Source organism: Pectobacterium aroidearum, assembly GCF_041228105.1.
Lineage (GTDB): Bacteria > Pseudomonadota > Gammaproteobacteria > Enterobacterales > Enterobacteriaceae > Pectobacterium > Pectobacterium aroidearum.
In genome coordinates this window covers 5,129,920-5,187,590 of sequence record NZ_CP166097.1, presented here as the reverse complement: position 1 = coordinate 5,187,590, position 57,671 = coordinate 5,129,920, and the positions used below count along the sequence as shown (strand labels likewise).

Annotated in this window: 42 protein-coding genes and 1 tRNA gene; 17 read left to right on the top strand and 26 right to left on the bottom strand. The window is 52.9% G+C overall.

What is annotated here, in order from left to right; genetic code table 11:
* Window positions 1-364 precede the first annotated feature (364 nt).
* The 9 genes from sucD to glnA form a co-directional block, all read right to left on the bottom strand.
* Window positions 365-1,237: a succinate--CoA ligase subunit alpha gene (sucD, locus tag AB8809_RS23380; RefSeq protein ID WP_300996805.1), complete on the bottom strand. Its 873-nt coding sequence runs from the start codon at window positions 1,235-1,237 to the stop codon at window positions 365-367.
* Window positions 1,238-1,246: 9 nt separating this feature from the next.
* Window positions 1,247-2,419, bottom strand: coding sequence for an ADP-forming succinate--CoA ligase subunit beta (gene sucC, locus AB8809_RS23375; protein ID WP_349856920.1), 1,173 nt, complete (start codon window positions 2,417-2,419; stop codon window positions 1,247-1,249).
* Window positions 2,420-2,440: 21 nt separating this feature from the next.
* Entirely contained in the window at window positions 2,441-3,871 is a 1,431-nt protein-coding gene (gene lpdA, locus AB8809_RS23370) for a dihydrolipoyl dehydrogenase (protein ID WP_349856919.1), read from the bottom strand.
* A 12-nt stretch (window positions 3,872-3,883) separates the two neighbouring features.
* The gene (gene odhB / locus AB8809_RS23365) at window positions 3,884-5,092 is read right to left on the bottom strand and encodes a 2-oxoglutarate dehydrogenase complex dihydrolipoyllysine-residue succinyltransferase (protein ID WP_349856918.1); all 1,209 of its coding nucleotides are present in this window, start codon (window positions 5,090-5,092) and stop codon (window positions 3,884-3,886) included.
* A 39-nt stretch (window positions 5,093-5,131) separates the two neighbouring features.
* Window positions 5,132-7,879 (bottom strand): 2-oxoglutarate dehydrogenase E1 component, encoded by a 2,748-nt coding sequence (locus AB8809_RS23360; RefSeq protein WP_349856917.1) that lies wholly within the window; start codon window positions 7,877-7,879, stop codon window positions 5,132-5,134.
* A 279-nt stretch (window positions 7,880-8,158) separates the two neighbouring features.
* Window positions 8,159-8,281, bottom strand: coding sequence for a YshB family small membrane protein (locus AB8809_RS23355; protein WP_015842303.1), 123 nt, complete (start codon window positions 8,279-8,281; stop codon window positions 8,159-8,161).
* Between the two features lie 143 nt (window positions 8,282-8,424).
* Window positions 8,425-9,837 (bottom strand): nitrogen regulation protein NR(I), encoded by a 1,413-nt coding sequence (gene glnG, locus AB8809_RS23350; protein WP_010281648.1) that lies wholly within the window; start codon window positions 9,835-9,837, stop codon window positions 8,425-8,427.
* An 8-nt stretch (window positions 9,838-9,845) separates the two neighbouring features.
* Window positions 9,846-10,895 carry a nitrogen regulation protein NR(II) gene (gene glnL, locus AB8809_RS23345; protein WP_005968247.1) on the bottom strand — a complete coding sequence of 350 codons (1,050 nt, stop codon included), beginning with the start codon at window positions 10,893-10,895 and terminating at the stop codon, window positions 9,846-9,848.
* A 342-nt stretch (window positions 10,896-11,237) separates the two neighbouring features.
* On the bottom strand, window positions 11,238-12,647 hold the full coding sequence (gene glnA / locus AB8809_RS23340) for a glutamate--ammonia ligase (RefSeq protein ID WP_015842300.1): 1,410 nt from the start codon (window positions 12,645-12,647) through the stop codon (window positions 11,238-11,240).
* A gap of 369 nt (window positions 12,648-13,016) precedes the next feature.
* On the opposite strand from glnA, the gene typA reads away from it, so the two are divergent.
* The 4 genes from typA to fabY all read left to right on the top strand — a co-directional run bounded on the left by typA (window position 13,017) and on the right by fabY (window position 17,160).
* A complete protein-coding gene (gene typA, locus AB8809_RS23335) occupies window positions 13,017-14,840 on the top strand; it encodes a ribosome-dependent GTPase TypA (RefSeq protein WP_010281652.1) in 1,824 nt (607 codons plus the stop codon).
* Between the two features lie 161 nt (window positions 14,841-15,001).
* Window positions 15,002-15,613, top strand: coding sequence for a glucose-1-phosphatase (gene yihX, locus AB8809_RS23330; protein ID WP_180778761.1), 612 nt, complete (start codon window positions 15,002-15,004; stop codon window positions 15,611-15,613).
* Between the two features lie 64 nt (window positions 15,614-15,677).
* The gene (gene dtd, locus AB8809_RS23325) at window positions 15,678-16,115 is read left to right on the top strand and encodes a D-aminoacyl-tRNA deacylase (protein WP_015842298.1); all 438 of its coding nucleotides are present in this window, start codon (window positions 15,678-15,680) and stop codon (window positions 16,113-16,115) included.
* A gap of 103 nt (window positions 16,116-16,218) precedes the next feature.
* Window positions 16,219-17,160, top strand: coding sequence for a fatty acid biosynthesis protein FabY (fabY, locus tag AB8809_RS23320; protein ID WP_349856915.1), 942 nt, complete (start codon window positions 16,219-16,221; stop codon window positions 17,158-17,160).
* 362 nt (window positions 17,161-17,522) lie between these two features.
* Here fabY and AB8809_RS23315 read toward each other — a convergent pair whose 3' ends face one another.
* The 8 genes from AB8809_RS23315 to AB8809_RS23280 form a co-directional block, all read right to left on the bottom strand.
* Window positions 17,523-19,217, bottom strand: a complete 1,695-nt coding sequence (locus AB8809_RS23315) for an AsmA family protein (protein WP_349856914.1) — start codon at window positions 19,215-19,217, stop codon at window positions 17,523-17,525.
* A gap of 157 nt (window positions 19,218-19,374) precedes the next feature.
* Window positions 19,375-20,763: an NCS2 family protein gene (locus AB8809_RS23310; protein ID WP_015842295.1), complete on the bottom strand. Its 1,389-nt coding sequence runs from the start codon at window positions 20,761-20,763 to the stop codon at window positions 19,375-19,377.
* 166 nt (window positions 20,764-20,929) lie between these two features.
* Window positions 20,930-23,011: an ATP-dependent DNA helicase RecG gene (gene recG / locus AB8809_RS23305; RefSeq protein WP_349856941.1), complete on the bottom strand. Its 2,082-nt coding sequence runs from the start codon at window positions 23,009-23,011 to the stop codon at window positions 20,930-20,932.
* Window positions 23,011-23,703 carry a tRNA (guanosine(18)-2'-O)-methyltransferase TrmH gene (trmH, locus tag AB8809_RS23300; protein WP_014913643.1) on the bottom strand — a complete coding sequence of 231 codons (693 nt, stop codon included), beginning with the start codon at window positions 23,701-23,703 and terminating at the stop codon, window positions 23,011-23,013. Before trmH ends, recG begins: the two co-directional genes overlap by 1 nt.
* A 5-nt stretch (window positions 23,704-23,708) precedes the next feature.
* On the bottom strand, window positions 23,709-25,808 hold the full coding sequence (spoT, locus tag AB8809_RS23295) for a bifunctional GTP diphosphokinase/guanosine-3',5'-bis pyrophosphate 3'-pyrophosphohydrolase (RefSeq protein WP_015842293.1): 2,100 nt from the start codon (window positions 25,806-25,808) through the stop codon (window positions 23,709-23,711).
* A gap of 18 nt (window positions 25,809-25,826) precedes the next feature.
* Complete coding sequence (rpoZ, locus tag AB8809_RS23290) at window positions 25,827-26,102, bottom strand: DNA-directed RNA polymerase subunit omega (protein ID WP_005968230.1); 276 nt, start codon at window positions 26,100-26,102, stop codon at window positions 25,827-25,829.
* Between the two features lie 53 nt (window positions 26,103-26,155).
* Window positions 26,156-26,779, bottom strand: a complete 624-nt coding sequence (gene gmk, locus AB8809_RS23285) for a guanylate kinase (RefSeq protein WP_015842292.1) — start codon at window positions 26,777-26,779, stop codon at window positions 26,156-26,158.
* A gap of 135 nt (window positions 26,780-26,914) precedes the next feature.
* A complete protein-coding gene (locus AB8809_RS23280; protein ID WP_369986849.1) occupies window positions 26,915-27,037 on the bottom strand; it encodes a hypothetical protein in 123 nt (40 codons plus the stop codon).
* Window positions 27,038-27,100: 63 nt separating this feature from the next.
* Here AB8809_RS23280 and ligB point away from each other — a divergent pair, with 63 nt between their 5' ends.
* The 4 genes from ligB to AB8809_RS23260 all read left to right on the top strand — a co-directional run bounded on the left by ligB (window position 27,101) and on the right by AB8809_RS23260 (window position 31,889).
* Window positions 27,101-28,789 (top strand): NAD-dependent DNA ligase LigB, encoded by a 1,689-nt coding sequence (ligB, locus tag AB8809_RS23275; RefSeq protein WP_349856911.1) that lies wholly within the window; start codon window positions 27,101-27,103, stop codon window positions 28,787-28,789.
* Window positions 28,790-29,042: 253 nt separating this feature from the next.
* On the top strand, window positions 29,043-30,722 hold the full coding sequence (eptB, locus tag AB8809_RS23270) for a kdo(2)-lipid A phosphoethanolamine 7''-transferase (protein ID WP_349856910.1): 1,680 nt from the start codon (window positions 29,043-29,045) through the stop codon (window positions 30,720-30,722).
* A 131-nt stretch (window positions 30,723-30,853) separates the two neighbouring features.
* Window positions 30,854-30,930: transfer RNA gene (locus AB8809_RS23265), tRNA-Pro, on the top strand.
* 434 nt (window positions 30,931-31,364) lie between these two features.
* A complete protein-coding gene (locus AB8809_RS23260; RefSeq protein ID WP_256542619.1) occupies window positions 31,365-31,889 on the top strand; it encodes an Ail/Lom family outer membrane beta-barrel protein in 525 nt (174 codons plus the stop codon).
* Window positions 31,890-31,929: 40 nt separating this feature from the next.
* Here the strand turns inward: AB8809_RS23260 and AB8809_RS23255 are convergent, their stop codons facing one another.
* The gene (locus tag AB8809_RS23255) at window positions 31,930-33,537 is read right to left on the bottom strand and encodes an EAL domain-containing protein (protein WP_015842288.1); all 1,608 of its coding nucleotides are present in this window, start codon (window positions 33,535-33,537) and stop codon (window positions 31,930-31,932) included.
* A 95-nt stretch (window positions 33,538-33,632) separates the two neighbouring features.
* Window positions 33,633-34,832, bottom strand: a complete 1,200-nt coding sequence (locus AB8809_RS23250; RefSeq protein ID WP_349856909.1) for an NAD(P)/FAD-dependent oxidoreductase — start codon at window positions 34,830-34,832, stop codon at window positions 33,633-33,635.
* Window positions 34,833-35,108: 276 nt separating this feature from the next.
* On the opposite strand from AB8809_RS23250, the gene pitA reads away from it, so the two are divergent.
* Window positions 35,109-36,614 (top strand): inorganic phosphate transporter PitA, encoded by a 1,506-nt coding sequence (pitA, locus tag AB8809_RS23245; protein WP_181830091.1) that lies wholly within the window; start codon window positions 35,109-35,111, stop codon window positions 36,612-36,614.
* 199 nt (window positions 36,615-36,813) lie between these two features.
* Here pitA and uspB read toward each other — a convergent pair whose 3' ends face one another.
* Window positions 36,814-37,149, bottom strand: coding sequence for a universal stress protein UspB (gene uspB, locus AB8809_RS23240; protein WP_014913651.1), 336 nt, complete (start codon window positions 37,147-37,149; stop codon window positions 36,814-36,816).
* Between the two features lie 555 nt (window positions 37,150-37,704).
* On the opposite strand from uspB, the gene uspA reads away from it, so the two are divergent.
* The 3 genes from uspA (at window position 37,705) to AB8809_RS23225 (ending at window position 41,473) form a co-directional block, all read left to right on the top strand.
* Window positions 37,705-38,142, top strand: coding sequence for a universal stress protein UspA (gene uspA, locus AB8809_RS23235; protein ID WP_015842285.1), 438 nt, complete (start codon window positions 37,705-37,707; stop codon window positions 38,140-38,142).
* Between the two features lie 291 nt (window positions 38,143-38,433).
* Window positions 38,434-39,777: an NADP-specific glutamate dehydrogenase gene (gdhA, locus tag AB8809_RS23230; protein WP_015842284.1), complete on the top strand. Its 1,344-nt coding sequence runs from the start codon at window positions 38,434-38,436 to the stop codon at window positions 39,775-39,777.
* 382 nt (window positions 39,778-40,159) lie between these two features.
* Window positions 40,160-41,473 carry an FAD-binding oxidoreductase gene (locus AB8809_RS23225; RefSeq protein ID WP_015842283.1) on the top strand — a complete coding sequence of 438 codons (1,314 nt, stop codon included), beginning with the start codon at window positions 40,160-40,162 and terminating at the stop codon, window positions 41,471-41,473.
* A 96-nt stretch (window positions 41,474-41,569) separates the two neighbouring features.
* Here the strand turns inward: AB8809_RS23225 and AB8809_RS23220 are convergent, their stop codons facing one another.
* From AB8809_RS23220 to prlC, 3 genes are all read right to left on the bottom strand, one after another.
* Window positions 41,570-43,465, bottom strand: coding sequence for a bifunctional UDP-sugar hydrolase/5'-nucleotidase (locus AB8809_RS23220; RefSeq protein ID WP_181845550.1), 1,896 nt, complete (start codon window positions 43,463-43,465; stop codon window positions 41,570-41,572).
* A gap of 152 nt (window positions 43,466-43,617) precedes the next feature.
* A complete protein-coding gene (gene rsmJ / locus AB8809_RS23215; RefSeq protein WP_015842281.1) occupies window positions 43,618-44,364 on the bottom strand; it encodes a 16S rRNA (guanine(1516)-N(2))-methyltransferase RsmJ in 747 nt (248 codons plus the stop codon).
* Window positions 44,361-46,403, bottom strand: a complete 2,043-nt coding sequence (gene prlC / locus AB8809_RS23210; RefSeq protein ID WP_349856908.1) for an oligopeptidase A — start codon at window positions 46,401-46,403, stop codon at window positions 44,361-44,363. Before prlC ends, rsmJ begins: the two co-directional genes overlap by 4 nt.
* A 321-nt stretch (window positions 46,404-46,724) precedes the next feature.
* Between prlC and AB8809_RS23205 the strand changes: the two genes are divergently transcribed.
* The 4 genes from AB8809_RS23205 to AB8809_RS23190 all read left to right on the top strand — a co-directional run bounded on the left by AB8809_RS23205 (window position 46,725) and on the right by AB8809_RS23190 (window position 51,973).
* Entirely contained in the window at window positions 46,725-49,274 is a 2,550-nt protein-coding gene (locus tag AB8809_RS23205) for a TonB-dependent hemoglobin/transferrin/lactoferrin family receptor (protein WP_349856907.1), read from the top strand.
* Window positions 49,275-49,452: 178 nt separating this feature from the next.
* Window positions 49,453-49,965 carry a sigma-70 family RNA polymerase sigma factor gene (locus AB8809_RS23200; RefSeq protein WP_349856906.1) on the top strand — a complete coding sequence of 171 codons (513 nt, stop codon included), beginning with the start codon at window positions 49,453-49,455 and terminating at the stop codon, window positions 49,963-49,965.
* A complete protein-coding gene (locus tag AB8809_RS23195; RefSeq protein ID WP_015842277.1) occupies window positions 49,962-50,951 on the top strand; it encodes a FecR domain-containing protein in 990 nt (329 codons plus the stop codon). Before AB8809_RS23200 ends, AB8809_RS23195 begins: the two co-directional genes overlap by 4 nt.
* A gap of 194 nt (window positions 50,952-51,145) precedes the next feature.
* Window positions 51,146-51,973 (top strand): energy transducer TonB, encoded by an 828-nt coding sequence (locus AB8809_RS23190; RefSeq protein ID WP_228483960.1) that lies wholly within the window; start codon window positions 51,146-51,148, stop codon window positions 51,971-51,973.
* A 10-nt stretch (window positions 51,974-51,983) separates the two neighbouring features.
* Here AB8809_RS23190 and AB8809_RS23185 read toward each other — a convergent pair whose 3' ends face one another.
* Window positions 51,984-52,277 (bottom strand): DUF2623 family protein, encoded by a 294-nt coding sequence (locus AB8809_RS23185; RefSeq protein ID WP_015842275.1) that lies wholly within the window; start codon window positions 52,275-52,277, stop codon window positions 51,984-51,986.
* A 192-nt stretch (window positions 52,278-52,469) separates the two neighbouring features.
* On the opposite strand from AB8809_RS23185, the gene AB8809_RS23180 reads away from it, so the two are divergent.
* Window positions 52,470-54,161: a molecular chaperone HscC gene (locus tag AB8809_RS23180; protein WP_349856905.1), complete on the top strand. Its 1,692-nt coding sequence runs from the start codon at window positions 52,470-52,472 to the stop codon at window positions 54,159-54,161.
* Between the two features lie 44 nt (window positions 54,162-54,205).
* On the opposite strand, the gene AB8809_RS23175 is transcribed toward AB8809_RS23180, so the two are convergent.
* The gene (locus AB8809_RS23175; RefSeq protein WP_349856904.1) at window positions 54,206-56,935 is read right to left on the bottom strand and encodes a J domain-containing protein; all 2,730 of its coding nucleotides are present in this window, start codon (window positions 56,933-56,935) and stop codon (window positions 54,206-54,208) included.
* On the bottom strand, window positions 56,935-57,663 hold the full coding sequence (locus AB8809_RS23170) for a DUF1266 domain-containing protein (protein ID WP_043881851.1): 729 nt from the start codon (window positions 57,661-57,663) through the stop codon (window positions 56,935-56,937). The genes AB8809_RS23175 and AB8809_RS23170 overlap by 1 nt, the downstream gene beginning before the upstream one ends.
* Between the last annotated feature and the right edge of the window lie 8 nt (window positions 57,664-57,671).

Genomic DNA, 57,671 nt, shown 5'->3' with positions numbered 1-57,671 from the left:
GAGAAGTAATATTTCCTGACGGGGAATTGCAGGTCTTATGCCAGTTTGTTTTTGTTTTTAATTGATTGTTTTATATTTGTTTTTTTGTTTTTTGTGTTGTTTTTTAGGCGGGTATCCGCACAAGCCAGCCATAGGGTGTGGTAAAGCCACACAGCGTCAATTGGCGAGTCATGTCATCCGGCCGTCTGCGGTTAAAAAAGGTCAATCATGATGAAAAACTTATATTCCTGATAAAAACGTGTCTTCCTGATAAATAGAAAGGTGGGCAGAAGCGGGAAGGGTGTCGTTTTGAGCGGCGTCATTGCTGACGCCGCGAGGGGTTAACTGACAGTGAGCGCGCCGCTCACCGTCATCATGATAAGGGTCAGGCAATCGCCTCAAGTAATGTGGTGCCGATCTGGGCGGGGTTGCGCGTCCATGCCATCCCTGCGCGTTTAAACGCCTGAAATTTTTCCTCTGCCGTTCCTTTACCGCCAGCGATAATGGCGCCTGCGTGTCCCATACGTTTCCCTTTAGGCGCCGTCGCTCCGGCGATATAGCCCACGACGGGCTTACTCACGTTAGTTTGAATAAATTCCGCAGCCTCTTCTTCCGCTGTTCCACCAATTTCCCCAATCATGATGATGGCATCGGTGTCGGGATCGCTTTCAAATAAATTCAGCGCGTCAATAAAACTGGTGCCGGGAATAGGATCGCCACCAATACCAATACAAGTAGATTGACCCAGACCAAGTGCGGTGGTTTGGGCAACGGCTTCATAGGTTAGGGTGCCGGAGCGGGAGATGATTCCGATGCGTCCGGGTTGATGAATACTGCCCGGCATAATACCGATTTTGCATTCACCGGGGGTGATGATCCCTGGGCAGTTGGGACCAATCAGACGAACATCGGGATACGCTTTGAGTAAGCGTTTGGCTTTTAGCATATCTTGAGTCGGTACGCCTTCTGTGATGACCACAATCAACCCGATACCTGATTCCACTGCATCTACAATCGAATCTAGTACGGCGGGAGCAGGGACGTAGATCACACTGGCTTCCGCACCAGTGGCCGGAACGGCTTCTTTCATGCTGTTGAATACCGTTCGACCCAGATGCATTTGTCCACCTTTACCAGGCGTCACGCCGCCCACGATTTGGGTACCGTAGGCGATAGCGTGTTCAGAATGAAAGCTGCCGTTTTTTCCGGTAAAGCCTTGAACCAACACTTTGGTTTGTTTATTGATTAATACGCTCACGCTACCCTCCTAGTTATTGACAGTTGCAATGATGGTCTGCGCCGCTTCATCCAGTGTGTGGACGGGCGTAATCGGCAATCCGCTTTCTCGTAACAGCCTCATGCCTTCCGCCGCATGGTTGCCGGATAAGCGGGCGACAACAGGCAGGGTAATTTTTTCCTGTAGTAAGGCATTGATAATCGCTTTTGCGATCATGTCGCAGCGCACAATACCGCCAAAGATATTGACCAGAATTCCATTCACCTGAGTGTCGGAACTAATGAGTTTGAAGGCTTCCGTTACACGTTCTTGCGTGGCGCCGCCGCCCACATCAAGAAAATTGGCAGGTTCACCACCATAGAGTTTGATGATATCCATCGTGGCCATCGCTAGGCCTGCGCCGTTAACCATGCAGCCGATATTGCCGTCCAGCGCCACATAATTCAGATCCAGCGCGGCGGCGGCGCGTTCACGCGGATCTTCCTGTGTTTCATCTCGCAGGTCGGCTAATGCGGGGTGACGGTATAGCGCATTGTCGTCAATGGCGATCTTGGCATCGGCGCACATAAAACGGCCGTCCTGAAGGATGACCAATGGATTGATTTCCAGCAGCGAGAAATCCTGTGTGGTGAATGCTCGCCAGATGTTATCGATCAGCGTGCCAAACTCCACCAGTTGAGATTTTTCCAGTTTTAGCACGGACGCCAGTTGACGGATATGGCAAGGCTGTACGCCAACTAACGGCTCGATACTCACTTTGGAAATCTTTTCTGGCATTTCCTGCGCCACCTGTTCTATTTCCATACCGCCTTCTGCGCTGGCGATAAAGGTGACTAACTGACTGCCGCGATCCACCACGGCGCTGAGGTACAGTTCCTGACGTACTGGATAAATATTTTCACAAACCAGAACACCACTAACCGGTTGGCCTTCTGGTCCGGTCTGGTAGGTGGCCAGCCGAGAACCGAGCATATTTTGGGTGAATTCCTCCGCGCTCTGATAGTGGTTTACTACCTTGACTCCTCCCGCTTTACCGCGTCCTCCGGCATGGATTTGTGCTTTTAATACTGCCCCTTTTTCTCTATCCGCCAGTACATCCCATGCTTCTTGTAACTGAGGCAAGGCATCAATATAGATCTCGCGTGGCACTGGTAGCCCGAATGTCGCCAACAGTCGTTTTGCCTGATATTCATGTAGGTTCATATCGTTTTCCGTTTTGGATGGTCAGCCGTGCAGGGCTTGTTTATTGATGGCCAGTGCAGCTTCATGCAATACCTCGCTTAACGTCGGGTGTGCATGAACGGTACAGGCGAGATCTTCTCCGGATGCGCAAAATGCCATCGCCAACGCGATTTCATTGATGAGTTCAGAGGCTTGTGGACCGATGATGGTCGCGCCCAGAAGGCGATCGCTGGCGGCGTCAGCCAAAAGCGATACACGCCCTTCCGCTTGTCCTAACGCCATCGCTCGCCCATTTGCCGCAAATAACGCATTCCCTTTATTGAACGTGATACCACGTTGTTTAAGTTGTGCTTCAGATTGCCCTATCCAGGCGATTTCTGGATGGGTGTAAATCACCCAGGGGATCAGATTAAAATCTACTGGCTCCGCTGCTTGACCCGCGATGAGATCGGCAACCACGACACCTTCGGCCATCGCCTTGTGTGCCAGCATTGGCCCTCGAACCACATCGCCAATTGCCCAGAGTTGCGGGTGAGAGGTGCGACAACATTCATCGACTACCACCCCGCCCCGGATGTCTTTCTCCAGCCCTAACCTCTCGATCCCCAACCCTTCCAGCATCGGTTCTCGCCCAATGGCGACGATGAGTTTATCGACGACCAGCTCATGGGTTTGATCACCTTGTTCATAGGTCACCTGCACCTCATTTTTGCGTGTGACGATCTTGACGATACGGATACCGAACTGCATATGTAAGCCGTCAGCGGCCAGCTGTTTCTGAGCCTCTTTTGCCAGACGGGATTCCAGTGCAGGCAGAAAAGTCTCCGCCATTTCCAGTAATGTGACGTCTGAACCCAGCCGCTTCCAGACGGAACCCAGCTCCAGCCCGATGACGCCTGCTCCAATCACCGCCAGCCGTTTGGGGGGCTCTGTCATTGCCAGTGCCCCCTGATTATCCAGAACCAGCTCGTTGTCTACCGTGACATCGGGGAGTGCGCGTGGACGAGATCCCGTGGCGATAATGACGTGACGCGCGTGGATGATTTGTGATTCGCCTCCTTGTGTGACATCAAGGCACCAGATGCCGTCAGCGTAATGTTGCAGTGTGGCTCGACCGGCGAGCGTCGTTACGCCATTCTTCTGAAACAACAGACCAATCCCTTGAGTCAACCGTGCAACGATATCGTCTTTACGCTGAACCATTTGGGCGGCGTTTATCTGCACCGAGTGCGCGGTGATGCCGTGTTCCTGTGCTTGATGACTGATTTGGTTAAACAACTCAGAAGATTGCAATAGAGATTTGGATGGTATACAGCCCACATTCAGGCAGGTGCCGCCCAGAGAAGGATCGCCGTTGGCATTGGTGAACGCATCGATACATATCGTATCGAGTTTACGTTGTGCGGCTCTGATGGCGGCGATATAGCCGCCTGGGCCTGCGCCAATGACGGCGACGTCATACACTTTTGTCATGTTTTCCCCTTGTCAGATATCCAGCAAAAGCTGTGCAGGCGCTTCCAGCAGGCGTTTAATCGTCGCTAGTGTTTGTACGGCTTCCTGGCCGTCAATCAGGCGATGGTCGTAACTCAGCGCCAGGTACATCATCGGGCGAATAACGACACAATCGTTTTCTGCTACCGGGCGTGGCGTGATGGCGTGCATCCCTAAAATGGCAGACTGGGGCGGGTTGATGATTGGTGTTGACATCATGGAACCGAAAGTGCCGCCGTTAGTGATGGAAAATGTGCCGCCCTGTAAAGCTTCCAGCGGTAGTTTTCCTGCTCGTGCTAATTCGGCGTACTCATTGATCTGGCGCTCGATTTCTGCCAGAGACAGCAATTCAGCATTACGTAATATCGGAACCATCAATCCACGTGCGCTGCTAACCGCGATGCCTATGTCACAGTAGTCACGCCAGATGATGTTCTGCCCATCAATAGCGGCATTAACGATAGGGAATTGACGGAGTGCGTGACTGGTCGCTTTGACAAAAAACGACATAAAACCCAGTTTTACCCCGTGTTGCTTTTCAAAACGCGCTTTATAGGTATTACGCAGCGTGATGATCTCTTGCATATTGACTTCATTGAATGTCGTCAGAATGGCGTTTTCCCGCTGTGAAGCGAGTAAACGCTCGGCGATCCGTGTTCGTAGACGACTCATTGGTTCGCGGCGTTCTTGTCGGTTATCCGTCGGTTTTTTCTCCGGTATTGTGGTTGTTGCTACTGTATCTGTAGGGGGAGCGAGTATTGGCACGGCTGTGTCGGTGGGAAGCGTGTCCGTTGGTGCGCGGGTACGGCGAGCCTGCGTCAGAACATCCTCTTTTATTATTCTGTTATGGCGTCCGGTGCCCGTAACCTGCGCCAGATCGATATCCTGACGGATTGCCTCTTTGCGGGCAGCAGGCATGGCAATCGGCGTTTCGGTTGGAATTTCTGGTGTGGGGGAAGGGGCGGTGTTCTGGGGAATGATCCGCGCCAGTAGCTGGCCTGATGTAACGCTCTCGCCTTCGGCGATGAGCTGTTCGGATAACTGGCCGTCGGCTGGCGCGGGAATTTCCAGTATGACCTTGTCGGTTTCCAGTTCAGCAACAACATCATCGCGTTTGACGATATCACCAGCCTGTTTGCACCACGTTGCCAGAACACCTTCAGTGACGGATTCTGGTAGTTGTGGGACATTGATTTCTATCATTTTTTTCTCCGGTATTCGTGATTGTTTTTATGAAAATGATCAAACGTTAACGAAGTGAAATGCCTCAGCGAGAAAATCGGCTATTTGTTGTTGATGTACGGCTCTATATCCGGTGGCTGGAGCGGCGGCGGCGGGGCGTCCGGCATATTGAAAGCGCATGTTTTCGGGAAGGAGGTTATCCAGCTCATGACGGATTTGTCGCCATGCCCCTTGATTGGCAGGTTCTTCCTGAAGCCATAGCCAGTGTTTGACCTGTTGATAGGGAGAGATTGCCGCTTTGAGGGCCTGATGAGGAAATGGATAGAGCTGTTCAACGCGGATCAACACAACTTTATCAGTTAATCCCTGAGCTTCTCTTGCCTGCAAGACGTCATAGTAGACCTGTCCCGCACACAGGATGACTTGCGTGACATCTTTGGCGTCCGGGTTACGCACATCGGCGATCACTGGCCGGAACGCTCCCTCACTCAGTGCAATTAACGGACTCATAGCATCTTTGAAGCGCAGCAGGCGTTTGCTCATGAAGATAATGAGCGGCTTGCGCATATTGCTTAACATTTGTCCCCGCAGGAGATGGAACATTTGCGCGGATTCTGACGGCATCACCACCCGCATGTTGTTTTCTGCGCAGAGTTGCAACCAACGCTCTAGACGTCCTGAAGAGTGCTCGGGCCCCTGACCGTCATAACCATGCGGCAGAATGACGGTCAGCCCACAGTAGCGATCCCATTTAGTTTCGCTGGAGGAAATAAACTGATCGATGGCAATCTGAGCACCGTTGGCGAAATCACCGAATTGTGCTTCCCAGATAACCAGTTGGTCGGGGGCGGAACTGGCATAGCCATATTCATAAGCCAGAATGGATTCTTCATTCAGGACGGAGTCGATGATCTGAAAATCGGCCTGTGAGTCACTAATGTGCTGAAGTGGAATGTATTGGCGCTGATCGTCTTGTTGTGGTGTTTGGTTGTGTACTACCGCATGACGGTGACTGAAGGTACCGCGCCCAGAGTCCTCTCCTGAAATCCGTACACCAATACCGTCGTCCAGTAGAGAGGCATAAGCCAGCGTTTCCGCCATGCCCCAGTCCAACGGTGCCTCATTGCTGCCCATTTTCTGACGTAGTGCGAGCTGTTTTTGAATCGTCGGATGCGGCACGATCTCATCAGGAAGGGTAGTCACTTTGTCTGCATAAGACATCAGTGTTTTCAGGGGTAAGCTGGTGTTCGGCGCATCATGCCAGCAGCGGTTGTCAAAACGCTCCCAGAGATCATCCCTGAGAGGAGATGTCTCCACGGCGGTATTGGCATCGGTAATTGCACAGGAAGAAAGCCACTGGCGGTAGCGCTCGAGCATCCCGTTTTGCTGTTCGTTTGTTATCAGGCCGCGCTGTATCAGTTTTTCACCATAACGGGCGCGTACACCGGGGTGATTATCCACGGCCTGATACATTAACGGTTGAGTCAGGCGCGGTTCGTCACTTTCGTTGTGCCCTAATTTGCGAAAACAGACTAGATCGATAACGATGTCGCGGTTGAAAGCCATACGCCATTCACAGGCCAGTGCAATGACCTGACAAACCGCATCTACATCGTCGCTATTGACGTGGATAATGGGGGCGCCAATCATTTTAGCGATATCAGTACAGTAGTGAGAAGAACGCATGTCATGCGGATTGGAAGTGGTAAAACCGACCTGATTGTTGATAACCAGATGAAGTGTGCCGCCTGTACCATAGCCAGCGGTTTGTGAAAGGTTAAAGGTGGTTTGATTAACGCCCAGCCCTCCCAGTGCTGAATCACCATGAATGAGTAATGCCATGACTTTATCTTTACCATGACGATGGCGGCGCTGCTGTTGTGCACGCACCTGGCCTTGCACTACCGGGTTGACGATTTCCAAATGAGAAGGGTTGTAAGCCAGTGAGAGATGCATGACTCCTGTCGATGTGGCGACTTTACTGGCATAACCCATGTGATATTTAACATCGCCAGAACCCGTTCCGATGGGCTGTCGGCCTTCAAATTCGGCAAACAGCAATGCCGGATCTTTCCCCATGATGTTGACCAACACATTCAAACGTCCCCGGTGTGCCATTCCCATCACCATTTCTTCCACACCGTGCCGGCTGGCGTGACTGATTACGCCATCCAGTGCAGCAATAGCGCTCTCTGCGCCTTCGAGCGAGAAGCGTTTCTGCCCGACGTAGCGGGTATGGAGATAACGTTCCAGTGTTTCGGCCGCAATGAGTTTTTCCAGCGTGTGCAGGCTTTTCTCGGCACTTTCCTGTTGCGGGGAAAGGTGTTCGATTCGTTCCAGCCACCAGCGTTTCGCATCTGCATCGTCTACATGATCGAACTCATAACCGATATGGCCACAATAGGTTTGCTCCAGTAGTGACAGGAGTTGCCTGAGCGACATCATGGTTGTGTGGCGTCCGACGTTGACCATGAATTCGGCGGATAAGTCCTCGGTGCCCAACCCCCAGCCTGCCAGGGTGAGCTCTGGAATGGCTGATAAAGGAGAGAGAGAAAGCGGATCGAGATGGGCTTTCAAATGACCTTTACGCCGGAATGCGTCTGTCAGTTGGGTGACGGCGGCTTGTTTTTTCAGCCAGAGAACGGTGTTGCCGGGTAAGTCTCCTCCCAGAATGTCTGCGGGAGTGGTTCCAGAGGCAAAAAACGTTTTCCAATCGGCTGGGAGATCGTTGGGTGACTCTAGCCAGATGTTGTAGAGGGCTTCCAGAAATGAAGCGTTTTCGCCAGAGAGTGGGGTACGGGTTGGCATGATAGTCTCCTATGAATGTGACCTCATTTTTCTCTCCCGTGACTTAGCAGGGAATGTGCCAACCTTTAAATTTGTTTATTATCAATAATTTAATTTGTTTTGTTGCTGGGGATGTGGCTGGAAAGAGAAACAATTTTACTTCGGGTGGCGGAAAAGGTGACAAGAAGGGCTAGATGAATGTAAGGAGAGGCGATAGCGCTGTTCGATGAGAAAAAAAATAATAACAAAAACAGCCAGTCGATGTGGGCACCGACTGGCTGTTTTCTAGCTTTTATAGGATCAACTAAAGAAGTTAATCAGTGCAGCACACAGAACGGCGGCAATAGCAGCCTGCGGCGAGTGGCTCGCCGCGGAGCCAATTTCAGCACCGTGTGTTGCTACGGAAATCAATGAGTCCAGCATGGTATTCCTCCCGAATCAGCGACACGATCATACTGCTGACTCGAGGCAAGTAAAGGACAAATTAATGACAATTTCGTGCGCCAGATTGTATTTTTTATCACCAGTTTGTTTATTAACAATTGAGCAATAAAAAAGCAATCTTGCTACTCCATTCCCAGCTCTTTTAATTTACGCGTCAGGGTATTTCTGCCCCATCCCAGCAATCTTGCCGCTTCCTGTTTATGCCCCTGCGTATGTCGCAGTGCTGTCGTCAGCAACGTCCTTTCCATTTCTGGCTGTGCTTCTGCCAGCAGGTTTTGATGACCGGAACGCAGCGCGCGATCGGCCCATTGTGCTAACAGCGTAGCCCAACTGTCCGGCAGAATATGCACGGTGGAATCCGGTGCTGTTGTCTCGAACAGTTCAGGCGGCAGATCCTGAATCAATACTTCCTGACCGGCGGCCATGACCGTCAACCAGCGGCAGGTATTTTCCAATTGGCGCACGTTGCCGGGCCACGGTAAACGGGTCAGCGCTGTTTCCGCTTCTGGATGCAGATTCTTCGGCTCGACGCCCAGCTCTTTGGCCGTGGCCTGTAAGAAATAACGTGCCAGACGAGGGATATCTTCCCGGCGTTCACGCAGCGGCGGTAGATGAACCCGGATCACGTTCAGGCGGTGAAACAGATCCTCACGGAACTTGCCTTCCTGCACGCGCTGTTCAAGATTTTGGTGCGTTGCGGCGATAATGCGGACATCCACTTTCACCGCCGCGTAGCCACCAACGCGATAAAACTGTCCGTCTGCCAATACGCGCAACAGACGTGTTTGCACGTCTAGCGGCATGTCGCCAATTTCATCCAGAAACAGCGTACCGCCATCGGCCTGCTCAAAGCGGCCCTGACGAATTTGGTTGGCACCCGTAAACGCGCCTTTTTCATGGCCGAACAGTTCTGATTCGATCAGATCTTTGGGTATGGCGGCCATATTCAGCGCGATAAAAGGGGCTTTAGTACGCGGGCTGTGGCGATGCAGGGCGTGTGCCACCAGCTCTTTACCGGTTCCCGATTCGCCGTTAATCAGCACGCTGATTGACGAGCGAGACAGGCGGCCGATGATGCGAAAGACATCCTGCATCGCGGGCGCTTCGCCGATAATATCCGTTGTCGGGCCATTGATCGGTTGGCTGCGTACCGGCTGCTGCTGTTCCAGATAATGGCTGATCGCGCGCTCAACCAGCGCAACGGCTTCATCAATATCGAACGGCTTCGGCAAATAGTCGAACGCACCCTGTTGATAAGCGCTGACGGCGGCATCCAAATCGGAATGCGCCGTCATAATGATGACCGGAAGCATCGGGTGGCGCTGTTTGATTTGCTGTAAGAGCGCTAATCCATCCATCCCTGGCATGCGGATGTCGGACAGCAGAACGTCGGGCGTTTGTGTTGCTAGCGCATGCAGCACCTGATTTCCGTTCTCAAACGTTGCGCAGGTTAAACCCGCACCAGCAAGCGCGCGCTCAAGCACCCAACGGATGGAGCTATCGTCATCGACAATCCAGACTATCCCTCGTTGCATTGTGAACCTCACTGGCGAATGGGCAGGTAAACCGAGAATTCGGTGTGTCCTGGCCAACTGTTAAATTCAATTTTACCGGAATGCTGGTCGATAAGACTGCGGGCGATGGAAAGCCCTAAACCGGTTCCCCCCTCGCGCCCGCTCACCATCGGGTAAAACAGTGTGTCCTGAAGTTGAGCCGGTACGCCGGGGCCGTCATCTTCCACGTCAATACGCGCGGCGAGGCGATAGCGCACGCCGTGTAACGTAAGCTGAAAAGCCGTGCGGGTACGTATCGTAATCGTTCCGCCTTCCTCGCCCAGCGCCTGTAGCGCATTGCGGGTAATATTCAGCAGTACCTGTTCAATCTGGTCAGGGTCGTGCGTCAGCTCTGGCAGGCTGGGATCATAGTCTTTCACCAGCGTTACATTGTCTGGCTTTTCCAGTGACACGAGCTGACAAACGCGTTCGGCGACCTGATGGATGCTTTGGGTGACGTGCAGGCCGGGCTGCTGAGGCCCGAGCAGGCGATCGACCAAATTACGCAGGCGGTCCGCCTGTTCGATGATGACCTTGGTATATTCTGTCAATGCCGGATCGGGCAAGGCTTTAGCAAGCAACTGTGCGGCACCGCGTAATCCGCCAAGCGGATTTTTTATCTCATGCGCCAGACCCCGGACTAAATCACGGGCAGCCTGCTGTTGTGCATGTTGAAGCTGTTCCTGACTGAGACGGCGCTGGTTATCCATCGGCGCCATTTCCAGTAGGATAAAATCGTTTTGTACCCGCTGAGCGGTGAGCGACATGATGTGCGCTTTACCATCTACGACGAGAGTGACTTCGTTATCCGTAAAACCTTGCCCTGAATCCAGACTTTCACGCAGTAAATCGATATTCAGAGAAAAGTATCCCAGCAAATCGGGCAGCGGTGTGCCGGATAATTTACGCGAGCTTTGTGCCAGTAATTGCTGTGCTGCCGGGTTGGAATAGTGAATAGCCAGATCGTTATCCAGCAATAAGATACTGTTTATCAGGGAATTTAGGATCTGCCCAGCATCGGGCAGCGTGCCTGTTGCCATAACGCAGACTCCCGCACCAGCATGGTGCATTGTAGTGTGGATGATGGATGTTACGTCGCAACGGCCAATGCCGGCGGTGAAAAAAGCCCATCCGAAGATGGGCTGAAGCGTTTCCACGGCAACAAGAACAAACTTCTTAGTATTCTGTTGTTTATCGGTGATGGTCGGGTATCAGCACACCCAACCACACCGAGATATACCCGTCATACTTCAAGCTGCTTGTGCGTTGGCTGCGCTTACTCACCCCAGTCACTTACTTATGTAAGCTCCTGGGGACTCGTGCGGTTGCCGCCTTCACGCAACTCGAATTATTTAGGGTATAAATATTAGACGCTGTAGTTATTAAACGCTGTAGTACAGTTCGAACTCTACTGGGTGCGGCGTCATACGAACGCGGTCAATCTCAGATTTACGCAGTTCGATATACGCTTCGATAGCGTCGTCGGTGAACACGCCACCACGGGTCAGGAACTCGCGGTCTTCGTTCAGTGCAGCCAGGGCCTCGTCCAGAGAACCTGCAACTTTTGGAATCTCTGCTTCTTCTTCTGGCGGCAGGTCGTACAGGTTTTTGTCCATAGCATCGCCAGGGTGGATTTTGTTGATGATGCCGTCGAGGCCAGCCATCAGCAGTGCAGCGAAGCACAGGTATGGGTTAGCTGCTGGATCCGGGAAGCGTGCTTCGATACGACGTGCTTTCGGGCTGGCAACAACCGGGATACGGATTGAAGCAGAACGGTTACGGGCAGAGTAAGCCAGCATAACTGGGGCTTCGTAGCCTGGGACCAGACGCTTGTAGGAGTTGGTGGTTGGGTTCGCCAGGGCGTTGATGGCTTTAGCGTGCTTGATAACACCGCCGATGTAGAACAGAGCCAGTTCAGACAGGCCGCCGTATTTGTCGCCAGCGAACAGGTTAGTACCGTCTTTAGACAGAGACATGTGGCAGTGCATACCAGAACCGTTATCACCGAACATAGGTTTTGGCATGAAGGTCGCGGTTTTACCGTAAGCGTGAGCTACGTTATGCACGACATATTTGTAGATCTGAATTTCGTCAGCTTTTTTGGTCATAGTGTTGAAGCGGGTAGCCACTTCGTTCTGACCAGCAGTTGCCACTTCGTGGTGGTGAGCTTCAACAACCAGACCCATTTGCTCCATGGTCAGACACATAGCAGAACGGATGTCCTGTGATGAATCGACTGGTGGAACTGGGAAATAGCCGCCTTTCAGACCTGGACGGTGACCTTTGTTACCGCCTTCGTATTCTTTACCGGAGTTCCAGTAAGCTTCGACATCGTCGATAGCAACGTGGGAACCAGAAGTGCTGCTGCCGAAACGGATGTCATCGAACAGGAAGAATTCTGGCTCTGGCCCGAACAGGACGGTATCGGCAATGCCGGAAGAACGCAGGAAGTCTTCCGCACGTTTTGCGATAGAACGTGGGTCACGATCGTAGCCCTGCATGGTGCCTGGCTCAAGGATGTCACAACGAATGATCAGCGTGGAATCTTCGAAGAACGGATCGATCATCGCGGTGCTGGCATCTGGCATCAGAACCATGTCTGACTCGTTAATACCTTTCCAGCCGCCAATCGAGGAACCATCAAACATTTTACCTTCTTCGAAGAAGTCGGCATTGACTTGATGAGCCGGAATGGTGACGTGCTGCTCTTTACCTTTAGTATCCGTGAAGCGTAAATCAACAAACTTCACTTCGTGCTCATTCAGCATCGTCAAAACATGTTCTGCGGACATACTTGGTTCTCCCGATTGGTCATTTATCGTCGTGGAACGAATATCGTTGTGGATTGATGTTGTTGCCGTGAGTAGACTAAAGCTAAAAGTGTGCCAACTTTTTAAATGTGTGCAATGTGTTGCTACTTGGGACTTTCTCATAGAAATCCACTGCACCATTATAGTCTAAAGCACCAAAATGGTGCTCCATGTGTGAATTATTGCACTTATTTAGTGCATTCGTGTTCGCTTGTAGCGCTTTTGCACCGTGAAAGGGATCACAAAGCAGGCAGCTCTAGGTTGTTTATCATAGATGCTTGTGATCTTGTTTAGTCCCTCGATTAATACGTGTACAATAGCGCGCTATTTCTAAATGCCTGAGGCAAAGCTGTGATCGAAAATTTGCGTAACATCGCCATTATTGCGCACGTTGACCATGGGAAAACCACCCTGGTCGACAAGCTGTTGCAACAATCCGGAACGTTCGGTGAACGTGTCGAAGCAACCGAGCGTGTAATGGACTCCAACGATTTGGAGAAAGAGCGTGGAATTACCATCCTCGCAAAAAATACCGCCATTAATTGGAAAGACTACCGCATTAACATCGTAGATACCCCGGGACACGCCGACTTCGGCGGCGAGGTTGAGCGTGTAATGTCGATGGTTGACTCGGTACTGCTGGTTGTTGATGCGATGGATGGCCCGATGCCGCAAACGCGTTTCGTGACCAAAAAAGCATTTGCCAACGGTCTGAAGCCGATTGTGGTTATCAACAAAGTTGACCGTCCTGGCGCGCGTCCTGACTGGGTTGTCGATCAGGTATTCGACCTGTTCGTGAACCTGGATGCGACTGACGAACAGCTGGATTTCCCGATCATTTATGCTTCTGCGCTGAATGGTATCGCGGGTCTTGACCATACCGACATGGCGGAAGATATGACCCCGCTGTATCAGGCGATTGTCGATCACGTGTCTCCGCCTCAGGTTGAGATGAATGCGCCGTTCCAGATGCAGATCTCTCAGCTGGACTACAACAACTATGTTGGCGTTATCGGTATCGGCCGTATCAAGCGCGGTAAAGTGAAGCCTAACCAACAAGTGACTATTGTTGATAGCGAAGGCAAAACTCGTAACGGTAAAGTCGGTAAAGTTCTGACTCACCTGGGTCTGGAGCGTATTGACGCAACCGAAGCGGAAGCAGGCGATATCATCGCGATCACCGGTCTGGGCGAGCTGAACATTTCCGACACCATCTGCGATCCGCAGAATGTCGAAGCGCTGCCAGCACTGAGCGTCGATGAACCTACCGTTACCATGTTCTTCAACGTCAACACTTCACCGTTCTGTGGTAAAGAAGGTAAGTATGTTACGTCGCGCCAGATTCTGGAGCGTCTGAACAAAGAGCTGGTGCACAACGTTGCCCTGCGCGTTGACGAAACCGAAGATGCCGATGCGTTCCGCGTTTCTGGCCGTGGTGAATTGCACCTGTCGGTTCTGATCGAAAACATGCGTCGTGAAGGCTTTGAACTGGCTGTATCACGTCCGAAAGTTATTAACCGCGTTATCGACGGCCGTAACCAAGAGCCGTTTGAAAACGTGACGCTGGACATCGAAGAACAGCACCAGGGTTCAGTCATGCAAGCCATGGGTGAGCGTAAAGGTGATGTGAAAGACATGATTCCAGATGGCAAAGGTCGTATCCGTCTGGATTACCTGATCCCAGCTCGCGGTCTGATCGGCTTCCGTACCGAATTCATGACCATGACGTCTGGTACAGGCCTGCTGTACTCCACGTTCAGCCACTACGATGATGTGCGTCCGGGTGAAATCGGCCAGCGTCAGAACGGCGTACTGATCTCTAACGGTCAGGGTAAAGCCGTCGCGTTTGCGCTGTTCAGCCTGCAGGATCGCGGTAAGCTGTTCCTCGGACACGGTGCAGAAGTGTATGAAGGCCAAATCATTGGTATTCACTCACGTTCTAACGATCTGACAGTAAACTGTCTGACCGGTAAGAAACTGACCAACATGCGTGCATCAGGTACTGACGAAGCAACCACGCTGGTTCCGGCGATCAAAATGTCTCTGGAACAAGCGCTGGAGTTTATTGATGACGACGAACTGGTTGAAGTTACGCCACAGTCTATCCGTATTCGTAAACGTCACCTGACCGAAAACGATCGTAAACGCGCTAGCCGCGGCAGCAAAGACGTCTAATTTCAGACAGATTTGTATGGTTACGCAACAGGGCACCTTCGGGTGCCCTGAATTTTATGCACTTTCTTCCACTTTAACCTTTCCTTATATTTCCACCCTGTTCAGTTTCTCCATTTCCCGCTACAGTGAAAATCCTACGATTACGTCAGGAGGTGGCTGCCATGCTGTATATCTTTGATTTGGGTAATGTCGTCATCGATATTGATTTCAAAAGAGTATTAGGCGTCTGGAGTAATCTGAGTAGCGCGCCGCTCGCGACGTTGCAAGAACGTTTCGTTATGGGCGAAGCGTTTGAACAGCATGAGCGGGGTGAGATCAGCGATGAAGAATTTGCGACCAGACTATGTCAGGAAATGGGTATCGCTCTGAGCTTCGAGCAATTCACCGCAGGCTGGCAGGCTATCTTTGTCGCGTTGCGTCCTGAGGTTATCGACATCATGCAGCGCCTGCGTCAGGAAGGGCACCGCGTGGTGATTCTGTCGAACACCAACCGCCTTCATTGTTCACACTGGCCGGTGTTATTCCCGGAAGTGGGGGCAACGGCTGACAGGGTCTATCTGTCGCAAGATATTGGATTGCGTAAGCCGGAATTGGCGATTTATCAGTATGTCCTGACGCAGGAAGGTGTTACGCCAGCGCAGGCTGTCTTTTTTGACGATAATGCCGCGAACGTCGATGCTGCACAGAGTTTGGGCATTCACAGCATTCTGGTGACCGATCGTCAGGTGGTGCCGGATTTTTTTGCTATGCAGGCGGCGACAGCTAAAGCATGATTTATATCGCAGGGGCGGACACAGCCCCTATTGGGAATGACGACATCAGGAGTTGTTGGGTTTTATGATTGCGCTAATTCAGCGGGTTTCCAGCGCCAGCGTTACGGTGGAAGGCAAGGTTATTGGGGAGATCGATAAAGGTTTGCTGATCTTGCTGGGCGTTGAGCAGGGCGATGACGAACAAAAAGCCACGCGACTCTGTGAGCGCGTGTTGGGCTACCGCATATTCGGTGACGATGACGGGAAAATGAATCTCAATGTTCGTCAGGCTGGCGGCAATGTGCTGGTGGTTTCGCAGTTTACACTGGTGGCTGATACGCAGCGTGGCATGCGGCCTGGGTTTTCTCGCGGTGCACATCCCTCGGAGGCCGATCGCCTCTATCAGTATTTTGTCGGACAGTGTCGTGAACAAGGCGTTCACACGGAAACGGGGCAGTTTGCGGCAGATATGAAAGTGGCATTGGTGAATGACGGCCCGGTGACGTTCTGGCTACAGACATAACGTTGCAGGCACCGTTGCCGCTATTGCGCCGTGTATCCGTTTGTCAGCGGTCTGATCTTATGAACCCCGATGCAATAAGGCATCTCGGTATAGAGGAAGGGTTATGTATCATCTGAGAGTACCTGAAAGCGCAGAAGAACTGGATGCGTACTATCAATTCCGCTGGGAAATGCTGCGTAAACCTCTGCGCCAGCCGTTAGGCTCCGAGCGCGATGCCTACGATGCTCTGGCACATCACCAAACTGTGGTGGATGAACAGGGAAGGCTGGTCGCGATAGGCCGCCTTTCCATCAATGCGGATAATGAAGCGGCCATCCGTTTCCTGGCGGTTCATCCCGACGTGCGGGGGAAAGGGTTAGGCACGTTGCTTGCGATTACCCTGGAGTCCGTGGCGCGTCAGGAAGGCGTCAAGCGTGTGGTCTGTAGCGCCCGTGAAGACGCAATGGATTTCTTCTCCAAGCTGGGTTTTGTTAACCAGGGCGAAATCACTGCACCACAAACGACGCCTGTGCGGCACTTTCTGATGATTAAACCGGTGGCGACGCTGGATGATATTTTGCACCGCCCTGACTGGTGCGGACAGCTACAACAGGCCTGGTACGATCACATCCCTTTGAGTGAAAAGATGGGGGTGCGGATAAGCCAGTACACTGGGAAGAAATTTATCACCACCATGCCTGAAACGGGCAACCAAAACCCGCACCACACGCTTTTTGCCGGCAGCATGTTTTCTCTCGCGACGCTCACCGGTTGGGGGCTGATCTGGCTGCTGCTGCGTGAACGGCACCTCGGTGGAACGATTATTCTGGCGGATGCGCACATTCGTTACAGTGCGCCAGTCAGTGGCAGACCAAGTGCTATTGCTGATTTAGGGTCGCTGAGTGGCGATCTTGATCGTCTGGCGCGTGGGCGTAAGGCACGCGTGCAGTTAAATGTCGAGCTGTTCGGTGATGACAATAAAGGGGCGCTATTTGAAGGGGTGTATATCGTGCTGCCTGCCCAGCCGGATGCACCGCTGGAAGAAGGCGGTTCGGAAGTAGATTAACTCGCAGTGACCATATTATGATGGCCTTCCTATCGGAACATCACGCTGCATGTTAGCCAGCAGCATTTCGCCATAATAATACACGTGATTCTGACTGTGTGATGTTGCTGACAAAGTCCGTAGAGCGGGAGTAACGGATAGATCGTAAAGACGCTGCAAGTACGTCCATGTAAGCTCGGCTTGCGCAGATATGAATCTCATCCCTGAGATTCACCCTTTCAGGGCCGTCGCAAGCGACGTTCAAAAACGTTCCTGACGTTTTTGTCCCTGGCGCAAACGCTTTACTCTTCTATTCCGTTACTCCCGTTTCCATTTGGTAAATAGATTTGCCAACGGCCTGGCCCCGTGTATTGAAAGCGCAATCATTCTTGCGTTTCTGCCACGGTTCCCTGATGCATTTGCTGTCTGATTGGGCGATCGTTGCTATCCACACCCTGCAGCGTACCGTTTAGCGTTGGCTTCAGCGGTGTATCGGCGGCAAGCCGCCCATTCAACTGTAATTGCAGATTCGTGTTGCCTGTCGGTGCGGTTGCGGGTTCTGGCCATCCCCAGCGCGTCAGAACATCCAGCGGCACGGCGCGCCCCGTCAGCGACAGGGATAAATTACGTGCCGGTTGCTGGCTGATGGTCGCCTTGGCCTCCAGCATGCCATTTTGCGTAAATGCGCTGAGTTCGTTAATGGCGATCTGGTTATCGTTGGCTACCAGTGCCAGTGAAGGGCGGCGCACATCGACTTTATTGAACGTCGCGTCGCTGGCATTAAGATTCAACGATCCTGTCCAGACCCCCCACTGGTGGTCGCGTGCTAACAGCAAATCACTGCCGTAGCCATCCAGTGCGGTGAGCTGGAACGGGAAATCCGGGTTGATATCGATCAGCAGGTTGCGATTGGCCGTGAATTTTCGCACATTCACTTCTGCCAGCCATGATGGCAGCGTCGCTTGCCACCGCTGACGCCAGTCGCCGGGGAGTGTGTACTCCATCCCTGCGACAACAAATTCGTTCAGCTGTAAGCGTCGATTACTACGTTGCCAGTTGCCGTTGGTTCGCAGTAAACCGCCTTCCCAGCGTGTGGAAAACTGTTTGATGTTAACGCCTGCCGGTGACAAATCCAGATTCACGATAGGGTCGATAAGGTGCATGTTGCCGTTCACAATATCGGTTGCATTGAACGACAGCGTTCCCCCTTCGCTTTGCCAGTCATTCTGCTTAAACGTGACATTTTGCAGGGCAACATCCAGATCGATAAACGCCCATCCCGGCCCTTCAATACGAGCATCAATCAGATCAAATCGGTTGACCGTAACGGAAGGCAGCTCGGTCACTGGCTGCCAGAAGGCTTCCGGCGTTCTCTGTGTTTGCAAACGGACATTGCTGAGTCGCAGGTTACCGATCTGCCAACTGCCGTCTTCCGCGCGGCTGGCGTTGCCTGTTAGCTGCCCTTGAGCAACATCGGCGCCGAAATTGTTCAGAATCAGCTGGTTATGGTTGATTTCGCCCTGAACTAAGACCTGGCTGGCGGGAATATCGTTAAGTTCGAGTGAACGGGCGCTGAGCTGGAACTGCCCCTGCTTGCCCAGTAGATAGCCCGCCTCGGGTTGCCACGGCGTCATCCCGCCGTTGATCTGCTGGCCATTCAGGCGCCAATCACCGTCCTTTGCCTGCAGTGCCATCGTACGCAGCTGTAGCACATCGGCTTCGATAGGGAGTGTGGCGGCCTGTGAAGAAAGGTTTAACGTACCGCCTTCTAGCTCCAGACTGGCAAAATGACGTGGTTCGGTAAGTTGACGCACGCTAAACCCGGCTAAAACCTGCTTGGCGGTGAGCGTCGGCGGCTGGTTTTTCTGACCAAAACTGACATCGGTGAGTTGGATGTGATCGGCTGTTGACCAATCATGATTGATTTTTCCCAGTGACAACTGGTAGTCGGTGTTCTGGTTTACCCAATTACTTACCCAGCCTGCCGCCCAACTGGTTTGCAGTAATACGTATACGACTACCAGCGCTAAAAAGGCTAGCAGCAGTAGGGTCAGCAATAATTTCCCGATAAATTTCATCGTGTCAGTCCATGCCAATCGTCAGGGAGAACTGTTCTTATGCCGCAATTTCCCTGAAGGCTCAATAGGTAATGCTGTTACAGACAGTAAAAAGCGAGCGGTGTTGCATCACCGCTCGCTTTTACATGAACTGAACAGAAATTATTGCGGGCTGGCGCTATTTTTCTTCGTGTGGGAAAACCAAATTCAGCACGATTGCGGTAATCCCGCCAGCGGCAATACCGGAAGACAGTAATGTTTTAATCCAATCCGGCGCAAATTGCAGAATCAGCGGCTGCTGAGACACGCCAAGGCCAACGGCCAGCGACAGCGCAATAATCATGATTGCGCGACGGTTCAACGGCTCACGGGACACAATGCGCACACCGGACGCCGCGATCGTACCAAACATTACGATAGTGGCGCCGCCCAGAACCGGCTCTGGAATATGCTGCACAAATCCGCTAACGGCAGGGAACAACCCCAGTGCGATCAGCATCAGTGAAACCACGAAACCCACATAGCGGCTGGCAACGCCAGTAAGCTGGATGACGCCGTTATTCTGGCCGAAGCAAGAGTTAGGGAAGGTATTGAATACGGCGGAAAGGCAAGAGTTCAGGCCATTGGCCAGCACGCCGCCTTTCAAACGTTTCATGTACAGCGGGCCTCTGACTGGCTGCTCAGAAACGTCGGAGGTTGCAGTGATGTCACCGATGGTTTCCAACGACGTCACCATGAAGACCAGCATCAGCGGGATCAACAGGTTCCAGTCAAAGCCTAAACCGTAATACAGCGGTGTTGGCACCATGATAGCTGTATCGTGTTGCGAGGATGTGTTTTCCGGCAGCATACCCATTAGCCAGGCACCCAGATAACCCACCGCCATGGCAATCACCAGCGAGGCGACGCGCAGGTAGGGGTTACGCTGGCGGTTCAGCAGAATAATAACCAGCAATACCACACCTGCCAGCAATAAGTTCTTAGGCGCACCGAAGGTGTTATTACCCATAGCGGCATAACCGCCGCCGATAGAAGTCAGGCCGACCTGAATCAGCGACAGACCAATGATCATCACCACAATGCCGGAAACCAGCGGGGTAATGATGCGGCGGGTTAAATGCAGGAAGCGTGAAAGAATGATTTCAGTGAAGGATGCGACCATCAGCGTACCGAACAGCGCCGCCATCATGGTGGGAACATCTGCGCCACCATTCTTCAGTGCCAATCCACCCATAATCAGTGGCGTCACGAAGTTAAAGCTGGTGCCCTGAATAGACAGCAGGCCAGAACCGACGGGGCCCCAGGTTTTAATTTGTAGAATAGAGGCCAGACCGGAAGCGAAAAGCGACATGCTGATGATGCGCTGCGTATCATGAGCGGGTAAACCCAATGCCTGACAGATCAGTAGCGCGGGGGTAATCACCGCAACAAACATGGCCAACAGGTGCTGGCTGGCGGCGAACAGCGTTTGCGGCAGCGGCGGCCTGTCTTCAAGACGATAGATGAGTTCACTGCGCTGAGGTGCGGCAGCGGCTTCTGTTTGGGACGTTTCCGTGGTGGTAGTCATGATGTAAGTTGGCGTTCCTGAAACGACAAAGAGCGCATTTTAATGATCTCTTTGTCGAAAGCAAACGTTTGCTAACGCATCTTTTCGATATGAATTTCGTCTGATAAGCAAAGCCTTATTATTTAACGGGATACTTTTGGGGGAAATGAAGAATGCGCTGCTGCGATTAGGCGTTGGTGTAGCGTGCGCGCTCGGGTAGCCAGCGTTCAATTAGCGCAATGGCATGTTCGGGGTAGTGTTCATGGAGATGGCGCGCAACGCGCTGCACCTGCGGAATCAAGTCCTGATCGCGCAGGAGGTCGGCCACTTTGAACTCGGCATTCCCCGTTTGTCGCGTACCTAATAATTCACCCGGTCCACGAATTTCCAGATCGCGCTGAGCGATCACAAAGCCATCGTTGCTATCGCGTAGAACCTGAAGCCGTTTCTGTGCGGTTTTGCTCATTGGCGTTTTGTAGAGCAGTACACAGTGAGACGCAACTGCGCCGCGTCCGACGCGCCCGCGCAACTGGTGCAGTTGCGCCAGACCCAAACGCTCCGGGTTCTCAATGATCATCAGACTGGCGTTGGGGACATCCACGCCCACCTCGATGACGGTGGTCGCCACCAGCAGTTGTAGTTCGCCCTGTTTGAAAGCCTGCATCACCGCCTGCTTTTCCTGTGCTTTCATGCGGCCATGAACCAACCCGACCTTGAGATTCGGCAGCGCAGCCTTCAACTCTTCGCTGGTGGCTTCTGCCGCCTGTGCTTCTAGTAGATCGGATTCTTCGATCAGCGTACACACCCAATAGGCCTGCCGCCCTTCCTGCTGGCAGGCGCTATTCACGCGCTCGATGATATCGTTGCGACGTGAATCCGGTATGGCGACCGTGGTGACGGGCGTTCTGCCCAGCGGCAGTTCATCAATGACGGACGTATCCAGATCGGCATAGGCAGTCATCGCCAGCGTGCGGGGAATCGGTGTGGCGGTCATAATCAATTGATGGGGATGAAAGCCCTGTTCTTCGCCTTTTTCCCACAGCGCAAGGCGTTGATGCACGCCAAAGCGGTGTTGTTCATCAATAATGACTAACGCCAGCCCGTTGAATTTCACCTGCTGCTGAAAAATGGCGTGCGTCCCGACCACCATGGAAACCTGGCCGTTAGCGATAGCGTCCTGCTGTGCCTGACGCGCTTTTCCTTTCTGTTTACCAGCCAGCCAGCCCACTTCAAGCCCCAGTGGTTCAAACCACTGACGGAAATTATGGGCGTGCTGTTCGGCCAATAGCTCTGTAGGTGCCATCAGCGCGACCTGTTTGCCGTTAGCAATGGCACGCAATGCAGCCAGCGCGGCGACCAGCGTTTTCCCTGAGCCCACATCGCCCTGCACCAGACGCATCATCGGGAAATCTTTTGCCATATCCGCTTCAATCTCCGCCACGACACGTTTTTGCGCCTGAGTGGGGTTGAACGGCAGCGCGGCGAGCAGGCGTTGCTTAAGGCCGTCTTGAGCCTGTAGCGGCGAGGCTTTATGTCGCTGCTCACCGGCCCGTACGGCGAGCATACTCAGATTATGCGCCAGCAGTTCTTCCATAATCAGCCGCTGCTGCGCCGGGTGTTTCCCGTGTTCCAGCTCGCTGAGCTGCATATCCGGTGGGGGACGATGTAACGTGCGCAGCGCATCCGGCAGGCTAATGAGGGAACGGCTCAGGGATTCAGGCAGTAACTCATCGATGTGGTTGGCGGCGAGCAGCTCCAGCGCCTGATCGGTGAGTTTGCGTAGCGTTGCCTGACGAATACCCTCTGTGGAGGGATAAACCGGCGTGAGTGATTCTTGTAGCTCGACCTGCGTATTATCCCCTTGAACACGGTATTCAGGATGGATGATTTCCGCGCCGATTTTGCCGCGCTTGATTTCGCCATAAGCCGTAACGCGCTGTCCCGGTGCGAGACTGTTTTTCATCGCCGCATTGAAATTGAAGAAGCGCATGGTCAGCATGCCGCTGCCATCACTGATTTGGCAGGTCAACATGCGACGGCTGCCAAAGGTGATGTCGTTGCGTAGGATTTCACCTTCCACAGTGGCATACATGCCGGGAAGGAGATCGCCAATGGGGTAAAGGTGCGTGCGGTCTTCGTAGCGTAAAGGCAGATGTAGCAGGAGATCCTGCACGGTTTCCAGCCCAAGTCGCGCAAGCTTCGCTGCCTGACTCGCACCCACGCCGGCGAGTGTACTCAGCGGTTGGGTGTTTAGCAGGCGGCCTTTCATCAGCACTCCGACGATTGCATCGCGGCCCACCACGGGGTATCCGCTACAATCTGACCCTGATGGTCAATATAAGGACGAGGGAGCCCTTTGCGCTTCGCGACGCGTGCCAGTACCGGATAGCCCCCTTCAAACAGCAGGCGCTGTTGCTCTTCTTCATCCAGCGGGCTGTCTTCACGCTGGTACATGCCGGCAATCTGGCGCTGACGCTGCGCTTCATACAGGATCAACGCCGAGGCTACGGAGACATTCAGCGATTGCACCATGCCAGTCATCGGAATAATGATGTCCCGATCGGCCAGCTTGAGCGCTTCGGCAGTAATCCCGGTTTTTTCTTGTCCGAGCAGAATGCAGGTCGGGCGGGTGTAATCAATTTCCCGAAAATCGACCGCGTGTTCAGACAAATTGGTCGCCAGAACCTGCATGCCTTCTGCTTTCAGGTGGCCGACTGCATCACCGATATTGCGATGAGTTTTCACCTGAACCCAGCTATTGCTGCCTGCGGCGGAGGAAACCAGCGTTTTCATCCGGCTGGTGGGCCAAATCGCATGAACCTGATGCACGCCGACGGCATCTGCGGTACGGATAACGGCAGAAATGTTGTGGGGCTTATGCACCTGCTCCATGCAAATCGTCAGATCGGGCTGACGGCAGTTGAGCATTTCTTTTATGCGTGCATAACGTTGAGGGGTCATGACGATTAATTTCGGTTACGGTTAACTTTGATGACATCCGGCATCACGCGAATTTTACGCATAATATTGGCCAGATGAACGCGATCGAGGGTGGTAAGACGGATAAAGGCGCTGTATACGCGGCCGTCTCTCTCTTCCGTGTTGATGCTCTGAATATTGGAATTCGCGGCATTGATCGCTGCCGTCAGGTTAGCCAATGCGCCCTGATGGTTGAACATATCGACTTTGATTTCAGCGATGAACTCTTGTTCCGTCACCTTATCCCACTCTACTGCCATGAATTTTTCAGGTTCTTTCTGATAGCCGCGAATGTTGCGACAGGATTCATGGTGGATAACCAGCCCTTTACCGGGGCTGACGTGGGCGATGATCGGGTCGCCGGGGATAGGGCGGCAGCATTTGGCAAATGAGATCATGACGCCATCTGCACCTTTGATCGGCAACTTGCGCAGCCCGGTGGTTCCCAGCTCAGACTGTTCGTTCAGCAGATTCTTCGCCACGACGACGCTCATGGCATTACCCATACCAATTTCCGCCATCAAATCGTCCAGCGTAGCGAGCTTCATGCGATCGAGCTCAAGCTGAATAGATTTCTCAGGGATATCGGAAAGTTTACGGCCATTGCCCAGCGCGTGGTTCAGTAAACGGCGGCCGAGGCTCACGGAATCATCACGCTTGAGGTTTTTCAGCATCTGGCGGATTTTAGAACGCGCTCTTGAGCTCACGACAAAGTTAAGCCATGCGGCGTTGGGTCTGGCACCTGGTGCGGTGATGATTTCAACGGTTTGGCCGCTGGTGAGCGACTGTGATAGCGGGTAAGGCTGACGATCGACGCGTGCGCCGACGCACGCATGGCCGATATCGGTGTGTACCGCGTAGGCGAAATCGACGGGCGTCGCACCTGCGGGGAGTTCCACAATACGGCCTTCCGGCGTGAAGACGTACATCTCGTCAGGGAAGAGATCGGACTTCACGCTTTCGATAAATTCAAATGAGCTACCGGCGCTTTGCTGAAGTTCCAGCAGGCTCTGCATCCAGCGTTGGGCGCGTACTTGAGCAGTAGTACTGCTCTCGCCTTCTTTATAAGCCCAGTGCGCGGCGACACCCATTTCCGCCATTTGATCCATGTCGTCGGTGCGAATTTGTACTTCAACCGGCACGCCGTGCGGACCAATCAGCGACGTGTGCAGCGATTGATAGCCGTTGGCTTTGGGAATAGCGATATAGTCTTTCACCCGACCCGGGCGCGGCTTATACAGGCTGTGAACCTGACCGAGCACGCGATAGCAGGTGTCCAGCTCTTTGACGATGACCCGAAACGCGTAGATATCCATGATGGAATGAAAACGCTGCTCTTTCAGGTGCATTTTGCAATAGATGGAGTACAGGTGTTTTTCGCGGCCGCTGACGCGGCAGGCAATCCCGGCTTCCGTCAAACGCCCTTCGATTTCCGACAGGATTTTCTGGATCATTTCCTTGCGGTTACCGCGCGCGGCCTTGACGACCTCTTTAATGACGCGATAACGGTTCGGATACAGCGCCTCAAAACCCAGTTCTTCCAACTCGGTTTTGAGGTGATGGATACCCAGTCGGTGTGCCAGCGGACTGTATATTTCCAGTGTTTCGCGGGCAATGCGGCGACGTTTGTCTGGGCGTAATGAGCCCAATGTACGCATGTTATGGGTACGGTCTGCGAGTTTGATCAGGATGACGCGAATGTCTTGCACCATCGCCATGATCATTTTGCGAAAGTTTTCAGCCTGCGCTTCTTTCTTATCGCGGAACTTCAGTTTATCCAGCTTGGACACGCCCTCTACCAGTTCAGCAACGCTTTTACCAAAAAGCTGTTCCATGTCCTGATAGGTGGCGGGGGTGTCTTCTATGACATCATGCAGCAGTGCTGCCATCAGCGTTTCGTAATCGAGACGCATCTCCGCCAGAATACAGGCGACGGCAACAGGGTGTGTGATATAGGGTTCACCGCTGGAGCGAGTCTGCCCCTCGTGAGCATCACGTGCAACTAAGTAAGCCTGCTGTAAACGTTTGATCTGATCTTCTGGCAGATAACGTTGAATCAGCAGATTAAGGCTTTCAAAAATGTACAAGGGCGACTCGTGGTGTGATTAACGACGGCCTTCAGCAATCGCGGTAACCGCCTGAATCTCTGCGGCTTCCTGCTCTTGCTGTTCCTGACGGTCACGAACATCCAGAATCTGGTTGTTGATCAGACCTTCTTCGATTTCACGCAGTGCGATCACGGTGTACTTATCGTTTTCTTCAGGAACCAGCGGATCTTTGCCGCCAGTCTGGATTTGACGGGCGCGACGAGCAGCGACCAACACCAGGTCAAAACGGTTACCAATTTTCTCTACAGCGTCTTGAACAGTTACGCGTGCCATAATGTGCTACTCCACAGGAAATAAAATGACTGGGCATCATACTGAAAGAGGCGTCAGTCTGCCAATAGTTTGGTGATTAATGCATCATGCCGAACCTGTTGTCTGCTCAAACGCAGACGTTCGGCGCGAATAATGGTTTTCAGATCGAGCAACGCCAAATCGAAATCATCATTCACAATCAGGTAATCATACTCGCCGTAGTGCGTCATTTCAGCCACAGCCTGAGACATACGGCGGGCAATGACGTCATCGCTGTCTTGTCCACGGCCACGCAGGCGGCGAGCCAGTTCTTCTTTTGACGGCGGCAGAATGAAAATACTGCGCGCGTGCGGCATCTGGGCACGGATTTGCTGAGCGCCTTGCCAGTCGATATCCAGAAAGACATCAACACCCGTCGCTAATACCTGCTCAATGGCTGGTCGGGATGTACCGTAGTAATTGCCAAAGACTTCAGCGTGTTCCAGAAACTCGTTATCCTGAATCATACGCTTAAATTCATCGACTTCGACGAAGAAATAGTGTTCGCCGTGGTTTTCTCCTGGTCGTTTAGCCCGAGTGGTATGCGAAATCGATACCTGAGTGTCATAAAGCGGCTGGGTTTTTAATAACGCCTGAATCAGGCTGGATTTCCCGGCTCCACTGGGAGCAGAAACGATATATAACGTGCCTTGAGCCATAATGAAGTTTTATTCATGGTTACGATGGTGAATGTAGATATGCGGCAGGAGAATGCGCATATCCCCGCATTATACACGCCAATATGTCATCAGTCGCGCTGCGATAAATTCTCCGCTGACTGTTTTTTCGTTATGTCACCGGATAAATCTTTTGCCAACGTGTCTTTTTGATATTGCGACGCGCGTTCCTGTCTTTTTTACTGGCTCTGCAAACGATAAATCATCTTGCGGCGCGTTTGGCAATTCTCCTTTTTTCACCTCGTATTCTCCTCTTTGTTGCTATGTACTGCGGCCATTCGCTACTGGATGGCTGGAGGGATTATGTGGCTCAGGGTTTGCGCATTTTTGATCATCATTGTTGGGGGAATCAGCGGTTTTTCGGCTGCGGCCGGGGTCTGCCCCGATTGGGATAATACCCGCTCCAGAAAAGAAATTGATGCATTACGTCAGCAGTTAGAACAGTGGGATGACGTGTATTACACCGAAGGGAAAAGCCCGGTAGCAGACGATGTTTATGATCAACTGCGAGAGCAGTTAAACCAGTGGCTAGGCTGTTTTCAGCCCCAAAGCGTTGCTCCTGTCCGGTTACCCGATCATGGCAAGCAACTTCATCCCGTTGCTCATACGGGATTGAAGAAATTGTCCGATCGCGAGCAGTTGGTGCCATGGATCGCTCAGCGTGAGGATGTATGGATTCAGCCAAAAGTTGATGGTGTGGCCGTTACGCTGTTCTATCAGCACGGCAAGCTCGAATCTGCGGTTAGCCGGGGTAACGGCCTGCAAGGCGAAGACTGGACGGAAAAAGTTCGTCTGATTCCAGGAATCCCTCATTTATTAACCAATGTACCTTCCTTATTGGTGTTACAGGGAGAGCTTTTCCTGAAGATGACCGATCATCGCCAGCATATTCAGGGCGGTGTGAATGCGCGCTCGGTGGTGGCAGGTGAAATGCGCCGTCATCAGCCATCTCCCGTGTTGTCGCAGATTGGCCTGTTTATCTGGGAATGGCCGGATGGCCCAAAGACGATGCCTGAACGCCTGGAGAAATTAACGGAAATGGGGTTTGCCATGACGGCGGACTATACCCATGCTATTGGGTCATTCGCCGACGCGGAAAAATGGCGCCATTATTGGTATCACAACCCGCTGCCCTTCGTGACGGATGGCGTGGTTCTCCGTCAGACTAAAGAGCCTCAGGGGCGCTATTGGCGTAATACATCCGCCGACTGGGCGATAGCGTGGAAATATCCGCCTGTTCATCAGGTTGCGGAAGTCACTGATGTTGTATTTTCTGTCGGGCGGACGGGTAAGCTCGCCGTGGTGTTAAAACTTAATCCTCTGAAACTGGATGATAAATCGGTCAGCAGGGTGAATGTGGGTTCGCTGTCTCGTTGGAAACAGTGGGACGTGTTGCCCGGCGATCGGGTGAGCGTCAGTCTGGCGGGTCAGGGGATCCCACGTCTGGATAACGTGGTATGGCGTAGCACTGAGCGGCCTGCCATCGCTTCCCCCAGTGAACATGATTTCCATGCTTTTAGCTGTTTTCGGTATAGTACGGTTTGCCAACAGCAATTTCTGGCGCGCTTGGTCTGGTTGAGTGGAGAACATGGGTTAAACCTGACGGGAGTGCGTGACGGAATGTGGCTGCGCTTGATGCAACATGGTTTACTGGAAGATGTGCTGTCGTGGTTATCTTTGACGGAGGCACAGCTTAATGCAGTCACTGGCATGGGTGATAAACGGGCGCGAGATATCTATAAGAGCTTGCAGTCGGCACGACAGATGCCGTTATCCCGCTGGCTACTTGCGCTGGGTCTTCCTATTCCCCGTTCCGCAGTTAGCGCATTGGATCATGTGAATTGGCTAGCATTACAGCAATGGACAGCACAACAGTGGCGACAGTTTTCTGGTATTGGAGAACGACGAGCTGAAGAGATTATGGCATTCCTAAAGCATCCTGCTGTTGTGGAATTCATTGCCCGCTTAGATGCCGAAGGCATACATAGATAAGCGTTGGTGATTTTTCAGAGCAGATTGGGATCGCATTTTTTATTTTTTCGTAGATTCATTCACATAAAAGGTTCATTTTTCATGTTTTCTTCACGTAATCATAAGTAAAATTTACGAATTAAACGATCTAAGCCTATTTGCTATTTTGCGATATAAAATGCCGAGAGTCGGGGTATTTCTGTTGAACTCAGACATAGGGATGTTGTCGTATAGCTTCAGATAATAAGAAAGGTTTGTTGGAGCACTTGTCATAATGAAGTTTGTAGCATCTTTTTCGCAACCCAAATTATCGTTTGTCCTGGCAATTTATATTGGTCTTTTTCTCAATATCTCAGTGTATTATCGCCGAGTTGATTATTTTTCACTCTCTGCTGGTAATCAGGTTCCAACGTTTATTCCCGCTCTTGTCGAATTGACGGCGAGTATCTTATTCACCTTTTTCCTGATGAGAATTATTTCACTCGGGGGACGTCGTTTTTATCGGGTTATCGCTTCTCTCCTGGTGCTGATTTCCGTTGCTGCCAGCTATTACATGACGTTTTTTAATGTCGTGATCGGCTATGGCATCATTGCTGCGGTCATGACCACCGATATTGATCTTTCTAAAGAAGTTATTGGTTTTCGTTTTTTCCTATGGATGTTGGTGGTAAGTGCGCTGCCGCTGTTTTTGATCTGGAAGAACTCGCTGCGCCATACGCTGATCGAACAGCTTAAATCGCCGGGGAAGCGTTTAATTCCTCTTCTGGTTCTTGTCGCCGTCGTTGCGCTGGTTTGGATGCCGATTCGCTATATGGACAACATTCAGTCAGTGTCCGAGCGGGAGTCTAATGTGGATTTGCCTAGCTATGGCGGTGTCGTCGCTCACTCGTATTTGCCTTCTAACTGGTTGTCTGCGTTAGGTTTATTTGCGTACACGAAGTATGACGAAAGTCAGGACTCCTCCAATCTTTTCGATCCGGCTCAGCATTTTACTTATGTCCCGCCAAAAGGCATTGATGATACCTATGTGATTTTCATTATCGGTGAAACCACCCGCTGGGATCATATGGGGTTATTAGGCTACGAGCGCGATACGACGCCAAAGTTATCGAAAGAAAAGAATCTGGTCGCATTCCGTGGTCAGTCATGTGATACCTCAACCAAGCTTTCCATGCGCTGTATGTTTGTGCGAGAAGGCGGTACGGAAGATAACCCGCAGCGAACGCTGAAAGAGCAGAACATCTTTGCCGTGCTGAAAGAGCTGGGTTTTACCTCTGAGCTGTTTGCTATGCAAAGTGAAGTGTGGTTCTACAATAGCATTGAGGCGAACAACTACTCTTTCCGCGAAATGATTGCGTCAGAGAAACACAATGACGGTAAATCGGTGCAGGACATGTTGCTGGTCGATGAGGTTAAGGAATCGCTGGCACGTTATCCCAAAGGCAAGCATTTGATCGTGCTGCATACCAAAGGTTCCCATTACCTGTATTCCATGCGCTATCCTCGCAGCTATGCGCGTTATCAGCCGGAGTGTATGGGCGTTGATGCCTCCTGTTCGCGTGAGCAGTTGATTAATGCTTTCGATAATAGCGTGCTCTATACCGATAGCTTTATTGATAGCGTGATCGATCAGGTTCGGGATAAGAAAGCTATCGTGTTTTATGCTTCCGATCACGGTGAATCGATTGATGAAAACTATCATCTGCACGGCACGCCGCGTCAGATGGCGCCGCCCGAGCAGTTTCGTTCACCAATGATGGTGTGGACGTCGGATAAGTTTCTGGCTGATACCGATAATCTGCAAGCGTTTGAGCAGTTGAAAGCTCAGCAGCGCGTTGGTAAAACACATCGCCATGAAGAGCTGTTTGATACGATTCTTGGATGCCTGGGATACACATCGCCTGACGGCGGTATTAACCCTAAAAATAACTGGTGTCAGAGACCCGCTAATTGACATGAATCACGGACAAGGACGTCGGTTTCAGGCTGCCAATGCAAGAGATGGACACTTTAGCGGCAGCCGAAATCCTTTTGCTAAAAAGGTATTGACGCTCCAATAGGGTAGCAGTAAGATGCGCCCGCATTCGGCGAGTAGCGCAGCTTGGTAGCGCAACTGGTTTGGGACCAGTGGGTCGGAGGTTCGAATCCTCTCTCGCCGACCACCTTTCTTCCTCCGTAAGTCATTCTCAATTTTTCCCCTGTTCGATATCGTCTATTCACACTATTCGTTTATAAAACCGTTCGTTTATAAAACTGTTCGATTATAAGAATTGCCCTTTGCCATACTAATCCTTTATAAAAATAGGGTTTTATTCTGGCGCTTTCTGATGTCATGAATTGCTATATTTTCCGCGTTTTTAGTTCAGAATGTTCCCAAAAACCGAACGATAAATAGTGGGTTAATTATCCTCTTCGTTATTTATCTTTTTGTTTTTTAATAATTAAATCCAGAATTTCCCTCTATTGTTTAAAAATAAGACTGACTTTACCTAACCGTATTTAAATGTAAGTTTATGTGCGGTCAACATTCGCGATAGTTATATATTCGCTTTGTTGGAATCGTCTTTTTTATTCAAACATGGAAGATGTTTCGATCATGAAAAAAACAACGCTGCTGCTTTCCACTCTACTTGCTTGTGCCATGGGAATGTCTGTTGCTCAGGCAACACAAACGGTATCTTTGGGTTATGCTCAGGCGAAAGTCGATGACTTTAAAGATCCAAAAGGGATTACCGCAAAATACCATTATCAAGGTGATTCCGATCTCGGCATTATTGGCTCTTTCACTTATGTGAGCGCGGAGCAAACAGAGTATTATCAGAATTCAAGCAGTGATGTTTATAAGTTGAAATACTATTCACTCATGGCTGGGCCATCCTACCGTTTTAACGAATATGTCAGCGTTTATGGCTTGGCGGGTATTGGGCGCGGTAAATCCAGTTGGGAAGAGGGAGATGCTGTCCGTGAATCGGGTAGTGAAAGTAAATCCAGCTTTGCTTACGGTGCCGGTATTCAAATTACGCCAGTAGCAAACTGGGCGATTGATATTGGCTACGAAGGCACGAAAATTTATGAAACGCGTGTCGATGCCTTTAATATTGGCGTCGGCTATCGTTTCTGATTTATCTGATATCGAAAACCGGTGGACATGTTTCCGCCGGTTAGTCGTTCTTCTTCCCTTCTTCATTTTTCATCATAAAGCTCTCTATCGATTTATTGCCATTGTAGTGAAGCCAGACGAGAAACGATTCATTATCCATCGGCTTAGCGTAAAGGAATCCCTGTATATATTTGACGCCGTGCTGTTGTAAATACATGAGCTGCTGTTTGGTTTCTACGCCTTCCGCGACGGATTGAAGATTGATGCGATGGCTCAAATTAATAATGGCATCAAGAATTGGCGCTTCTTCATCTGGTGATGAAATTGCGCTAACGAATCCTTGGTCTATTTTCAGGCAATCTAGCGGAAAGTTTTGCAGATAAGAGAGTGAACAGTGTCCGGTACCAAAGTCATCAATGGTAATCATAAAGCCATCTTCACGTAGCTGATGCAGGCGCTGTATGATTTCAGGGCCATTGCTGATGAGGTTACGTTCCGTCAGTTCCAGAGAAATGCTTAATGAATGAGAAGCGACCTTCTCTGCGAAACGGTGTACGTCTGATACAAAACTGGGATGATGCAGGTGTTCGGCTGCAACGTTGAGCCCCAGATGAAACCCCGGCTTTACCTGCCAACTGGCAATATCTGATGCCACCAGATCAAATAAGTGCCGAGTGATGGGAATAATCATACTTTCAGCTTCGGCGGCAGAGATAAATATATCAGGTCTGATCCACTTCCCGTTGCTACGTCGCCAGCGCAGTAACGTCTCAACGCCGGTGCAGGTTTGCGATTCTGCATCATAGATGGGCTGGTAATAGACGGAAAACTCGCCGTTAGCGATGCCTTTGCGGATTTCGTCGCGGAATAATAATTTACGTTTTTGCCAGTACCAGATCGCCGTAGTGAAAAGCAGAGAGAGAATAATCGCCAGTGGCAGAAACGTGAAGAAAGCCTGCTTCCAGTTCGCTATTTCCTGAGAAGCTGGGGCGGTGATATTGAGCGTAATCGGGAATCGGCTCGACCTGATTTCAAGCGCAGAGGTAGAAAATAGGCCGATGCGGGGCGTAATCGCCGGGCCAGTTTGAATCGGATGGCCGTTATCCATTTTCAGGGTAAGTTGGTAGCCGCGTATTTTGCTAATCGCAATCATGAGGTCGATCAGATATTGCGCATCGACCATGGCGTAAGCGCCGTCACCCGTAAGAGGCATCTGGACAAAAATCAGCGCCGGCCGTTCTTTCACGTTGTCTGAACCAGCAATCGACAGGCTCCAGCGTTCAGAATACGTCTCTGGCAGCGGTTGTTGAATGACGCGGCTGATTGGCGTCAGTGTGCTGCCAAACGTTGAAGAGCAATAGACATTGGTATTATGGATAACGCCAATGGCACGAAAGTAAGAAAAGACCGAACCGAGGCGCTGCAATTCATCGCCGATAATGTTGCAGGGCTGACCATGGAAGCGCTGGAGACGATCTACCATCTTCCATGCCTGTGCCGAAATATTCTCGGCATGATTCATCGCGATTTGCGCAGTGGATTCCAAATCCCGCTTTACCATTAATCTGGACTCAACAAAAGTGAACAACAACCCAAGCAGCAGCGGCAGTATGCCAGCAACCAGTAACTGCAAGAGGTTGATTTTATGTTTGTTAAGTCTGGGACTCATCCACATTTCCTTTCTGGCAGCGGAGGCCTATGTAGAGACGTCCTTTTCTCCATGTCCATGCATTAAAGGAGATCACTGAATGGTTATTATAGTGCCTATTTACTAAAAGGCAGCGCCTGCGCACACGCCCATGCGGAGCTCCATGCCCATTGGAAATTATAGCCGCCGAGCCAGCCGGTCACATCGACCACTTCACCGATGAAATACAGCCCCGGCACCGCGTTGGCTTCCATGGTTTTGGAGGACAGCGCGCGGGTGTCAACGCCGCCGATGGTCACTTCGGCAGTGCGGTAGCCCTCCGTGCCGTTTGGTTGTACGCGCCACTGTTGCAGGCTCTGTTCCATCTGTGTTTGCTGTGCGCTGTTGAGCTGTTTCAATGTGACGTCCGGCAGTTGTCCTAACGCTTGCAGACATTCAACCAGTCGTTTAGGCAGCCACTGCGCCAGCGTGTTTTTCAGACTTTGGTTTGGGTGAGCGATGCGTTCGTCATTAATGAGCTGGGTGAGATCGCGGTCGGGCAGCAGATTGATGGTGACGAATTCCCCGGCCTGCCAGTAGCTGGAGATCTGCAAAATAGCAGGGCCAGAGAGCCCACGGTGCGTGAACAGAATGTTTTCACGGAACGTCACGCCGTTTTCTGCGGTGACAACGGTAGGCACAGAGACGCCGGAGAGCGTTTGCAGCTGTTCGAGCAGCTGCTTATGCAATGTGAAAGGCACTAACGCGGCGCGAGTGGGGAGCACGTTGATATCGAACTGTGCAGCAAGCTGGTAGCCGAACGGCGTCGCGCCCAGGCCCGGCATCGACAGGCCGCCGCAGGCAACAACCAGCGATGCGCTTTGGAATGATGTGCCGTTGTTTAGCTGGATGGTGAATAGATCGTCTGATTTTTCTACCGAGGTGACTTCACTACGCAGACGGAGAGTGACGTTAGCTCGTTCGCACTCTGTTACCAGCATGTCAACGATTTGCTGTGCGGAATCATCGCAGAATAGCTGGCCGAGCGTTTTCTCGTGGTAAGCGATGCGATGGCTGTTGACCAGACTGATGAAATCCCATTGGGTATAACGCGCTAGTGCCGATTTGCAAAAGTGAGGATTGTGAGACAGGTACGCCGCGGGTTCTGCATACATATTGGTAAAGTTGCAGCGACCGCCGCCGGACATCAATATTTTCCGGCCAGCCTTCTTGCCGTTATCGAGCAATAGCACACGCAGTCCGCGTTGTCCCGCCTGTGCTGCGCAAAACATGCCTGCTGCACCGGCACCGATGATGACAGCGTCAAACTGTTCCACAATGCATTTCTCCGATGAGTGAATAGATTTTCTTGGATGGCCGCAAGCATAAGCCACGGGGCGGCAAATTGTAGTGTTGGTTTTTGTTCGATACCAGCGTAACAATTTGCGTATTTTAGTAATAATATATAATTATTTGATTTTTATTGATTAAGTGATTTCTCCGTCGATCCCCATCACATATTAAGTCAAAAAAATGTCATATTTTGCTTTTCCCGACCCCTGCTTGTCGCCGATAATGCGCCGCGTTCATGACCACTAAATGGCCTAACGTTTATGCTACATTTATTTGCCGGACTGGATTACTACACCGGCCTGATGTTGATATTGGCTTTGTTGTTTGTACTCATGTATGAAGCCATTAACGGTTTTCACGATACTGCGAATGCCGTTGCCACTGTTATTTATACCCGCGCTATGCGCGCAGAGTTTGCCGTTGTTATGGCGGGTATCTTTAACTTCTTTGGTGTACTGCTGGGCGGCCTGAGCGTAGCCTATGCGATTGTTCACCTTCTCCCCACGGATTTACTGCTGAACGTGAGTTCGGCGCACGGCTTGGCAATGGTGTTTTCCATGCTGCTGGCCGCCATTATCTGGAACCTGGGTACCTGGTATTTCGGTATTCCTGCCTCCAGTTCTCACACGCTGATCGGTTCCATTATCGGTATTGGTTTGACCAACGCGCTGTTGACGAATACTTCCGTCGTGGATGCGTTGAACGTGCCGAAAATGATCAGCATTTTCCTGTCGCTGTTGCTATCGCCGATTGTGGGGATGGTGGTTGCGGGTCTGATGCTGCTGGTGCTGCGTCGGTTCTGGAACAACAGTAAAAAGCGTAAACGTGTGCACCTGACGCCTGTCGATCGCGAGAAGCAGGATGGCAAACGCAAGCCGCCATTCTGGACGCGTACCGCGCTGATTCTATCGGCGATTGGGGTGAGCTTCTCTCACGGGGCAAACGACGGTCAGAAAGGTATCGGTTTGATTATGCTGGTACTGATTGGCGTCGCGCCAGCCGGATTCATTGTCAACATGAACGCATCTGGCTATGACATCAGTCGTACCCGCGATGCCGTTGTCAATTTGCAGGAATATTACAAGCAGCACGGCGACGCATTGACGCACGTTATCGATCTGTCTCCGCCTGTGATTCCTGCACCGGAAAACACGATTCCCGGCAATGGCCAGAAAGAATTTCACTGTGACAGTTCACGCGTGATGATTGCGATTGAGCGTACACAGGGCCTGCTGAATAACCTGAAAAGTTACGACCAGTTGAACCCTGACGATCGTAGCAGAGTGCGTCGCCTGCTGATGTGTATCTCGGATACGATGGATCGGGTGATCAAGCTGCCAGAAACGTCGGGTGAAGATAAACGCTACCTGAGCAATCTGCGTAAAGACATGCTGCAGACAGTTGAGTATGCGCCTCTCTGGATTATCGTCGCTGTCGCACTGGCGCTGTCTCTAGGCACAATGGTGGGCTGGAAACGCGTAGCTGTGACCATCGGCGAGAAGATTGGTAAGAAAGGCATGACCTATGCACAGGGCGTTTCGGCGCAGGTGACGGCGGCTCTGTCGATTGGCGTTGCCAGCTACACCGGTATGCCAGTTTCCACCACGCACGTATTGTCCTCGGCGGTTGCCGGGACGATGATTGCTGACGGTGGTGGCGTACAGGGTAAAACGATAAGAAGTATCCTGCTGGCCTGGGTGCTGACGTTGCCTATCTCGATGCTGATGTCCGGGACGCTGTACTGGCTGGCATTGAAGCTGATTTAACTGCGGTCATTCATCACGCATAAAAAACGTAGGGAACGTTTTTCAACGCCGCTTGCGGCGGCCCACAGGGGGACGGACAAGGATGTTCGTCATAAAAAAAGGCGATTCTGTGGGGAATCGCCTTTTTACTTTTTATCGACGTTCATGGTGTTAATACCAGAGAGTGTGTAAGTACCAATAATTATATAAGTACGATGTTTTAATACCATATCATCATGGCAATCAGGCTGATGACAATAAGGCCACATAGGGCGGTCGTGAGCAGGAATTGTCCCCGCACCCGCTCGCAGCGGCGAATAAACTCAGGGTCGTGATGATCAAGATAGCGTTGTGCGTAGATATAGCCTACCAGCCTGATTTGCTTGCTTGGCTGGCCGTGCGAGGTAAAGAATCCCCCTCCGTCAACGTATTGGTAAAGTAGCGGGTCACAGTCACGCAAAACCAGCAGTAACACGCGCAATGAAGAGTAGTATCTCGCCATATTAATGATGCAGACGATACATAAAGCCCAGAAAAGCGCAAATGTACTAATCATGCTTCCCTCCCGGTCGTTCTATTCGTCAGATACGATAGCCACACATTCCCGTTGCCCACCTGTGACCGATGACAAGCGTTACGATGACCTGCGACGCTTATCTACGACATTTTTCTGCGATGTTTTTCGACGACGAATAGTTATGCCACGTGCTTACGCACGATTTTATTGTCATTTTGGATAGCCAACAGCATCACGGCTAGCCCCGTTCTCGTTTTTCATCCCAGAGGACGGCGGACAGGCGCACCGTCCCCTACTTGTAGTGTAGAAGAAGAATGTTCTTTTGTGCCAGAGAGGCAGGCGCAATCGGCATTAAGGACGATTTTCGGCGAGATAATGCCCTTTCTGAAAGGAGAAGCTGCGCGATTTAACTGTGAAAAGGAGCGGTTTCTACTACACTTATCAATAGAATTAACAGGTTTGAAAACGGGTTGTGATCAACTGAACAGTCCGATACTGCGGATGAGTGCTATCCTATAATCCGCTGTTAAGTATCAGATTGGCAGGAGAAATAGCTGCTAACCCTTAATTAGTCTTTACGGAAGGAGTCTTATTATGGCTTACAAACACATCCTTATTGCTGTTGACCTTTCTCCAGAAAGCAAAGTGTTAGTGGAAAAAGCCGTTTCAATGGCGAGACCGTACAATGCGAAAGTTTCGTTAATCCACGTTGATGTGAACTACTCCGATCTCTACACGGGGCTTATCGACGTCAATCTGGGCGACATGCAACAGCGTATCTCCGAAGAAACCCAGAACGCGTTAACCGAGCTGTCACAGAACGCGGGCTACCCCATCAGCGAGACGCTGAGCGGCAGCGGTGATTTAGGACAAGTACTGGTTGATGCGATTAAGAAATACGACGCCGATTTGGTGCTGTGCGGCCACCATCAGGACTTCTGGAGCAAATTGATGTCTTCGGCGCGCCAGCTGATTAATACCGTGCATGTCGACATGCTCATCGTGCCGCTGCGTGATGATGAAGACGAATAAAAATTAGCTTTTTTTGCATTTTTTTTCAGTGACGAAAGGCACGGCTTCAAGGCTGTGCCTTTTGTTATATAACAAAAACTTATGTCAAATTTCCTTTCCTAAATCGCCGAAAAACCCTTCCTATCTCATTGGATTCTAACGTTTATCTGAAAAGAAAACGCTTGCTTAAATATCCATCGCCAGTGTTATAGTCCAGAGGACACAACATCATTTTCATCGATCCCACAAGCTTCTGCGTGTCTAAAAATAAAGAAGCAGAAGGGAGCTTATTCGTTCAATCAGGAGCTGTTCATGGCACAAATCGTATCTCTGGCGAGTTTTCTTGATTCTGTTCAACAACGCGATCCGCATCAGCCTGAATTTCTACAGGCCGTTAATGAAGTGCTTTCGACTCTGTGGCCTTTTCTGGAGCAGAACCCTCACTATGCGGATTACAGCCTGCTGGAGCGATTGGTAGAACCGGAACGTGTGATTCAGTTTCGCGTCGCGTGGACGGACGACAAAGGTCAGGTACAGGTGAACCGTGCCTGGCGTGTCCAGTTTAGCTCCGCGATCGGGCCGTACAAAGGCGGCATGCGTTTCCATCCGTCCGTTAACCTGTCGATTCTGAAATTCCTCGGCTTCGAACAGACGTTCAAGAATGCGCTGACAACGCTGCCAATGGGCGGCGGTAAAGGCGGTTCGGACTTTAACCCGAAAGGGAAAAGCCAGGGCGAAATCATGCGTTTCTGTCAGGCGCTGATGACGGAACTGTATCGTCATCTGGGCGCTGATACGGACGTTCCGGCGGGCGATATCGGCGTGGGTGGCCGCGAAGTCGGTTTCATGACCGGTATGATGAAGAAGCTGACCAACAACACCGCATGTGTCTTCACCGGTAAAGGGCTGTCGTTCGGCGGCAGTCTGATCCGTCCTGAAGCGACGGGCTACGGCCTGATCTACTTCACGGAAGCGATGCTGAAACGCCACGGTCTGAGCTTTGAAGGCATGCGCGTTGCGGTGTCCGGCTCCGGTAATGTGGCGCAGTATGCGATTGAAAAAGCAATGGAGCTGGGTGCGCGTGTGGTCACGGCATCGGATTCCAACGGCACGGTGGTGGATGAGAACGGGTTTACCCCAGAGAAACTGGCGCTGCTGGAAGAGATCAAAAATAAACGCTATGGTCGCGTGGAAGATTATGCGCGTGAAGCGAAGCTGACCTACCTTGCAGGTAAAACGCCGTGGGAAGTGCCGGTAGACATCGCACTGCCGTGCGCCACACAGAATGAGCTGGACCTGCCAGCGGCACAGACGCTGATTGCTAACGGGGTGAAAGCCGTGGCAGAAGGCGCGAACATGCCAACGACGATCCCGGCGACCGATGCGTTCCTGGATGCGGGCGTGCTGTTTGCACCGGGCAAAGCGGCTAACGCGGGCGGCGTAGCGACATCCGGGCTGGAAATGGCGCAGAACGCGGCGCGTTTGGGCTGGAAAGCCGAGAAGGTGGATGCGCGTCTGCATCACATCATGCTGGATATTCACACTGCATGTGTGCAGTACGGTGGCGAAGGCAACCAGACTAACTACGTGCGCGGTGCCAACGTGGCGGGCTTTGTAAAAGTGGCCGACGCGATGCTGGCGCAGGGCGTGGTGTAACGCCTTAGTCCTTCTGAGCGCCTGTATTCGCAGGCGCTCTTACCCGTCATACTTCAAGTTACAGGTGTGTTGGCTGCGCTACTCGACACACTTGCGTGTGTCTCGCTCCGTTGGAGCCGCTGCAAGCAGCGTTCAAACCAGCCTCTAGCAGGTTTGTCAGTCACCCGAATCACTTACTTGAGTAAGCTCATCGGGATTTCCTCTCTTGCCGCCTTCCTGTAACTCGAATTATTTAGGGTATGTACACGCCAATTATTTAAAATATATACATTTCTTGCTGGACACCGCTTCCTGCCTTTCTTTATCTTAATCCGTATTACGTATCGTCGGGTTTCTGTTCCGCCTTTCGGTACAACCCGTTCTCCTCAAGGCTTACACCATTGTGAAAATCAAACACCTTCCTTTCGATCAGAATCGTAATGGCTGGTCGGCAGATCTTATCGATAAACCGAATTACCCACAGCAGCGTGGAAAAATAACCGCGGACTGGCTGGTGATCGGCGCAGGCTATGCGGGGATCGCCTTTGCACAGCGTCTGGCTGAACAGCGCCCGGATAAACACATTATCCTGCTGGATGCCGGCGAGATTGGCGACAATGCCTCTGGGCGTAATTCTGGTTTCGTCATCGATTTGCCGCACAATATCGGCAGCTCGACGGCCGAGCTGGAAAAAGCGGCGGCTTATCGCCGTCTGTTGCAGTCCGGCGTGGCGCATCTGAAAGAGAAGGTGGATCGCCATGCTATCGCGTGCGACTGGAGCGTGGCGGGTAAATATCACTGTGCGGTCAGTTCGACGTTCAACGGCCTGATCGACACCTATGTCCGTGAATTGGACGATCTGGGTGAATCCTATCAGGTGGTGGAAAAAGACGAGCTTGCTCGTCGCCTCGGCACGTCTTTCTATCATCGCGCCGTGTATACCCCCAATTGCATTCTGCTAAACCCGGCGGCGCTGGTGGTTGGGTTAGTGGCGAACCTGCCGAAGAACGTGACGGTTTACGCCCATTCTCCGGCACTGAATATCGAGACAGGTTCGCGCATTCGCGTGGAAACGCCCTATGGCGAGATTCAGGCGGATAAGCTGATGATGGCGATTAACGGCGCGGCGCGTGGCTTGCCGTTGTTCAATGGTCGGGTGTTTGCCGTGGCGACTTTCGCGACGCTGACGGAACCGCTGAATGCGGAACAGATAGCACGTATGGGCGACATGCCGGACTGGGGGCTAACGCCGGTCAATGCGCTAGCCAGTGCCACACTACGCTATACGCGTGACCATCGTTTCCTTATTCGGGAGCATGTGAAATTTGCCCCGGAGCTGGTCAATAGTGCGGTAGAAACCGGACGCCACGCGCGGCGTCATGCGGCTATTTTTGCCCGCATGTTCCCACAGTTGAGTGATGTGAAAATGGCGCATACCTGGTCAGGGCTGATTAGCGTCACACGCAACGGGGCACCAATTTGGGGACAGCTAAGCGACAATGTGTACGCGTCAGCAGGCTGTAACGGGGCAGGTCTGTCGAAGCAAACCGCTGCCGGACATATTCTGGCGGATTTGGCACTGGGTGAAGACAACCCGCTGATTGGCGATATGCAATCGCTCGGGCAGGCGAACTACCTGCCGCCACGCCCTTTCCTGGATGTGGGGGTGAACGGTTACCTGACGAGCGAACGCTGGAAAGCCCGCAGCGAGAGATAATACTGCCAGCCATTGGCAGGCAGTATCTCTACGATCTCTCCATTATCACCGCTCGACACACGCGGTCAGCCATTTCGGCTTCCCGCGAAGCGTCGGTTAGTTTATGGCCGCGATTATCGTCAGTTGATCGTTCAGCCGCTGTTTGGTCAACGCGTTGGTGGCGCTGTCGCGCTGTTGCGTCAGCTCCGCCACGTGTTTCTCCCTCTGCGCGGTATCCGGCAGCAGCAGCGACTTCACGTTGATGGATTGCACATTGCTATAGCGGCCATCGTCTGACGTTGGCACGCTGATTTTTCCGCTGTTGAGCAGCGATTCGACGATGTGGCGTTCGCGTTCATAGCCCTGCAATCCAGCCAGCTTCCAGCGTTGCGGCACAGTGCCTTCGTATTGACCTTTTTTCACCTCGGTCAGATAGCGGATGGTCAGGTTACGAATTGTGCCCGCTTCTTCGCCATATTCCGCTTTGGTGTCCGACAGTACCGGGAACTGCCTACCTTCCAGCACACCGCCTTTTTGCGTCAGGTGGCCCATACGGTAGCTATTCATACCCAGACGAATCGGCATGTCGTCGGTAACCGGCGTGCCGTTATTCATTTTCAGGTCGGTAATGCGTTGCCCGGCAGGTTTTGTCAGGTCGATGGTGTACGTCACGCCGTCGAAGAAATCATTGGTGGAATATTTGGACGCGCGGCGCTGTGGATTGAAACTGTAAGTCACATCGCCGTCCTGTAGCTGGTTGAAATAACCCGCTGACCATTCCATATATTTCTTCAGTTCTTTTCCTGTGAGCTGATAAACCGTGATTTCACCGCCAGCATATTGATAGTTAAAGGCAATGTCCTTTGCGGAGATGGTGCCGACGTTCAGCTTGGGCCGATCGTTATCAATTTGCAGTGCGATAACCTGCGCTTTGGGGGCGTAATGGCGGCTGGCTTCCTGGAACAGGGCGCTGATACCCGTGTCCTGTACGTGTACCTGAGGAATGCCTTTCACGGCATCTTGCGGCACCAGATCGTGCCCGAGGAGCTGAGCAATCGGACGGTTGGCGTTGGCGCGCAGGGTATTGTGATAAGGCTCGTAGATATCTTCCATCTTGCGGTCAGAATCCACGTCCTTAATTGAATAGGTATAGCTGTCTTTGTTGATCAGTACGTATTTGCCGTTCTGCTGTTCAAACTGCAAATCGATGCGCGACAGTGCGCGGCCATATTTGTCTGGTTCGGTGACGATTACGCCATTTATCACCTCTTTATCCACTTTTACGTGCATATGGCCCGCGACGATAGCGGCTAATTCTGGGTTCGCGCGAGCAATGTCGCCCACGCCAGTGCCTGGCCGCTGGTTCTCGTTATCGATACCCATATGGGCAACCAGCACGATGGCGTCGACCTTATCGTGAATTTGCTGGATCACGGTTTTTACCGCCCCGACGGGATCGGTGAAGTTCAGTCCTTTCACGCGGTCAGTGCCTTTGGCGAATTCAGCGGTCATCGGCGTATCCATCCCGATGATGCCAATCTTCACGCCCTGCCGTTCGACAATTTTATAGGCGGGTAAGTAAGGTTTACCGCTTTCCCAAAAAATGTTGCCCGCCAGCGCGGTGCCTTTGAACTGGTCAAGCGAGGTGTTGAGCACGTTCAGGCCGAAATCGAACTCGTGGTTGCCCATTACCCAAACGTCATAATTCAGGGCGTTGAAACCGAGGATCATCGGGCTGGTTTTGTCATTTTTGAAGGTTTCGACAAAGTTGCCCTGAATTGTGTCGCCCGCATCAACCAGAATGACATTCGGCTGCTGTGCGCGGACTTTATGCACCTGCGTGGCGATCTGGCTCAGGCTGCCCGCCATGTTGGCGGTATCGGTGGCGTAATCCCAGGGAACAAAGGTGCCGTGCAGGTCGGATGTCCCCAGAATCGTAATATTTATCGGTTCTTGAGCGGCCATAGCAGAAGTACTCAAACAAAGCAGAAGTGACAAAAGCGTTTTTTTCATTATGTCATCTTAGTGTCATAAAAGGGGATAGCGCGAAATTATGCGATTTGCTTCGCATTTGTGCTACAGACTTTGCAAATACAGCATAGGAAATGCGAAGCAGGCTAAGTTTTTAGCCGCTGACGCGTGTAGCAGCGTAGCGGCGAGGTGTGTCAGGCGGGGAGGTAGAAATCGAAGCGGTGGCTTTTGGTTTCCAGCATGGACTGTGCCGGTACGCCGGCCAGCGGCGGCGCATAGTCTGGTCGTTTTACCACGACACGTTTTTTCGCCAGCGCGCGTGCGGGCTCCAGCAACGCATCGGCGTCGTCATCCGCGCCGACCAGCGATTGAAACACGCGCATCTCTTTCTTCACCAGCGCGCTTTTTTGTTTGTGCGGGAACATCGGATCGAGATAAACCACATCCGGCGGAGGCGTGATGTCGCGTAGCGCGGTCATGCTCGATGCGTGCAGCAGCGTGAGCCGCGCTTGTAGCCACGGGCCAATTTCCGCATCCCGATAGCCACGCTGCAATCCGTCGTCCAGCAATGCCGCAACCACCGGATTACGTTCCACCATGCGTACCCGACAGCCTAATGCTGCCAGCACAAAGGCATCGCGCCCCAGCCCGGCCGTCGCATCCACGACATCCGGCAGGTAATCTTTTTTGATACCCACCGCTTTAGCGACCGCCTCACCGCGTCCGCCGCCAAAGCGACGACGGTGCGCCATGGTTCCGGCGACGAAATCGACGAAGATAGCCCCGAGTTTCGGTTCATCCTGCTTGCGCAATTCCAGTCGTTCCGCGGTCAGCACCAGCGCCATTACCGCATCGGGATCGGAAACCAGCCCCCAGCGTGCGGCCAGAGAAGATAAGGCGCCACTATCGGCGCCTTCTTCTGCGATTAAGCAGATGCTCATCCTTTGATGCCGTAATGCGCGAGCATGGCGTCCAACTGCGGTTCGCGGCCACGGAAGCGTTTGAACAACTCCATTGGTTCTTCGGAACCGCCGCGGGTCAGGATGTTGTCCAGGAACGACTGGCCGGTTTCACGGTTGAAGATCCCTTCTTCCTCAAAGCGGGAATAGGCATCGGCTGCCAGCACGTCGGCCCACAGATAGCTGTAATAGCCTGCGGCATAGCCGCCCGCGAAGATATGGCTGAATGCGTGCGGGAAGCGGCCCCAGCTCGGGCTTGGCACCACGGCCACCTGTGCTTTGATTTCGGCCAGTGTTGGCAGAATCTGAGCGCCTTTCGCGGGGTCAAACTCGGCGTGCAGACGGAAATCGAACAGGCCGAACTCCAGCTGACGCAGAATGAACAGCGCGGCCTGATAGTTCTTCGCCGCCAGCATTTTATCCAGCAGTTCCTGCGGCAGCGGTTCGCCGGTTTCGTGATGGCCGGAGATAAAGGCCAGCGCTTCCGGTTCCCAGCACCAGTTTTCCATGAACTGGCTCGGCAGTTCGACTGCATCCCACGGTACGCCGTTAATGCCCGCCACACCGGCGGTATCGATCTGGGTCAGCATGTGGTGCAGGCCGTGGCCGAATTCGTGGAACAGCGTGGTGACTTCGTCGTGGGTAAACAGAGCTGGTTTGCCGTTGACCGGACGGTTGAAGTTACACACCAGATAGGCGACCGGTTTTTGCAGTTCGCCGTTGCCTTTACGCAGTTTACCCGCGCAGTCATCCATCCAGGCTCCGCCGCGTTTGTGCTCGCGAGCGTACAAATCGAGGTAGAAGCTGCCGCGCAGCTCACCGCTTTCATCGAACAGATCGAAGAAGCGAACATCCGGGTGCCAGATATCGACGTCTTTACGTTCTTTCGCGGTGATGCCGTAGATGCGTTTAACCACTTCAAACAGGCCGTTTACCGCACGGTTTTCCGGGAAGTATGGGCGAAGCTGCTCATCGCTGATGGAATACAGGTGCTGCTTTTGCTGCTCGCTGTAGTAGGTGATATCCCAGGCCTGCAACTCCTCCACACCGTAGTGTGCTTTGGCGAAAGCGCGCAGCTGCGCGAGTTCTTCTTCCGCCTGTGGACGGGCGCGCTTTGCCAGATCGGTCAGGAAGTCGAGAACCTGCTGCGGGTTTTCCGCCATTTTGGTCGCCAGCGACTTGTGCGCATAGCTGTCGAAGCCCAGCAGCTTTGCCAGCTCGTGACGCAGCGCCAACTCCTCCGCCATGATCTCGCTGTTGTCCCATTTACCCGCATTCGGCCCCTGATCGGAGGCACGTGTACCGAAGGCGCGGTACATCTCTTCACGCAGCGCCTGATTGGTGCAGTAGGTCATTACCGGCAGGTAGCTTGGGATATCCAGCGTCAGCAGCCAGCCATCTTGTTCTTTGGCCTCAGCCTGCGCTTTGGCTGCCGCCAGTGCGCTTTCCGGCATGCCATCCAGTTCGGTGACGTCGGTAATCAGCTTGCTCCAGCCCATTGTGGCATCCAGCACGTTGTTGCTGTACTGCGAGCCAAGTTCGGACAGGCGGGCGGAAATTTCGCCGTAGCGTTTCTGTTTTTCCGGCGACAGGCCGATACCGGACAGTTCAAAATCGCGTAGCGCGTTATCAACGGATTTCTTCTGCGCTACGCTCAGCTCGGTGTAGTGATCGCCGTCGCGCAGGCTGCGATAGGCCTGATAGAGACCAGCATGTTGGCCGACCCAGGTGCTGTGTTCAGACAGCAGCGGCAGACATTGCTCATAAGCACCGCGCAGCTCCGGGCTGTTCTTCACGGCGTTCAAATGGCTGATGGGGGAAAAAATGCGGCTAAGACGATCGTCGCTGTCCGCCAGCGGCTGACACAGATTATCCCATGTAAACGGCCCCGCTTGCGCCACCACACGTTCTACCGTCTCGCGGCATTCATCCAGTGCGGATTTTACCGCTGGGACAATATCTTCCGTTTTGATGCTGGAGAACGGGGGCAGGGTAAATGAAGTCAGTAATGGATTCGTCATGGTGCCGTCCTGATAATTGTAGGTGATCTCGTTGCCGGTACGTGGAATCTGTTGAATATAGGCCGGCAAGGCGGATATTGACTGCAGATTAATAACTAAGATGAGGTCAAGCGTCGTGAAAATCAATGGTGAAGGGAGAGCCGTTCGTGACCAAAGGTGTGTTTTGGGGTAGCGGAAAAGCTTCGTTCATCACCTGAACACGATAGCTAACGTCACGTTGAAGAGGTTTTCCCGAAAATTTTTGCACTTTTCCTGCCCGATTTTGTTTTTCGCGTGACCTACCTGATGTGTCTTTTTTTTCAATATTTCAGGGGAATGACAATGGCGATAAACAATCATAAGGGTGGGTGCATCGCACATAAACCTACCTTGGCGGTAACGCGGGCGGTGCAGTTAGCACTGTCCGGCGTATTGATCTTGAGTGTCGGAACGGTCAGTTCGGCGCTGGCGGCGGAAACGACGACAGCTGTCGCGGCGCCGACAGTGACGTTTTCTATCCCAGCCGGGCCGCTAGGAACCACGTTGCAGGCCGTTGCCAGCCGCGCCAATGTCATTCTCACGTTTTCTCCCGATCAAACACAGAATAAAACCAGCGGGAGTGTGCAGGGAACCTACACCGTTCAGGAAGCCTTTGCCGCCGCGCTGGCGGGAACGGGGCTGAGTGCGGTACAGACGGCCACAGGCTATCGGCTGGAATCCATGCTTGCTGCTGAGGGAAGCGACGGCAGCCTGCTGATCCCGACGCTTTCGGTCGTTGGCGGTACGTCGGACAGCGCCGCCGCCGGACGTTCCGTGTTGCGTCAGGCCGACGTTGACCGCGTGCAGGCCGATAATATTGCCAGCCTGCTCGATAAACTTCCCGGCGTGTCGATGGCGGGTTCTCCCCGTCCGGGGGGCCAGAGCCTGAACATCTGGGGCATGGGCGACATGGAAGACGTCAAAGTCGTGCTGGACGGCGCGCCAAAAGGCTTTGAGAAATACCGCCAGGGCTCGGTGTTTATTGAACCTGAGCTGATTAAGCGTATCGATGTCGATAAAGGGCCACATGATATTCGCAGCGGCAACGGCGGCTTCGGCGGCACCATTCATGTTGATACCAAAGACGCCAGCGATCTGTTGCTGCCGGGAGAAAACTTCGGCGGGATGGTCAAATACAGCTATCACACTAACGATCGACAAAATATCTACAGCGGCGCGCTGTATGGTCGAACGGAAGACGGGATGGCTGACGGCCTGATCTACATGAGCAAGCGCGATGGCGACAACATCGAACGTCCTGACGGTACGCGCTTTGTCTATTCGACCAGCGACATGGCGTCCTATTTACTGAAGACCAACATCTATCTGACGGACGCTCAGACACTGACGCTCTCCGCGATGCGTTCTGAATCTGACGGCTGGCAGCCGTTTGCCGCGAAGCGTGACGATATGGCGTCCCCCACCCAAAGGGAAGTTGACCTCTACGGCTGGGAAGAGGCCTGGCGACGTAAGCTGGTTTACCGCAATCAGGTAGATAAGAACTACTCGCTGAAATGGAATATCGCGCCAGCGGATCAGCCGTGGCTGAATCTGACGGCGTCATTTGCCACCTCAAAAACCGAACAGCATGACCGACGTCCTGATTCGGCTTCACAGAGTAGCTATCTGGGATCGCTGGGGAATGAAAGCTGGGTGAGCTATAAAGATCAGTTGGCGGAGGTCAGTAACGAAAGCCAGTTCACCACCGGCCCGCTCGATCATAAGCTGCTGGTGGGGATGCGCTGGCACCAGCATAAGCGCGATACGCTGATCTACTACCCATCCGGTAAGAATAACGCCGAGTATAACTACGGCTATTTCCAGCCTTACTATATGCCGGCTGGTGAACAGGAAACCCGTAGCCTGTATGTACAGGATGCGGTGACGCTGGGTAGCGTGACGATCACGCCGGGCGTTCGTTATGACCATGTGACAAATACAGGGAAACCTAACTTTGCACCGCGTTATAACAGCAGCATCCCGGCTGCAGGGCATGACTACAGCAGCGTGACCTACACCGGCTGGTCGCCGCGCATTGGGGCGTTGTGGAAGGCGACGGACAATCTGTCGCTGTTTGCCGATGTCAGCCGCACCTGGCGCGCACCTGTTGTCGATGAACAGTATGAAGTGCAGTCTGCCGCGTCCAGCGTGCCGGGAACCAGCCGTAATCTGCAGGTGGAAAGCATCAAAGCATTTCGTCTGGGGGCGATACTCGATTTCAACAACCTGATGCTGGAAGAGGACAGCCTGCAAATCCGCACCACGCTGTTCCGCAACCGCGGGAAAAACGAAATCTTCTACCGTCGCGGTATCTTGTGTGAGGCGCAGACCCAGAGCGGAACTTCATCATCTTGCGGGCAGCCGCTCTCTAACTACCGTAATCTGCCGGGCTATACGATTGAAGGGGTCGAAATTGAATCCTTCTACGACAGCCGCTGGCTGTTTGGCAGCCTGTCTTTCTCCTCGATTCGCGGCGAGCGCGATGCGTCACCGCGTAACCCGTGGGGCAATAAAACCTGGATTGCTGAAATCCCACCGACGACCGCACACGCTACGTTGGGCACCAAAATACCGAGTCTGGACATGGCGGTAGGCTGGACGGGCGATTTTGTGCGCAAACAGGATCGTTCACCTGCCGATGGCGACCCGCTGGCTGATATCTGGGCGTTACCGAAGAGTAAGGGATATGTGCTGCATGGTCTGTTCGCCAGTTGGCAGCCACAGGCGATAAAAGGATTTGAAGCCCGTGTGACGGTTGATAACCTGCTGAATACCGATTATTACCCGTATCTGGGCGAATCGGTGTCCGGCGTGGGGCGTAACGTGAAAATCAGCGTGTTACAACGCTTCTGATCGCGGCGTTCGGGGCGGAGAGGATTCCGCCCCGTTAGTAGAGGATGTTGCAGGGGCGTAATGCAAATTCAGCAAATTTGAATAATTTTCGTTTAGGAACTTGACAGTCAGAGGGAAAAAACATAAATAAGAACGATTATCATTCTTATATTTAAATGGCGCTCTGGAGTAAAGTTCGATGGTGAGGAAAGCGACGGCCAGCGTTAATGACTTTGCTCAGCAGCTCTATTTCGATCACCACCGCTGGTTGTATAACTGGCTGCGCCATAAACTGGACTGCGCCCAGCATGCGGAAGATTTGGCACAGGACACGTTCCTTAGCGTGCTGATGAACCCGGAGTTGCTCACGATTCGCCAGCCGCGCCCGTTTCTGGCCACCGTGGCTCGCCGTCTGGTCGCCAATCACTACCGCCGTAAAAAGATTGAAGATGCCTATCTGGACGTGTTGAGTTCACAGCCGGATGCCTGTATGCCCTCCCCGGAAACGCGTCTCCTTACCCTCGAAATTCTTGAACAGCTTGATGCTGCGCTGGACGGCCTGCCCGCGCCGGTCAGGGAAGCGTTTTTGCTGGCGCATTTCCACGGCATGCGCTACAGCGATATTGCCGAACGTTTACGCGTTTCCAGCAGTTCGGTGAAACAGTATCTGCAACGTGCCAACCTTCAGTGTTTCTTTGCGCTGCCGCTATGAACGATCGCACTTTTTATCGTGACAGACAGGGTCAGCCGATTCAGCCGGACAGTGCGCGTGAAGCGGTGGCGTGGCTGACGCAACTGATGTCCGACAGCGTGACGGAGCAGGATCGCCGCGAGTGGCAGCGTTGGCGGGAAGCCTCGTCGGATAACGAACAGGCATGGCAGCATATTGAATCCGTGTGTGCCAATCTTAGCCAGCTTAACGCACGGGCGGCACATCAGAGCCTGTCGACGTTGAACGGTATGCAGCGCCGTAGCGTTCTTAAAGCGCTGGCGATCCTCTGCCTGACCGGCGGCGCTGGCGTGGCCGGATCGCGCACCGATCTCTGGCAGTCGTTGACGGCAGATTACCAGACGCAGGTAGGCGAACAGCAGCATGCCGTTTTGGACGATGGCACCACGCTGCTGCTAAATACGCAGACGGCGCTGAATGTGGCCTATGGTGACGATCTACGCCATCTCATGCTGATTCGCGGTGAAGTCATGATCGAAACCGGCCAGGCGGAGAAGGCCGCGCTGTATCCGCGCCCTTTTATTGTGACGACGGCACAGGGAAAGGTGCAGGCGCTGGGTACGCGCTTTAGCCTGCGAGTGCAGGACGAACACACGCGGGTGACGGTGTATGACGGCGCGGTGAAACTTCATCCGCAACAGAACGGTCAGGACGTACAAGTGGTAAAAAGCGGGCAGACCGCGACGTTCACCACGCAGCGCTGTGGTCAGATAGAGACGGCGAAGGCCGAGCCCGCCTGGGTGAAAGGACAGCTGCTGGCGGATAATCAGCGTCTGGTGGATTTTGTTGATGAACTGAGCCGCTATCGCAGCGGTGTGATTCGTTGCCAGCCGGAGGTTGAGAGTCTGCGGTTTTCCGGTGTCTTCCCGCTGTCGGATACCGATAATATCTTAGCGGCGCTGGTGGAGGCGCTTCCTGTGCAAGTGCGTTATTTCTCTCGCTACTGGGTTCAGATTGCTGCGCGATAAAATATCCTGTCAAAAACCAATAACATTACTATTTATGCTGTTTTCACTTTTTTTCTGCCCGATCCTCATGGCTAAGCGACCTACCATTATCAGTTGCTTTTTTATGCCTAACGATGTGATGAAGAACGCATGATGATCTTCCCGGAACCCCATTCATTGAGCATGTTTCCTCTGCCTCTACGGCGCGGGGCGGTATGCTAATGGTTGCACAGACGCTGAAAGACAATACGATTCGACCCGCCACAACGGTTCGCTGGGGGAGCGGCTCGCTGCTGGCATTGGCGCTACACGCGGGGCTGATCGTCTGGATTAGCTACCATGCGCTTGATTCCTCCATTGAAGCGCCGCCGCCCGCCATGATGTTAATGGTGGCGGATAGCGTGCAGTCGACTCCCAGCCCTCAGGATGCGCCTGTTGGCCCGCAGCAGACGCTGTCCACGCCGCAGGAAGCGATGACTCAACCGGAAAAAATGACGCAGGATGCGCCGTCGCTCGCGCCTGCGCCGAAGCCGGTGATTACGGCGGCGCAAAAGGAAAAACCGCAGCCGCAGAAAAAAGTACAGAAAAAAATGGAAAAGCCGGTGCAGGAGACGACGCCACAGGAACCGATTGCGCCGTCGGAAAAACCGCCAGCCCCCGTCACCAGCGCACCACTGCCGGGTAGCAGCCAGCAGGTTGCTGCACCGTATAACAGCGATGCTGCGCAAATGCGTAAAGGGGTTGCTGACTGGAGCAGCCAACTACTGGCGCACCTGAGCCGCTATAAACGGTATCCGGCACAGGCGGTTCGGCAGCAGTTGCAGGGCATCGCCCAGATTCGCGTGACGTTGGATCGGACGGGGAAGGTGCTGGCCGTCTCGTTAGCCAGCAGCAGCGGTGTGATGCCGCTGGATAAGGAGTCTGTTGCCTTGCCGCAGCGTGCTCAGCCGCTTCCGGCGCCACCAGCAGAGGTAATTGGGGATAACGCGCAGCTCGCCATCACGATCCCCATTAGCTTCGATTTACGGGAAGTGCGCCGCTAGTCGGCATCAGCTAGCTTGCCGTGTTGGCGTCATAGCCCGCATAAAAAAACCGAATCGCATAAGGGTTGCCTTGTTCAGTAAAGAATTCTGCGATTCTCTCCCGTTCCAGCCCGTAGCGGCGTGACAACAACCCTGCTTCGAAGGCGGCCTGCTGACGGTCGCCTTTGGTTTCCGCCAGATTGTGAGCATAGCCGCAGATATAGCCGCGCCGATAATCGTAGCAGTAAGGGTGGATGTCGTTGGTGGATTTTGGGCTGGCGGATCTCAGCCCGGCGAGGACACCCCGCTCAAAATGGTTTCCCATAATAATGCTCCGTGAATGATCGTTATATATTTAATGATATAACGCTTATTTATCACTCACCAGATCTGTTGAAAAATATTCCTGAATCCGTCATACGCGGTCATATACTATTGCCCTGCTTGCTGAACGGGCTGGTTGTCTGCGCCTGATGGGCACTCTGGGAATACGGAATAGTTAACAAGGAATAACAGCATGATGCACCCGCAAGACGCTTCTCCGGCGATTGGTATCGATCTGGGCACGACAAACAGCCTGATTAGCGTTTGGCAACATGGCGAGGCACGCCTGATACCGAATGCGCTAAATGATAACTTCACGCCCTCGGCCGTTAGCCTTGATGACGACGGCAGCATTCTGGTAGGTAAACCCGCGATTTCCCGTTTAACGACGCATCCACAGGTGTCGGCGTCGCTGTTTAAGCGTTATATGGGGAGCAAGAAAACCTTCAGACTTGGGGACAAAACGTTCTCTCCTGCCGAACTGTCAGCCATGGTGCTGAAATCGCTCAAAGCCGATGCGGAAAGTTATCTCGGGCACCCCATCAAGGATGTGGTGATCTCCGTGCCAGCCTATTTCAGCGATGAACAGCGCAAGCAGACGCGTTTTGCGGCAGAACTGGCAGAGCTAAATGCGGTTCGCTTAATCAATGAGCCTACCGCCGCCTCTATGGCTTACGGCTTACACACACAGGAGCTGGGGCGTACGCTGGTCTTCGACTTAGGCGGCGGCACCTTCGACGTCAGCGTGCTGGAGTATGCGTTTCCGCTGATCGAGGTACACAGCTCGGCGGGTGACAACTATCTGGGTGGCGAAGATTTCACGCAGGCGATGGTAAAAAGCTGTCTGAAAGCGTGGAAGCTTGAGGATGCGGTGATTCCAGCGACGGATCTGGCACGTCTTTACAGCCAGGCTGAAGCGCTGAAATGTCAGCCCGGTTTTCCTGCTCAATCGAATGAGCTGGTGTGGCACTGGCGCGAGGAAGACTGGCGTATTGTGTTGGATGATGAAGAAACCGAAGCGGCGTGGCTACCGTTGATGAACCGCATTCGAGCCCCGATAGAGCAGGCGCTGCATGATGCTCGCCTGAAACCAGAGCAGTTAGACCATGTAGTGCTGGTCGGCGGGGCATCAAAGATGTCAATTATCCAGAAGCTGGTGGTCAGGCTGTTTGGCAAATTACCTTACCAGCATCTGGATGCCGATACCGTTGTCGCCAAAGGTGCGGCGGTGCAGGCCGCTTGCCGGCTACGCGAGCAGGATATCGAAGAAGTGATCCTGACGGACGTTTGTCCGTATACCCTCGGGATTAAGACTGCCAACGATAAACAAAACGGCCTGTTTTCTCCCATACTGGAGCGCAATACGGTGGTGCCGACCTCAAGGGTTGAAACGTTTTCCACTGGGTCACCTGGGCAGGACAGTATCTGCATCGCGATTTATCAGGGAGAAAGCCCTTACGTCGATAACAACGTGTTTATCGATGAATTCACCATGCCGATAAAAGCGAAATCATATAAGCAATCTATTGAAGTACGTTTCAGTTATGACATCAATGGACTGCTGGAAGTGGATGTTAACCTGCCGGACAGCGGCGATAACTTCACGAAAGTGATCGATCGCAGCCCGACGGGGCTAAGTGCTGAGCAGCAACAGAAAAGCCACCAGAAGCTGCAAGCGCTGAAGATTCACCCCAGAGATAATCTGATGAACCGCAACCTGCTGGCGCGGCTGGAAAAAGCCTGGGCGCAGACGCGTCTGGAAGAGCGGGAGCAGATCGGCTTCTGGCTGCGGGATTTTGAACAGGTGCTGGCGGGGCAACATGCCCCCGCCATTGACGAAACGCGGCAGCGTATTGAGCAATATCTGGATGAGGTCTCTCGCTGATGTTTGGGCGGCGTGTAATGGCTACGCCGGCCCAATTATTTTCGTCAGGCCGATGTGGTGCCGGTGTTGGTCTTCTTGCCAGCCGGTGGCGGCCCGAATTGGTTCCAGCGGTTAATGCTCGGTGCCAATAAGGGGAGCAGCAGAAATATCGGGATGAGTAGGCTAAAGAAACTCATCCCCCACGGCTTACTGTAGCCGATGTCGTTATAGCGTCGGCGTGTGGCAATCAGCAGATTGAGCACGATGAGCACCATCAGCAGCCCTTCAATATACGGCGGCGGCGACCCTATCCAGTCACTCGCGCGATAGAGAAAATAGCTTCCCAACCCGCCCTGCATCAGAAAACCGAGACGGCCAATGCGGGCGTTTGTGCGCCAGAACTGCCACCAGTAGCTCTTTTTAGCCGGTGCGGCTTTGAACAGGCGTTCACGCCGATCGGCACATTGCAGCAGGACTTTTGCGACCAGCCGCAGCGTGACGTCTTCGTGCGGATAGGACACATGCTCGGCTAAGAAACCCTGATCGCTGTTATCGAACAGGAATGTGTCATCTTTTGCACAGTTCTGAATCAGCTTGCCGATGAGGGTGACCCGCTTGTCATCGGAGAACTGTTTTAGCTGTTTCTCCAACTCGTCCGACCCTTCGGTAAAGGCGGTGCGTATCGCTTCCTCCTGTTCCATTTCTACGGGGAGCGCGGCCAGTCGTTCAAGGTGCTGCGATGCCTGTTCTTCTTCCCCCATGAGTGCATAGAACGTGTGGAAAAAAATCTGGTAGATAATGGGCGATGTCGCCAACTCTGCCTGCCAGCGCGCATCGGTAAGATAAAAATGGCTCGCCGCAGACGCGCTGTACATCTCGCTGCTGTTGAGATACTCCTCAATAGAAACGGGGAAGTTCATCCAGCAGTGATAGTGCAGCGGGTCGCTGAGCACCAACTGCTTTTTCAGCGGTGTTACTGCATCGTCATGACGGCATTCCGCCTTGCGAAAGAGTCGAGAGAGTGAATGCGCTGGGTGGGTTAAGGCCAGTTCAGGCAGCACCGACTGGCGCGGTAGCCCCAGACACGAGGTTGGATCGGTCATCATTAATGCGATCAAAATTGCTTGTCTCAGTTCCTCTCTGGCGCTGAGATCCTGCGGCTTTTCCACCCCTTGCGGTGCCAGAGACGCATCGCACTCGTAGCGTGCGGACAGTTCGACCAGACAATCATTGATCGGGTCGATTTCCTCCGTGTGTATGCCGCTGCTATACAGTTTGTTTAGCTGATTCAGCGACAGAGGACGCCATTGCCGCAGCCAGATTTGCGCTTGCAGCCAGGCGAACGATTTCTGGTTGGTGAACACGCTGGGCAACTCCGCTTCTGACGGCGAATACAGCCATTCCGTGAAAGCGTGGATCGCGCCGGAGGTATTCAGCCAGGACAGGCGCTGTGCTGCCTGAAACTGCAATCCCTGTAAGATCAACGCATACAGTGGTTCGTCGGGCAACGGTTGCGCCAGAATGTCCTGCAACAGGCGCTCATTACCCACGGTTAACATGCTGGCGTGCCAATACAGGCGATCCTGAATGGCCTCCCCGCTGTGCAGCAGCAGGTGTCGGTAGATATCCCGTAGCTCCTGCTTGCCCAGCTTCCAGCGGGCGTAACTTTCCGCCATCGGCGACAGCGGCAGTTTCAGCGCCTCTCCCCAGCGTATCAACATCTGGGTGTTGTGCTGCGAAATGAAGAAGCGCTGGCGCGGATCGTCCAGCGCTAACCCCGTCAGATCTGGCGCGGGCGTATAGTTGAAAGACTGAATCAGTAAGGGAAGGGCATCTGGCTGGTGCTGTTTACACCAGTCGATCAGCCATTGCTCCGCCTGTGCATGGTGAGTTTGCTGATAAAGTGTCAGCCACAGCGTGAAGGCGCGTTCGTCTTCTCCGGTCAGTGCACAGAGGCTGGCACTGAGCGCAAGCCATTCCGCGTCGTTCGGTGTTGTGTCCAACTGCTGCAGACAGTAATCGCGCAGTATGGCGTTAGGGACACCGGCATGGCTGTGCCAGCGCGCCAGTTTTTGCATCAGCGCCGGGCTGTCAGGCCAATAAATCGCGGTCGGATTACGCAGCAGCGTGCCCAACATAAATGCCGGACGGTTCCAGTACGTTCCGTTAGCCTGCTGGAAATAGAAGATGGTTTCCAACTGTGCGGGCCGGTTCAGGTGTGAGAGCAGGGAGAAATCGAACAGATCTTCATAGTCGAGCGAGTCGAGGAAGTGACGGACATCTTCCACCCCGTCGCCGGACAGCTCACCCTGCCGCTGCTGCCAGCGCAGGCGTTCGGCCAGTGTGCGAACACAGCGGATGGAGATGCAAGGTTCGCTCATCAGGCGCTGGAGCAGCGGCCAGCGAATGCGATCGATCACATCGAAAGTGTGTTGGTTCAGTCGCTGAATGTAACGTTCCCAGTACAGCGGAACGACGCGTTCGGCCGGATTGCTTAGCAGCTGATCAAACGCGTTAACCAGCGCTTCTGCCTGGGGATCGGCGTGTTCGGCAGAGGCATTCTCGGTTGTCTGGGGAGTGTCGCACGATTCTGTTGCGGTCTGTTCTTCATCACCTAACGACACAGGATTTTTCGCCAGTTTGCAGGCGATATCGTACGCCTCGCGCAACTGCTTAAAGCCCTCGGGGTCGGTTTCCGGGTGAAACTGCGGTATTTTTTGACGATAAGCCTGACGGATAATATCCAGATCCTGAGTCGGCTCAATGCCTAATCGCTGCCAGCACAGTGTGTCCATTATATTTCCGCTTCTGGTAAGGACTCGGGCTTATCCATTTCTATCGGATCAACATCCCAGTCGAGGTCATGAATCGGGCAGTCTGGGTGGGTATAGAGCGTGCCGATCTGGTCAATGTAGTCAGGATTCTGGCTAGCGTTGCTGAAAATGTAGCGCTGGCATTCTGGGTCTTCCTCATCCGAGGAAAGCCAGTAGGTGCGGCCGATCAAGAATGCGGCGTAATAATTTTCCCAACTGCGGTAATAGTAACGCGCCCTGTCGGCCAGACGGGTGTGAATCCACAGGTTCTCTTTTTCACTAATCCAGCCGTTGAGTAACCCGACGCGGCTCAGGAAACTCATGCGCCCCAGATCCCAGGCGCGTATTCCACCTTCGCCGCATAGCGCGGCCGTTTCGGTCACCAGCATGAGCGCACCTTGTGCTTCTTCAGATTGATTGGCGCAATGCTGCTGCCATTCGGATGCCGTCAGGTGGTGCCAAAGGTGGTAGTAATACGCCAGACGCTCGGCATGGCCGCCGTCTGTCATATCGTTAATCATTGAGATCAGCCCCTCGCGGGAAGTGATACCCCAGCTGTTGCTCAGACTGATGGTTTCACCGGGCTCATAAAAGGTCGGGTCGAAGAAGCGAGCGCCGTACTTGATATTGAGGGCGACCATTGGGGCGGAAAGCGCCATCAGCCAGCGCTGATATTCAGGTTCCATCAGAATAATGTCCAATTCCATCATGGTTAGCC

Bases quoted from the DNA above. Each gene is read 5' to 3' on its own strand.
- lpdA (WP_349856919.1), bottom strand. From the start codon at position 3,871: ATGACAAAAGTGTATGACGTCGCCGTCATTGGCGCAGGCCCAGGCGGC.
- odhB (WP_349856918.1), bottom strand. From the start codon at position 5,092: ATGATAGAAATCAATGTCCCACAACTACCAGAATCCGTCACTGAAGGT.
- ligB (WP_349856911.1), top strand. From the start codon at position 27,101: ATGTGGCTCAGGGTTTGCGCATTTTTGATCATCATTGTTGGGGGAATC.
- AB8809_RS23195 (WP_015842277.1), top strand. From the start codon at position 49,962: ATGAACGATCGCACTTTTTATCGTGACAGACAGGGTCAGCCGATTCAG.
- recG (WP_349856941.1), bottom strand. From the start codon at position 23,011: ATGAAAGGCCGCCTGCTAAACACCCAACCGCTGAGTACACTCGCCGGC.
- AB8809_RS23200 (WP_349856906.1), top strand. From the start codon at position 49,453: ATGGTGAGGAAAGCGACGGCCAGCGTTAATGACTTTGCTCAGCAGCTC.
- rsmJ (WP_015842281.1), bottom strand. From the start codon at position 44,364: ATGAGCATCTGCTTAATCGCAGAAGAAGGCGCCGATAGTGGCGCCTTA.
- pitA (WP_181830091.1), top strand. From the start codon at position 35,109: ATGCTACATTTATTTGCCGGACTGGATTACTACACCGGCCTGATGTTG.
- gmk (WP_015842292.1), bottom strand. From the start codon at position 26,779: ATGGCTCAAGGCACGTTATATATCGTTTCTGCTCCCAGTGGAGCCGGG.
- uspB (WP_014913651.1), bottom strand. From the start codon at position 37,149: ATGATTAGTACATTTGCGCTTTTCTGGGCTTTATGTATCGTCTGCATC.
- AB8809_RS23310 (WP_015842295.1), bottom strand. From the start codon at position 20,763: ATGACTACCACCACGGAAACGTCCCAAACAGAAGCCGCTGCCGCACCT.
- dtd (WP_015842298.1), top strand. From the start codon at position 15,678: ATGATTGCGCTAATTCAGCGGGTTTCCAGCGCCAGCGTTACGGTGGAA.
- AB8809_RS23205 (WP_349856907.1), top strand. From the start codon at position 46,725: ATGGCGATAAACAATCATAAGGGTGGGTGCATCGCACATAAACCTACC.
- yihX (WP_180778761.1), top strand. From the start codon at position 15,002: ATGCTGTATATCTTTGATTTGGGTAATGTCGTCATCGATATTGATTTC.
- trmH (WP_014913643.1), bottom strand. From the start codon at position 23,703: ATGACCCCTCAACGTTATGCACGCATAAAAGAAATGCTCAACTGCCGT.
- fabY (WP_349856915.1), top strand. From the start codon at position 16,219: ATGTATCATCTGAGAGTACCTGAAAGCGCAGAAGAACTGGATGCGTAC.
- sucC (WP_349856920.1), bottom strand. From the start codon at position 2,419: ATGAACCTACATGAATATCAGGCAAAACGACTGTTGGCGACATTCGGG.
- AB8809_RS23175 (WP_349856904.1), bottom strand. From the start codon at position 56,935: ATGGACACACTGTGCTGGCAGCGATTAGGCATTGAGCCGACTCAGGAT.
- glnL (WP_005968247.1), bottom strand. From the start codon at position 10,895: ATGGCAACAGGCACGCTGCCCGATGCTGGGCAGATCCTAAATTCCCTG.
- AB8809_RS23355 (WP_015842303.1), bottom strand. From the start codon at position 8,281: ATGCTGGACTCATTGATTTCCGTAGCAACACACGGTGCTGAAATTGGC.
- gdhA (WP_015842284.1), top strand. From the start codon at position 38,434: ATGGCACAAATCGTATCTCTGGCGAGTTTTCTTGATTCTGTTCAACAA.
- AB8809_RS23360 (WP_349856917.1), bottom strand. From the start codon at position 7,879: ATGCCAACCCGTACCCCACTCTCTGGCGAAAACGCTTCATTTCTGGAA.
- rpoZ (WP_005968230.1), bottom strand. From the start codon at position 26,102: ATGGCACGCGTAACTGTTCAAGACGCTGTAGAGAAAATTGGTAACCGT.
- AB8809_RS23255 (WP_015842288.1), bottom strand. From the start codon at position 33,537: ATGAGTCCCAGACTTAACAAACATAAAATCAACCTCTTGCAGTTACTG.
- glnA (WP_015842300.1), bottom strand. From the start codon at position 12,647: ATGTCCGCAGAACATGTTTTGACGATGCTGAATGAGCACGAAGTGAAG.
- AB8809_RS23180 (WP_349856905.1), top strand. From the start codon at position 52,470: ATGATGCACCCGCAAGACGCTTCTCCGGCGATTGGTATCGATCTGGGC.
- AB8809_RS23220 (WP_181845550.1), bottom strand. From the start codon at position 43,465: ATGAAAAAAACGCTTTTGTCACTTCTGCTTTGTTTGAGTACTTCTGCT.
- AB8809_RS23185 (WP_015842275.1), bottom strand. From the start codon at position 52,277: ATGGGAAACCATTTTGAGCGGGGTGTCCTCGCCGGGCTGAGATCCGCC.
- AB8809_RS23315 (WP_349856914.1), bottom strand. From the start codon at position 19,217: ATGAAATTTATCGGGAAATTATTGCTGACCCTACTGCTGCTAGCCTTT.
- AB8809_RS23190 (WP_228483960.1), top strand. From the start codon at position 51,146: ATGCTAATGGTTGCACAGACGCTGAAAGACAATACGATTCGACCCGCC.
- AB8809_RS23170 (WP_043881851.1), bottom strand. From the start codon at position 57,663: ATGATGGAATTGGACATTATTCTGATGGAACCTGAATATCAGCGCTGG.
- prlC (WP_349856908.1), bottom strand. From the start codon at position 46,403: ATGACGAATCCATTACTGACTTCATTTACCCTGCCCCCGTTCTCCAGC.
- AB8809_RS23260 (WP_256542619.1), top strand. From the start codon at position 31,365: ATGAAAAAAACAACGCTGCTGCTTTCCACTCTACTTGCTTGTGCCATG.
- glnG (WP_010281648.1), bottom strand. From the start codon at position 9,837: ATGCAACGAGGGATAGTCTGGATTGTCGATGACGATAGCTCCATCCGT.
- uspA (WP_015842285.1), top strand. From the start codon at position 37,705: ATGGCTTACAAACACATCCTTATTGCTGTTGACCTTTCTCCAGAAAGC.
- eptB (WP_349856910.1), top strand. From the start codon at position 29,043: ATGAAGTTTGTAGCATCTTTTTCGCAACCCAAATTATCGTTTGTCCTG.